The sequence below is a fragment of the Leptothoe spongobia TAU-MAC 1115 genome, from assembly GCF_018739885.1.
In the GTDB taxonomy this organism is placed as follows: domain Bacteria; phylum Cyanobacteriota; class Cyanobacteriia; order Phormidesmidales; family Phormidesmidaceae; genus Leptothoe; species Leptothoe spongobia.
This window is the reverse complement of the sequence record NZ_JADOES010000008.1, coordinates 57193-114863: the sequence shown is the minus strand read 5'-3', so window position 1 is coordinate 114863 and position 57671 is coordinate 57193. Positions and strand designations below refer to the sequence as shown.

At 47.7% G+C, this 57671-nt stretch carries 54 protein-coding genes and 1 tRNA gene (2 of these 55 only partly in view); 26 read left to right on the top strand and 29 right to left on the bottom strand.

The window, feature by feature from the left end; all coding sequences use genetic code 11:
• A protein-coding gene (gene pdxR / locus IXB50_RS06260) for a MocR-like pyridoxine biosynthesis transcription factor PdxR (protein WP_215608088.1) crosses the window boundary here: on the top strand, nucleotides 1-87 show its 3' portion. It extends 1368 nt beyond the left edge of the window; only the last 87 of its 1455 coding nucleotides appear in the window; its start codon lies beyond the left edge, outside the window; its stop codon occupies nucleotides 85-87.
• A 567-nt stretch (nucleotides 88-654) separates the two neighbouring features.
• Nucleotides 655-1950: an adenylosuccinate lyase gene (gene purB, locus IXB50_RS06255; protein WP_215608117.1), complete on the top strand. Its 1296-nt coding sequence runs from the start codon at nucleotides 655-657 to the stop codon at nucleotides 1948-1950.
• Between the two features lie 413 nt (nucleotides 1951-2363).
• Here the strand turns inward: purB and tatA are convergent, their stop codons facing one another.
• The 3 genes from tatA to IXB50_RS06240 form a co-directional block, all read right to left on the bottom strand.
• Nucleotides 2364-2555 carry a twin-arginine translocase TatA/TatE family subunit gene (tatA, locus tag IXB50_RS06250; protein ID WP_215608087.1) on the bottom strand — a complete coding sequence of 64 codons (192 nt, stop codon included), beginning with the start codon at nucleotides 2553-2555 and terminating at the stop codon, nucleotides 2364-2366.
• A 207-nt stretch (nucleotides 2556-2762) separates the two neighbouring features.
• The gene (locus tag IXB50_RS06245) at nucleotides 2763-3200 is read right to left on the bottom strand and encodes a hypothetical protein (RefSeq protein ID WP_215608086.1); all 438 of its coding nucleotides are present in this window, start codon (nucleotides 3198-3200) and stop codon (nucleotides 2763-2765) included.
• 170 nt (nucleotides 3201-3370) lie between these two features.
• Nucleotides 3371-3670: a hypothetical protein gene (locus tag IXB50_RS06240; protein WP_215608085.1), complete on the bottom strand. Its 300-nt coding sequence runs from the start codon at nucleotides 3668-3670 to the stop codon at nucleotides 3371-3373.
• A gap of 175 nt (nucleotides 3671-3845) precedes the next feature.
• On the opposite strand from IXB50_RS06240, the gene IXB50_RS06235 reads away from it, so the two are divergent.
• Complete coding sequence (locus tag IXB50_RS06235; protein ID WP_215608084.1) at nucleotides 3846-4829, top strand: glycosyltransferase; 984 nt, start codon at nucleotides 3846-3848, stop codon at nucleotides 4827-4829.
• A 24-nt stretch (nucleotides 4830-4853) separates the two neighbouring features.
• On the opposite strand, the gene IXB50_RS06230 is transcribed toward IXB50_RS06235, so the two are convergent.
• The gene (locus tag IXB50_RS06230; RefSeq protein WP_215608083.1) at nucleotides 4854-6254 is read right to left on the bottom strand and encodes a phospholipase D-like domain-containing protein; all 1401 of its coding nucleotides are present in this window, start codon (nucleotides 6252-6254) and stop codon (nucleotides 4854-4856) included.
• A gap of 137 nt (nucleotides 6255-6391) precedes the next feature.
• Between IXB50_RS06230 and IXB50_RS06225 the strand changes: the two genes are divergently transcribed.
• The 3 genes from IXB50_RS06225 (at nucleotide 6392) to IXB50_RS06215 (ending at nucleotide 9419) form a co-directional block, all read left to right on the top strand.
• Nucleotides 6392-6913 carry a Ycf51 family protein gene (locus tag IXB50_RS06225; protein ID WP_215608082.1) on the top strand — a complete coding sequence of 174 codons (522 nt, stop codon included), beginning with the start codon at nucleotides 6392-6394 and terminating at the stop codon, nucleotides 6911-6913.
• Between the two features lie 155 nt (nucleotides 6914-7068).
• Nucleotides 7069-8208, top strand: a complete 1140-nt coding sequence (locus IXB50_RS06220) for an iron-containing alcohol dehydrogenase family protein (protein ID WP_215608081.1) — start codon at nucleotides 7069-7071, stop codon at nucleotides 8206-8208.
• 11 nt (nucleotides 8209-8219) lie between these two features.
• The gene (locus IXB50_RS06215) at nucleotides 8220-9419 is read left to right on the top strand and encodes an aspartate aminotransferase (RefSeq protein ID WP_215608080.1); all 1200 of its coding nucleotides are present in this window, start codon (nucleotides 8220-8222) and stop codon (nucleotides 9417-9419) included.
• 103 nt (nucleotides 9420-9522) lie between these two features.
• Here IXB50_RS06215 and IXB50_RS06210 read toward each other — a convergent pair whose 3' ends face one another.
• The 8 genes from IXB50_RS06210 to IXB50_RS06175 all read right to left on the bottom strand — a co-directional run bounded on the left by IXB50_RS06210 (nucleotide 9523) and on the right by IXB50_RS06175 (nucleotide 17791).
• Nucleotides 9523-10056: a pentapeptide repeat-containing protein gene (locus IXB50_RS06210; RefSeq protein ID WP_215608079.1), complete on the bottom strand. Its 534-nt coding sequence runs from the start codon at nucleotides 10054-10056 to the stop codon at nucleotides 9523-9525.
• 43 nt (nucleotides 10057-10099) lie between these two features.
• A complete protein-coding gene (locus tag IXB50_RS06205) occupies nucleotides 10100-10654 on the bottom strand; it encodes a DUF456 domain-containing protein (RefSeq protein WP_246564142.1) in 555 nt (184 codons plus the stop codon).
• A gap of 145 nt (nucleotides 10655-10799) precedes the next feature.
• Nucleotides 10800-11513, bottom strand: coding sequence for a DUF1995 family protein (locus tag IXB50_RS06200; protein WP_215608078.1), 714 nt, complete (start codon nucleotides 11511-11513; stop codon nucleotides 10800-10802).
• Nucleotides 11514-11660: 147 nt separating this feature from the next.
• On the bottom strand, nucleotides 11661-12845 hold the full coding sequence (locus IXB50_RS06195; RefSeq protein WP_215608077.1) for a cysteine desulfurase family protein: 1185 nt from the start codon (nucleotides 12843-12845) through the stop codon (nucleotides 11661-11663).
• Between the two features lie 60 nt (nucleotides 12846-12905).
• On the bottom strand, nucleotides 12906-14546 hold the full coding sequence (locus IXB50_RS06190; RefSeq protein ID WP_215608076.1) for a peptide chain release factor 3: 1641 nt from the start codon (nucleotides 14544-14546) through the stop codon (nucleotides 12906-12908).
• A 92-nt stretch (nucleotides 14547-14638) separates the two neighbouring features.
• A complete protein-coding gene (locus IXB50_RS06185) occupies nucleotides 14639-15283 on the bottom strand; it encodes a hypothetical protein (protein ID WP_215608075.1) in 645 nt (214 codons plus the stop codon).
• 678 nt (nucleotides 15284-15961) lie between these two features.
• A complete protein-coding gene (locus IXB50_RS06180; protein ID WP_215608074.1) occupies nucleotides 15962-16930 on the bottom strand; it encodes a DNA-methyltransferase in 969 nt (322 codons plus the stop codon).
• Nucleotides 16931-17062: 132 nt separating this feature from the next.
• A complete protein-coding gene (locus IXB50_RS06175) occupies nucleotides 17063-17791 on the bottom strand; it encodes a DUF4114 domain-containing protein (protein WP_215608073.1) in 729 nt (242 codons plus the stop codon).
• 525 nt (nucleotides 17792-18316) lie between these two features.
• Between IXB50_RS06175 and ffh the strand changes: the two genes are divergently transcribed.
• Nucleotides 18317-19789 (top strand): signal recognition particle protein, encoded by a 1473-nt coding sequence (gene ffh, locus IXB50_RS06170; protein WP_215608072.1) that lies wholly within the window; start codon nucleotides 18317-18319, stop codon nucleotides 19787-19789.
• Nucleotides 19790-19876: 87 nt separating this feature from the next.
• Nucleotides 19877-20476 carry a hypothetical protein gene (locus IXB50_RS06165; protein ID WP_215608071.1) on the top strand — a complete coding sequence of 200 codons (600 nt, stop codon included), beginning with the start codon at nucleotides 19877-19879 and terminating at the stop codon, nucleotides 20474-20476.
• A gap of 8 nt (nucleotides 20477-20484) precedes the next feature.
• On the opposite strand, the gene hpsE is transcribed toward IXB50_RS06165, so the two are convergent.
• A complete protein-coding gene (gene hpsE / locus IXB50_RS06160) occupies nucleotides 20485-21543 on the bottom strand; it encodes a hormogonium polysaccharide biosynthesis glycosyltransferase HpsE (RefSeq protein WP_215608070.1) in 1059 nt (352 codons plus the stop codon).
• Nucleotides 21544-21825: 282 nt separating this feature from the next.
• On the opposite strand from hpsE, the gene IXB50_RS06155 reads away from it, so the two are divergent.
• Nucleotides 21826-22065 (top strand): hypothetical protein, encoded by a 240-nt coding sequence (locus IXB50_RS06155; protein WP_215608069.1) that lies wholly within the window; start codon nucleotides 21826-21828, stop codon nucleotides 22063-22065.
• 91 nt (nucleotides 22066-22156) lie between these two features.
• On the opposite strand, the gene IXB50_RS06150 is transcribed toward IXB50_RS06155, so the two are convergent.
• Nucleotides 22157-22229: transfer RNA gene (locus IXB50_RS06150), tRNA-Arg, on the bottom strand.
• Between the two features lie 344 nt (nucleotides 22230-22573).
• Here IXB50_RS06150 and IXB50_RS06145 point away from each other — a divergent pair.
• From IXB50_RS06145 to IXB50_RS06135, 3 genes are all read left to right on the top strand, one after another.
• Nucleotides 22574-23248, top strand: a complete 675-nt coding sequence (locus IXB50_RS06145) for an Npun_F0813 family protein (RefSeq protein ID WP_215608068.1) — start codon at nucleotides 22574-22576, stop codon at nucleotides 23246-23248.
• Nucleotides 23249-23615: 367 nt separating this feature from the next.
• Nucleotides 23616-24656, top strand: coding sequence for a hypothetical protein (locus IXB50_RS06140; protein WP_246564140.1), 1041 nt, complete (start codon nucleotides 23616-23618; stop codon nucleotides 24654-24656).
• A gap of 65 nt (nucleotides 24657-24721) precedes the next feature.
• Entirely contained in the window at nucleotides 24722-25621 is a 900-nt protein-coding gene (locus IXB50_RS06135) for a helix-turn-helix domain-containing protein (protein WP_215608067.1), read from the top strand.
• Nucleotides 25622-25656: 35 nt separating this feature from the next.
• Here IXB50_RS06135 and IXB50_RS06130 read toward each other — a convergent pair whose 3' ends face one another.
• Entirely contained in the window at nucleotides 25657-26349 is a 693-nt protein-coding gene (locus IXB50_RS06130) for an NUDIX hydrolase (protein ID WP_215608066.1), read from the bottom strand.
• 168 nt (nucleotides 26350-26517) lie between these two features.
• Here IXB50_RS06130 and IXB50_RS06125 point away from each other — a divergent pair, with 168 nt between their 5' ends.
• Both IXB50_RS06125 and IXB50_RS06120 read left to right on the top strand, forming a co-directional pair.
• Nucleotides 26518-27543 (top strand): isochorismatase, encoded by a 1026-nt coding sequence (locus tag IXB50_RS06125; protein WP_215608065.1) that lies wholly within the window; start codon nucleotides 26518-26520, stop codon nucleotides 27541-27543.
• A 617-nt stretch (nucleotides 27544-28160) separates the two neighbouring features.
• Nucleotides 28161-28889, top strand: a complete 729-nt coding sequence (locus tag IXB50_RS06120; RefSeq protein WP_281413238.1) for a zf-TFIIB domain-containing protein — start codon at nucleotides 28161-28163, stop codon at nucleotides 28887-28889.
• A gap of 117 nt (nucleotides 28890-29006) precedes the next feature.
• Here the strand turns inward: IXB50_RS06120 and IXB50_RS06115 are convergent, their stop codons facing one another.
• Together IXB50_RS06115 and IXB50_RS06110 are read right to left on the bottom strand one after the other, a co-directional pair.
• Nucleotides 29007-30530: a DUF3370 domain-containing protein gene (locus IXB50_RS06115; protein ID WP_215608063.1), complete on the bottom strand. Its 1524-nt coding sequence runs from the start codon at nucleotides 30528-30530 to the stop codon at nucleotides 29007-29009.
• A 125-nt stretch (nucleotides 30531-30655) separates the two neighbouring features.
• Nucleotides 30656-31450, bottom strand: a complete 795-nt coding sequence (locus IXB50_RS06110; protein ID WP_215608062.1) for a TIGR01548 family HAD-type hydrolase — start codon at nucleotides 31448-31450, stop codon at nucleotides 30656-30658.
• A 90-nt stretch (nucleotides 31451-31540) separates the two neighbouring features.
• On the opposite strand from IXB50_RS06110, the gene IXB50_RS06105 reads away from it, so the two are divergent.
• Nucleotides 31541-31873 (top strand): 30S ribosomal protein PSRP-3, encoded by a 333-nt coding sequence (locus IXB50_RS06105; RefSeq protein WP_215608061.1) that lies wholly within the window; start codon nucleotides 31541-31543, stop codon nucleotides 31871-31873.
• 171 nt (nucleotides 31874-32044) lie between these two features.
• Here the strand turns inward: IXB50_RS06105 and atpC are convergent, their stop codons facing one another.
• The 4 genes from atpC to IXB50_RS06085 all read right to left on the bottom strand — a co-directional run bounded on the left by atpC (nucleotide 32045) and on the right by IXB50_RS06085 (nucleotide 37020).
• Entirely contained in the window at nucleotides 32045-32452 is a 408-nt protein-coding gene (gene atpC / locus IXB50_RS06100; RefSeq protein ID WP_215608060.1) for an ATP synthase F1 subunit epsilon, read from the bottom strand.
• 145 nt (nucleotides 32453-32597) lie between these two features.
• A complete protein-coding gene (gene atpD / locus IXB50_RS06095) occupies nucleotides 32598-34052 on the bottom strand; it encodes a F0F1 ATP synthase subunit beta (RefSeq protein ID WP_215608059.1) in 1455 nt (484 codons plus the stop codon).
• A 158-nt stretch (nucleotides 34053-34210) separates the two neighbouring features.
• Nucleotides 34211-35098 carry a PEP-CTERM sorting domain-containing protein gene (locus IXB50_RS06090; RefSeq protein ID WP_215608058.1) on the bottom strand — a complete coding sequence of 296 codons (888 nt, stop codon included), beginning with the start codon at nucleotides 35096-35098 and terminating at the stop codon, nucleotides 34211-34213.
• A gap of 413 nt (nucleotides 35099-35511) precedes the next feature.
• Entirely contained in the window at nucleotides 35512-37020 is a 1509-nt protein-coding gene (locus tag IXB50_RS06085) for a two-partner secretion domain-containing protein (RefSeq protein ID WP_215608057.1), read from the bottom strand.
• A gap of 426 nt (nucleotides 37021-37446) precedes the next feature.
• On the opposite strand from IXB50_RS06085, the gene groES reads away from it, so the two are divergent.
• From groES to IXB50_RS06065, 4 genes are all read left to right on the top strand, one after another.
• Nucleotides 37447-37758 (top strand): co-chaperone GroES, encoded by a 312-nt coding sequence (gene groES, locus IXB50_RS06080; protein WP_023072995.1) that lies wholly within the window; start codon nucleotides 37447-37449, stop codon nucleotides 37756-37758.
• 205 nt (nucleotides 37759-37963) lie between these two features.
• Nucleotides 37964-39598, top strand: a complete 1635-nt coding sequence (groL, locus tag IXB50_RS06075) for a chaperonin GroEL (protein ID WP_215608056.1) — start codon at nucleotides 37964-37966, stop codon at nucleotides 39596-39598.
• A 660-nt stretch (nucleotides 39599-40258) separates the two neighbouring features.
• The gene (locus IXB50_RS06070) at nucleotides 40259-42106 is read left to right on the top strand and encodes a hypothetical protein (RefSeq protein ID WP_215608055.1); all 1848 of its coding nucleotides are present in this window, start codon (nucleotides 40259-40261) and stop codon (nucleotides 42104-42106) included.
• 103 nt (nucleotides 42107-42209) lie between these two features.
• Nucleotides 42210-44042: a DUF3685 domain-containing protein gene (locus IXB50_RS06065; RefSeq protein WP_215608054.1), complete on the top strand. Its 1833-nt coding sequence runs from the start codon at nucleotides 42210-42212 to the stop codon at nucleotides 44040-44042.
• A gap of 177 nt (nucleotides 44043-44219) precedes the next feature.
• Here the strand turns inward: IXB50_RS06065 and IXB50_RS06060 are convergent, their stop codons facing one another.
• The 3 genes from IXB50_RS06060 to hisIE all read right to left on the bottom strand — a co-directional run bounded on the left by IXB50_RS06060 (nucleotide 44220) and on the right by hisIE (nucleotide 47207).
• Nucleotides 44220-44960 (bottom strand): phycobilisome rod-core linker polypeptide, encoded by a 741-nt coding sequence (locus IXB50_RS06060; protein ID WP_215608053.1) that lies wholly within the window; start codon nucleotides 44958-44960, stop codon nucleotides 44220-44222.
• A gap of 360 nt (nucleotides 44961-45320) precedes the next feature.
• Nucleotides 45321-46484 carry a DNA double-strand break repair nuclease NurA gene (locus tag IXB50_RS06055; RefSeq protein WP_215608052.1) on the bottom strand — a complete coding sequence of 388 codons (1164 nt, stop codon included), beginning with the start codon at nucleotides 46482-46484 and terminating at the stop codon, nucleotides 45321-45323.
• Between the two features lie 81 nt (nucleotides 46485-46565).
• On the bottom strand, nucleotides 46566-47207 hold the full coding sequence (hisIE, locus tag IXB50_RS06050; RefSeq protein WP_215608051.1) for a bifunctional phosphoribosyl-AMP cyclohydrolase/phosphoribosyl-ATP diphosphatase HisIE: 642 nt from the start codon (nucleotides 47205-47207) through the stop codon (nucleotides 46566-46568).
• A 309-nt stretch (nucleotides 47208-47516) separates the two neighbouring features.
• On the opposite strand from hisIE, the gene hemL reads away from it, so the two are divergent.
• The 5 genes from hemL (at nucleotide 47517) to IXB50_RS22015 (ending at nucleotide 52375) form a co-directional block, all read left to right on the top strand.
• Nucleotides 47517-48821 carry a glutamate-1-semialdehyde 2,1-aminomutase gene (hemL, locus tag IXB50_RS06045; RefSeq protein ID WP_215608050.1) on the top strand — a complete coding sequence of 435 codons (1305 nt, stop codon included), beginning with the start codon at nucleotides 47517-47519 and terminating at the stop codon, nucleotides 48819-48821.
• Nucleotides 48822-48946: 125 nt separating this feature from the next.
• On the top strand, nucleotides 48947-49705 hold the full coding sequence (locus tag IXB50_RS06040) for a HEAT repeat domain-containing protein (protein ID WP_215608049.1): 759 nt from the start codon (nucleotides 48947-48949) through the stop codon (nucleotides 49703-49705).
• Between the two features lie 111 nt (nucleotides 49706-49816).
• Nucleotides 49817-51607: a sodium:solute symporter family protein gene (locus tag IXB50_RS06035; RefSeq protein ID WP_215608048.1), complete on the top strand. Its 1791-nt coding sequence runs from the start codon at nucleotides 49817-49819 to the stop codon at nucleotides 51605-51607.
• Nucleotides 51608-51723: 116 nt separating this feature from the next.
• Entirely contained in the window at nucleotides 51724-51900 is a 177-nt protein-coding gene (locus IXB50_RS06030; protein WP_215608047.1) for a hypothetical protein, read from the top strand.
• The gene (locus IXB50_RS22015) at nucleotides 51893-52375 is read left to right on the top strand and encodes a GNAT family N-acetyltransferase (RefSeq protein WP_326520732.1); all 483 of its coding nucleotides are present in this window, start codon (nucleotides 51893-51895) and stop codon (nucleotides 52373-52375) included. The genes IXB50_RS06030 and IXB50_RS22015 overlap by 8 nt, the downstream gene beginning before the upstream one ends.
• Before the next feature lie 38 nt (nucleotides 52376-52413).
• Here the strand turns inward: IXB50_RS22015 and IXB50_RS06020 are convergent, their stop codons facing one another.
• The 5 genes from IXB50_RS06020 to ebsA form a co-directional block, all read right to left on the bottom strand.
• Nucleotides 52414-52905: a YajQ family cyclic di-GMP-binding protein gene (locus tag IXB50_RS06020; RefSeq protein WP_215608045.1), complete on the bottom strand. Its 492-nt coding sequence runs from the start codon at nucleotides 52903-52905 to the stop codon at nucleotides 52414-52416.
• A 35-nt stretch (nucleotides 52906-52940) separates the two neighbouring features.
• Complete coding sequence (locus tag IXB50_RS06015) at nucleotides 52941-53378, bottom strand: MAPEG family protein (RefSeq protein WP_215608044.1); 438 nt, start codon at nucleotides 53376-53378, stop codon at nucleotides 52941-52943.
• 4 nt (nucleotides 53379-53382) lie between these two features.
• Nucleotides 53383-53898 carry a DNA recombination-mediator protein A gene (locus tag IXB50_RS06010; protein WP_215608043.1) on the bottom strand — a complete coding sequence of 172 codons (516 nt, stop codon included), beginning with the start codon at nucleotides 53896-53898 and terminating at the stop codon, nucleotides 53383-53385.
• 91 nt (nucleotides 53899-53989) lie between these two features.
• Nucleotides 53990-55075, bottom strand: coding sequence for a phosphotransacetylase family protein (locus tag IXB50_RS06005; RefSeq protein ID WP_215608042.1), 1086 nt, complete (start codon nucleotides 55073-55075; stop codon nucleotides 53990-53992).
• A 230-nt stretch (nucleotides 55076-55305) separates the two neighbouring features.
• Nucleotides 55306-55677 (bottom strand): type IV pilus biogenesis protein EbsA, encoded by a 372-nt coding sequence (gene ebsA, locus IXB50_RS06000; protein WP_215608041.1) that lies wholly within the window; start codon nucleotides 55675-55677, stop codon nucleotides 55306-55308.
• Between the two features lie 288 nt (nucleotides 55678-55965).
• Here ebsA and IXB50_RS05995 point away from each other — a divergent pair, with 288 nt between their 5' ends.
• A complete protein-coding gene (locus IXB50_RS05995) occupies nucleotides 55966-57300 on the top strand; it encodes a glycosyltransferase (protein WP_215608040.1) in 1335 nt (444 codons plus the stop codon).
• A gap of 176 nt (nucleotides 57301-57476) precedes the next feature.
• On the top strand, nucleotides 57477-57671 hold the 5' portion of the coding sequence (locus IXB50_RS05990) for a DUF4149 domain-containing protein (RefSeq protein WP_215608039.1). The gene runs 354 nt beyond the window's last position; only the first 195 of its 549 coding nucleotides appear in the window; its start codon is at nucleotides 57477-57479; its stop codon lies off the right edge, out of view.

The following is a 57671-nucleotide window of genomic DNA, read 5'->3' as shown; positions in this document are numbered from 1 at the left end:
GGCGAGTTTGTATTTGGCTACACGGCCATTAACGAGGAACAGATAAAATCAGGTATACACCTTATTGCTAAAGCATTCCAGACATAGTTGCTCCGGCTAAGTTTAGCCCAGCTCTACGACTATCCTTACATGAACATGAACCATTAATAAGTTTTTTGCCTAAGTTAATACTCCTTCGGCGAAATATCTATTATTAATAGTGACAGCAATATTTTGAGGACAAGGCTTTGGATCTTACACTGCTTGCCCTAATACTTATCAGTATGATTTTGTTTGGACTGCATATGCCCTATGCCGTCCTAGCTATGGTTGCCATTATTGCTCTTGCGACCGTAGCAACGCGTCTATCATGGTCTGTACTCAGCTCCTTCGAATCGATTGAAGTCGATTAAGGCTGTTCCGGGTCTGACTGCTAATCTTTCTGATGAATATAAAAGTAAATCCTCCAGGTGCTCTAATCTCCTGGAGGATTTATGCTTGTTTACGGTTTATTTCTATACCAAAAAGGTTCCTGCCGTGACGGCGAGGGGGCGTTGTGTCATCAATGCGGATGGTTAACCAGCGTGTGATCAAATCCTCACTATTATTAATTTCGACTTAGCAACCGGTGACCACCCGCTTACAATGGATCGGTTGTATCCTGCGACACTAGTTTTGATTGAACGTTACACCCTGCCCGAGATGGGCGAACTTTGGACTGACGAGTACAAATTCAAAACTTGGCTACAGGTTGAGATCGCCGTCTGCGAAGCCCAGGCTGAATTGGGTCGCATTCCTCAAGCAGCGGTGGACGAAATCAAAGCCAAAGCGAATTTTGACGTGGCGCGCATTCTGGAGATAGAAGCCGAAGTCCGCCACGATGTGATTGCATTTTTGACCAATGTTAATGAGTACGTTGGTGATGCGGGCCGTTATATCCACCTGGGAATGACGAGTTCCGATGTGCTTGATACGGCGCTTTCTTTACAGATCGTAGCCAGTCACAAAGTGATTTTGTCCCATGTCGAAAAGTTAATCCAGGTTATTCGTAACAAGGCCCAGGACCACCGCAATACCGTGATGATCGGTCGCTCTCATGGGATTCACGCTGAGCCCATGACCTTTGGTTTTAAGCTGGCTGGCTGGCTGGCTGAAGTATTGCGGCATCGTGAGCGTCTTTGCCGGATCCAGGATGAAATTTCTGTTGGCCAAATATCAGGAGCCGTGGGTACCTATGCCAACATCGATCCTGAAATCGAAGCGCTGACCTGTCAGAAGCTGGGGCTTAAGCCTGACACGGCTTCAACTCAGGTGATCTCACGGGATGTCCATGCCGAGTTTATGACCACATTGGCTGGCCTAGCGGCGTCCATCGAACGGTTTGCTGTCGAAATTCGTAATTTGCAGCGTACCGACGTGCTAGAAGTTGAAGAATTTTTTGCTAAGGGGCAAAAGGGATCTTCGGCTATGCCCCATAAGCGCAACCCGATTAAATCTGAGCGTTTGACCGGTCTGGCCCGCATTATTCGCACCAATGCCCTGGCTGCCCTAGAGAATGTGGCCCTATGGCATGAGCGGGATATTTCCCATAGTTCCGTAGAACGGGTAATCTTCCCTGACAGCTGTATTTTGATGCATTTCATGTTGGTTGAGACCACTAAGCTGGTGCAAAACCTGCAGATCTACCCCGAAAACATGAAACGCAACATGAACATGTACGGCGGTGTGGTCTTTAGCCAACGGGTGCTCCTATCCCTGGTGGAAAAAGGGTTTGCCCGTGAGGATGCTTATCGGATTGTGCAGCAAAGTGCCCATGCTGCATGGAATGTTGAGGGGGGTGACTTCTATGCTTTAATCTCTCAAGACCCTCAGGTCAAGGAAAAACTGACGGCAGATGAAATTAAAGCAGCCTTTAACCCTGACTATCAGCTGAGAAATCTGGATACGGTCTATCAGCGATTGGGTATTTAAACCTTGTCCACGTCCAGAACTGGAGTTTTACCGTAGGAGAAACTACAGGTTTCAACTTGGACGTGGTTTAGGTGAATCCTTTTTTAGGGGTAAGTAGGTTGGCCTAATCATTTATAAGATGGAGGATCAGGAGTTTGGTCTCCTCGAATATGCCCCCAAACCCCCAATCCTGGGGGCTTTGAGTCTAGTCTCCCCCAGGATTGGGGGACGGAAGGGGGCCTCGGTGTCTGAAGCCTAATTTGGATAACCTACTTACCTACAGGGCTGCTCCTGGATCAGGTTTCCTAATAGATCAAAAAAACAGGGAGATGGCGATTCATCTCCCTGAAATGCCTACTATATGCTCACTAGACGCTGCTAGTAGTAGGTAGCTCCAACCATGTGTACCTACTACATTCACAGACTATATTGATTTAACTTTGTTCCGGATCCTCTACGTAGTCGGCATCTTCAAAGTCAGCTGCTACTTCTGCATCCATCTCGTCTTTGAACCCACGCAGGGTTTTCCCCAGGGCGCTGCCCAACTCAGGGATTTTCTTGGGCCCAAAAATTAAAACGGCGACAATGGCAATAATGCCCACCTCTGGCCAACCTAAACCGAACATGGCACCTTTCCATGAATGTCTCAACTACTATACCGCAGCCATCAGGTCTTGACCTGTCAGTCGTAGCAGGACCTAAACCTTTGCGAACTATGAATTTACATAGTGTATGAAAAACAAAAACACACTAGTTTAATATTTTTTTTGGGTAGAAAGAGAGATTCTGATGGGTGTGTCTAGAGCAGTATTGTTGAAACTTATTATTTCGTTCTAAATCGGGGCTTTAAATTCAACTCGATCCTGGGGAAGCTGGTCAAATTCTGCAGCTTCCTGGGGTGTGGGTAGAGTTGGATGTTCATTGATGTAGAGAAATGAGCTAGAGCCTGCTTCTGTTGTTGATTGCAGAGCTGCCGAGGTTTGGTCGGCAGTAAATTCTTCTGCTCCTCCATAGCCATATCCGTTGCACAATGCGGTAATAGCCAGCAGCCTATTGGCGTCAGCGGCATTGGACAGGGTGGAGATTTGTGCGCTTAAATCAAGTGCTGTAATCGTTTCACCAGTCAATGCTGGGCAGGTGCGAGCTTGGGTTTCGGACAAGTCATAGCTGCTGGTTTTGGCATAGCCTGCGACCTGACCAGTCAGCGCTGACGCTATTGCAACTGTAATCGTGCCTAATATAGCTGTGCTGAGGGCTAATTTAATTTGCATGGTGTGCACCTTGAAGGCTTCTTTCCTCTATTGAATCGCTGGTATTAAGAGGCGTTAGAGGACAGTTGCAAAACATCACCATACCTTGCAACACTTTAGAAGTTTTCGAAATAGTTAGCTTAGTACAGCAAGCTACGATACAGCCTGCTGTACTAAGTTGATCTAGGGTACTAGCCGTTGTAATAACGCTGTTCTAGCCAAACACGTAGTGCTTCTTCTGAATCAAACTGGTGTTGCATGTCATCCACTGGATTGCGGACGCACCAGCGAGTTCCCTCGGAGGTTTCTGTGGTCCAGATCCGCAGCTGATCTCCTTCGGTAAGGGTTTGAACTAACCACTGACCGGCATTACGTAGCAGGTTACTAGAAGCTTGTTTGATTTTTTGGGCTGGAGTGGTAGGTTGCCACAGGTGCTCCAGCTGACGGCGCTGTACTTCGAGCTTTTGTAAGTTGGAGGAATAGATGTTCATATGAACCTCCTTGAGGAGTGCGCGATTGCATATCACCTAATCTATGGACGAAACTCAGGATCGACAAAGCATGGGATAGATGGCAGCTATCTATGAAATTAATAGAGCTGAATTAGGTCCCATAGCGATGACTTCCATCCTGTAGAATACTGAGCGCTCCCATATCTCGTTTGCGATGAGAAAGCTGTATTTTCTCCTGCCAGGAACTACTCGCTCGTTTTTTTGTGGTGGTCTATTTGCTGAGCTCAATACACTAAACTTGGCTCAACAGATTTGTAAGGCTGAGGTGGTGACTTATCGTCAGCGAGAGGAGAATCATCCGTTTATTGATGATTTATTGCCACAGGAGAATCTGAGGGATTGTATCTTTGTGGTCAGTTGGGGATTTGATGTTCCTAAACAGCTAAAAAAACTGACTCATTGTCATGTGGTTTATCATGCCCACAGCTCAGGCTATGGTTTTTCAGTGCCGCCTGAGGTGCCGATTCTATGTGTGAGTCGTAATACGATGGGATATTGGGGCATGCGATCGCAAAACTCCCTCATCTATTGGCTCCCTAACCAATTGCCCACAAATGTCAGTAACCGTCAGGTTGAGCGAGACATTGACATTCTCATACAAGCCAGAAAATCTTCCGAGTACGTTGTCAATCAGCTGATTCCTGAGCTGCAAAAGAGATTTAATGTGGTTGTTATCGATTCGTTTGTCGATGATCTCATGGTCTTGTTCAACCGAGCCAAAGTCTATCTGTACGATTCAGCAGAATATTGGGCCCAGTATCGCCTCACTGAGGGCTTCGGTCTACCCCCGATGGAGGCCCTCGCCTGTGGCTGTCAAGTATTCTCCAGCGTTAACCATGCCCTTGCCGATTACCTTGACCCCGGAGAGAACTGTCATAAAATTGCAGGCTATGCCACAGGCTATGACGTTAAACGAATTGCAGCCGTATTAGACAACTGGCAACCCAATAACCTACCCGAAAGCTTCTTTTCTCCCTATCGCACGGATCAACTAGTGCCTCGATTAGAAAACATCCTCACCGAACTCAATCAATTCTTCGATTATCGACAACAACATCCCTCAGATATTCCCAGCCTTACTCGCCAACGACTTCTATATCTTTTTTGTAAACGAATCCAGAACAAGCTGAAAAAATAAAACCTCATAAAGAAATTGATCTTTTCAGCATTTCTTCTGCATCTTTCTCATTCGCTCCACAAGATACTCCGTACGTCCCAACTCAGCCGTTGCATAGAGACGTTCAAACTCTTGCTTAAAATGCTTGGCAACAATTGTATTCTCAATGATCAACAAATTCTCATCATTCTTGTGGTTAGCAGCCTTACTCCAATTATGGGAGCCAATAATCACTGTGCGATTATCCAGTAATGCAAATTTGTGATGCATTTTGTCGCCATCGGCTAATTTTGGATAGCCAACCGTGGCAATTGAGCTATGCCAAGGGCGATTTTCCTTTTCATAGTTGCAGCGATGATCCGGCAGGCCAAGACCTAACATATCAAGGCCCTCACTGTGATAGCGGTAGATAAAACTACGGTCAATGAGCGCGCGAATCGGGAGAGCGCTCTTAGCTGCAAGGGCATCGGCAATACCCTGATCTGTAAACACAAATAAGGCTAAATCGACTGATTGGCTAGCCTGACTAAGCGCATGGGCAATAACACCATTCGTGGTTTGTTCTCTTGGCGTGTCGGCTCGGTGAGGAGAAAATTGAACCGTTATCTGACTGCCAGGTAGAGTAACTGTTGCTAAGGGACGGGGTGGTTTTGGCGATCCAAAGAGACTGTTGGGTTGTCCCTTAGGCCCATCCCCCCACATGAGATCAAATTCATCAGTGTAAGCGGTGGCTAGCTCTGGGCTATTAATCCGCAGCATGGCATTGGCATTCCCTAGACTCTCGGGCACTAGCCAGTCTCCGTGGATGCCGGAAAGAGTAAAGTTAGCGGAGCCTGTGATGATCTGGTAGCTATCCACCACCATAAATTTATGGTGCATCAGACCGCTACCTTTGGTGCCATCGTCGGTATCGTCCACAATGGGGATCCCTGCCTGACGCAGCATTAGGACGGCATCACGTTGAGCTGCTTCAGCTGAGGAAATGTGGCCATCGCCGTTACTGTCACCAAATGCAAACAAATTTTCGTATTTACCCCGACTGTGATTGTCCTGTTGACGAATCCAGGCTGAATTGTGTTGACTCCACCCGTCGCTATATTGATTATCTAAAATCACCCTGACGTTGATTCCAGCCTTAGCCTTATCTATCAAGGCTTGGGCCATTAGGGGGAGATTCAATTCTTGGGCAGCCACGTCGATGGAAGTGACGGCTGACTCAATGGCATCAATCAACACCTGTTCCAGGTTGTCACCCGGTCGTTGGATATGACGGTAAGGATCCTGGTATCTATGGGTTTCTGTCTGATTAAAGAAAACTTGAATGTGGGGATCCTGAGGGAGTGGTTGAGGTTTTTCTCGCCCACTCCAACCAAGGCAAATCAACCCTATGCCTCCCAGTGTCAGGGCTACCAGGCCCAGATGGCTTGCCTGAAATCGAATCAACATGCATCTTAAATTATTTAGACAATCTCTAGTGAGCCCTGGTAACCCCTTTGATTAGCAGCTACTAATGCCTAAAAACATGTCCACTGATACGATTAATTAACGTTATGCTGATTACATATTAAAAGCGCTAGTTTCCTATGCCAACTCCTGAACTCTTTCTAGAGGCGACCAAGTGGATGGGCCTCGCCACCTTAGCCTTGGCGGCATTGGCAGGGATTTCATGGCTTGCTAAGTGGGGTATTCGGTTTCGCTTAGTGGGGGCGACTGGGTTTTGTGGTGTACTGACAGCGGGACTGTTTGGCCTTAGTTTTCAGCCATTGGTATCGACCACCGTGGAGGGGTCGGTGCGCTATGCCACTGTTTATGACTCAGGTGCTTCCCAGCTTGTGATTTCTGTCCCTGCTACTATTTCTGCGGCTGAGTTAGAAGCCACTCTACGGCAGGCGGCTATCAATTCATTTAATCCCAGTCAATTGAATGGTGGTGGTAGTCAGGGGGCCATGATTCGGGCTCGGACTATCGTTCACCGTGAGCCTGGCATTTCTGACTTGTTATATCTAGGTCAGGTGCAGCCCGATGCTGAGGCTGAGTCAGGCTACCGTGTCGCTATTGCTCCTGCAAAGTTGGCCAAGGCTCGAGCGGCAGCTAAAAATAGCTAGGCGATCTGTTTCGCTAACAATTTTCAATACTTGTTTTGAGTTTCAGGCGTTGCCCTACGTTTGGCTTCATTCTCTACACAAGATCCTTTAACTAACTCTCCGTTTTATAACTTTCAAACTTTCGAATATTGCTTTCAATTTGTTGAGAAGTGATCATGTCTACGTTATCTACACTAATGGTGGCACCGGCCCAAGTGGTGCGAGGTTCAGGGATTTTATCCCAGTGTGGATCGCTGATTTCGAAATTGGGACAACGGCCTTTGGTAATTGGTGGAGATCGCACCTTACAGACGGTTTCTTCCGTTTTAGACGATATGTTGGCTGATCTAAATGTCGTCAAAGCGTCTTATCAGATGGACTGTTGTGAACCTGCTTTGGCTCAGCTCCGTGGGGATGTTGAGGCCCATGGAGCTGATCTGATTATTGGTGTAGGGGGTGGTAAGGCTCTAGATACAGCCAAGCTGGTGGCGGATCAAACCCAGTTACCGGTAGTGACGGTTCCCACGTCAGCCGCAACCTGTGCCGCCTGGACAGCGTTGTCAAATGTCTATTCTGAGCGGGGAGCGTTTCGCTACGATGTGGGACTACCTACTTGTCCAGAACTTTTATTATTGGACTATGAATTAGTGGGAACGGCCCCTAAGCGTACTTTGGTGGCGGGGATTGGGGATGCGATCGCAAAATGGTACGAAGCTTCCGTCAGTAGCGGTCATTCTAACCAAACCTTAATTATTGGTGCGGTTCAACAGGCCCGAGTTCTGCGAGATATTCTTTTTCAGAAATCGGTAGCTGCCTTGGAAAACCCTGGGGGAGACGAATGGCGCGATGTGGTGGACGCCTCAGTTTTAATGGCAGGTGTGATCGGCGGCATGGGCGGGGCGCAATGTCGAACCGTGGCTGCCCATGCGATTCACAATGGTCTGACCCAGATTCCGGCTAGTCACCGTATGCTCCATGGCGAAAAAGTTGCCTATGGTATCTTAGTGCAACTGCGTTTAGAGGAGATGGAATTGAGCAATTCCTTGGCAGCGACCGCGCGTCAACAATTGCTTCAGTTTTATACCCAAATCGGCTTACCCATGACCCTCAGCGATTTGGGATTAGGAGAAATGTCATTGACAGATTTACGGCAGGCTGCCGAGTTTGCCTGTCAGCCCAAATCTGATATTCATCATTTGCCGTTTGAGGTCAGTCCTCAACAGGTAATGGCGGCAATGGTGTCCACCACGGCTCCCTGTCAGCGCAGTCAGACCGAAACTTCAAAATTACCAATCACGCCGTCACATCAGTCATGAGGAGGTAATCCATGACACCAGCTTGGATGAAGAAAGCACAGCGACTTGAGCAACTGCCTCCCTACGCCTTTGCTCGTCTGGATGAACTCAAGGCCAATGCGCGAGCCCAGGGTCTGGACCTGATTGATCTGGGCATGGGAAATCCCGGTGGTCCTACCCCTGCACCTGTCGTTGAGGCGGCTCAAAAGGCACTTGCTGATCCAAGTCAGCATGGATATCCTCCCTTTGAAGGGACTGCTAGCTTTCGTAATGCAATTACGGCCTGGTATCACCGTCGTTATGGGGTGAGTCTCGATCCTGAGGGTGAAGCTTTGCCGTTGTTGGGGTCAAAAGAAGGGCTTACCCATCTGGCCTTAGCTTATCTGGATCCAGGGGATACGGTATTGGTGCCGACGCCATCCTATCCGGCGCATTTTCGAGGACCTGCGATCGCAAATGCCCATATCCATCCCTTGATGCTGACGCCAGAAAATGACTGGCTGATCGACATCTCCACCATTCCAGAAGCCGTTGCCCGTCAGGCCAAGGTTCTGTACTTTAACTATCCCAACAATCCCACGGGTGCGACGGCTCCCCGCGCCTTTTTCGAAGAGATCGTCGCCTTTGCTAAGCACTACGAAATCATGCTTGTTCATGATCTGTGCTATGCGGAGCTGGCTTTTGATGGCTATCAGCCTACCAGCGTTCTCGAAATTCCCGGTGCCAAAGAATTCAGTGTCGAGTTTCACACCCTATCCAAGACCTACAACATGGCCGGTTGGCGGGTTGGTTTTGTCGTCGGTAACCGCCATATTATCCAGGGATTGCGCACCCTGAAAACTAACCTTGACTATGGCATTTTCTCTGCCATTCAAACCGCTGCAGAAACTGCGCTAAATTTACCTGATTCCTATCTTGAAGAGGTGTGCGATCGCTATAGCACTCGCCGTGACTATCTGATTGAAGGTTTAGCAGAGTTAGGTTGGGAGGTACCGAAGACAAAGGCAACCATGTATTTGTGGGTACCTTGCCCGCCAGACATGACCGCTGCTGACTTTGCCTTAGAGGTTCTGCAAAAAACAGGTGTCGTGTTTACCCCTGGTAGTGCATTTGGTGAAGGTGGCGAAGGCTTTGTTCGTGTTAGTTTGATTGCCGGAGAAGATCGCCTGAACGAAGCCCTTCAGCGCCTGAAAAACGCTGGTGTGCGTTATCCCTCATCAGTGACGGTTTAAAGGCATTGAGCTAGAGCCGCTGAATAGTTTTTCATAGATGTCCAGAACTATTGGCGGTTCGACATAATGCCACCCTGTACTCAAAATGTTAACTATCCAGCTCCTAGGTCAGCGATGGCCGCACCTGATCTTGCGGATCATGCTTCGCTAAAATTGCCAGCTCAAAATTGCGGGCCAGCCTCAACTGCAGCAGATTCAAATTTTTCACACTAGTAAAATCAGTCTCTTTCACATCCGCCTGACCAAAGTACGCCTGATTGACAACGCTATCGGCCAGATTCGCCTTTTCTAAATTCGCATGCCCAAAATACGCCTCAGTCAGGTTTGCCTGGGACAAATAGGCATGGTATAGATTGGCACCCGAAAAATACGCCTGCTGTAGGTCAGTACCAATCAAGCAGCAGTGACTCAGATTTGCCCCTTGCAAGTTGGTTTCACTCAGGTTGGCTTCAAATAAATAGGCCCGGCTAAGATCAGCGCTACTCAAGTAAGTCAGACGCAGGTTGAACCCTGCCAAATCAACGCCTTTTAAGTCAGCCGCTCTTAAGTTGGGACGAATCTGAGTATTTTGCTGACGCCAGCGATTCCACACTCTGGCTCCAGCCTGCAAAATTTCTAAGTGTTCTGGGTGCGCCATGCTTGATGAAAATTCGGAGGCCTAGTTCTGGTTTCAGGAGGTTTTACAACACTGGCGGCATTACGGTCGGCCATGTTGCTACCAGGAACACAACTGTTGCAATAATAGACAGAACTCCGGCGATAACGTTTCCGATTAAGGAACTGACAACGATCGCCAAGCTGACTTTTACACCCAATTTGCATCGTGCAGGTATCGCTAAATCACGACGATGCAGCATTTCTCCAACGAATGCTCCGAGCATTGAGCCAAATAGCAGACCAAAAATGGGTCCACCTACTGGTAACGCTGGTAAAAAGCCCAACAGACCTAGAATCATGCCAATCACGGCACCGATTTGACCCCAGTTACTAGCCCCTACTTTCCTCGCGCCAACGTAGCCAGCCAGGTAGTCAATTGCAGTGGTAATCGCAAAGACGGCAATAGCGATGCTGAGAGCAATAACCACAGCTTTGCTAAAGCCTGCAACAGCACCCCAAATAGCAATGGCAGCCACAATCAGACCAATACCTGGAAATGCGGGGATAAATGCACCGATAATGCCAGCTCCCATGACAATGAGCAGGACCCAATAAAGAATAAGCAGCCCTATAGCCATCTGTGTCTATTTTCGAAAATGCGCGCCTATTTTTTTACTCTAACGGTCGAACAATAAACCTGACAACGATGCTGATGTAGGGATATCGTCCCTTGCACAGACTGGTTAGCTGTCCTTGAATTCAGCCAAAAGGTACCTTTATGACCTACTGGCTTAACGCTCTCAAAAATTTCTGCACCTCACTCAGCAAACCCTTCTTTGGCTTAGGAGTAGCACTATTTTCAGTTTCTTCGCTGGCGTAGAGTAGGTTATCTAAGGCCTCGCTAGAGGGACGTTCGGGCAGTTCAGCCTGAAGTTCGTACTGGTCGCCCACCTCTTGCCACACTTGCCACCCCTGGGGATGCCGACGTAGTACGGCGGCATCGGGCATGGGCCGGTAGTAGTAGCAGGAGGTCAACGTGCTCAAAAATCGCTCCCGTAGTTGACGAGCAGCATAACCAATACCAACGATGCTGACGTCTTCTAGGGTGGGATTGAGAATGATAACGGGACGGTCTTGGGCCTCGTTACAGAGTTTTTCGACGTCTTCGACCTCGACGGCAGATGGATTGACGATCAGTAATGCTTCGTCGTCGGGTTCGATGGTGGCCTGGATTTCGTTGATGCCTCGAATGGTGAAGTCTGGGTTATTCCAGTCACGTTTGGCAAGGGCGGCAGCACCGGCATCGGGAAAAAAAACTTTGAATTGTAAGCCCAGGTCTTGAAACAGACTCAGGAATCTTTCCGCGATGGGTTGCTGCTCGAGTTCTGGGATCACCATTTCTACCTGCAACCGGATAATGCCATCGTCAATGGCTGCCTTAGTGGAGGCGATGGCTTGATCGATGGTTTCCTCAAGGCTACTGGGCAGGTCAGACATGGTTATATTTTTCGTTCTTAGCAATCAATCATGTCTGATTATCTGACTTTTTGGGTAGCTTGACGTATTTATTGCTGACCAATCACCTTGGCCCGTGTCATCAATAGCGATGGTTACTACTTGGTCAATCTAGTCCTATTTTGAAATTTATTTGCTTCCTGCCGTTACCAGCTGACTTGCCATCACCCGGTCAATAATCTGCTTCAGCACCATTGCGGCCCAATCTACATCGGATTCAGTCGTCTGATGCCCGAGCGTTAAACGAATGCCAGTTTTCGCTGCTGCATTGTGAAACCCCATGGATTTGAGAATCGGACTCGGTGTTAGGGTCCCACTATGACAAGCCGATCCAGCACTGATTCCAATCCCTGCTAGATTCAACTGGCGTACCAGCGTTTTACCCGTCACCCGCTCACCATCAGCATTCGGTAGATAAAAACTGACATGGTGAGGCAGGCGTTGTTCAGGATGACCTGTCAACACCAGTTCAGGATGATCTTGTAACTGTTCAATTAAGCGATCGCGCAATTTCAATAGCCGTTGTTGTTCCTGCTCAAGTTCTTGCCTAGCCAGCTTAGCTGCTTCTCCAAACCCCGCAATCGTAGGCACTGCCTGAGTTCCTGAGCGCAACTGATTTTCCTGACCACCACCGCGAATCAACGGCACCAGTTCAGTACCCGGTTTCACATACAGCGCCCCTGCCCCTTGGGGACCATAAATCTTGTGACTCGACAAAGAGAGTAAATCGATCTCCAATTGCTGCACATCAATGGGCAATCGCCCAGCTACTTGTACTGCATCAGAGTGAAAGATCGGTCTAGAAAGCGGAGCCATTGCCTGAATCACAGCTGCCAATTCAGGAATCGGCTGTACAGTGCCCACCTCACTTTGGCCATAAATCACTGACACCAGCACCGTATCCTTACGTATCGCCGTCGATAAATCTGCTGGACTTACCTGGCCATAGTTATCGACGGGCAGACGAGTAATCTGCCAACCCCACTGCTCTAGCTGCGCCACTGGCTTTTCGATTGCCGAATGCTCCACAGCAGAAATAATCATATGGCGCGGTTTACGGTATTGCTGAGCTACCCCCATGATGGCCAGGTTATTGGCTTCGGTGCCACTAGCCGTAAATGCGATCGCATCCGCATCCGCACCAATTAGCTCCGCCACCTGCATCCGGGCCGTTTCCATTATTGTCGCGGCCTGACTACCCCAATGATGCAAGCTAGATGGATTACCCCAGCCATCTTGCATCGCCGATTCCATCGCCGCAATCACCTCAGGCCGTGGCGGTGTAGTTGCGCTGTAGTCTAAATAGATCTGCATGGCATAACCCTAATCCCGTCCGCCTATGATATTTCTTACTGAGAGGCAATGCCCATCCTCTTAGATATCATCTGGTTCCTTCCCCGAAACCACCGGAGCCGTTTTACTCAATGCCAGCTTTGGATGCTCCCCTTCTACCTGCTGACAATTCCACTCATTTCGAAACAGCAACACTGGACGGCCATAGCTATCCTTGACCGTTACCGTATTAAACAAACGACCTGCATCGTTTAGAGCGTCCCAACCACCTGTTACCCAACGGGCAACGCTATAGGGCAATATATCCAACATCGTATCGACGTTGTACTCATTCTTCAGACGAAACTGCACCACCTCAAACTGCAGCTGACCCACTGCCGCCAAAATGGGATCACGCTTCGACTCATCTGCCGAATACATAATCTGAACCGCACCCTCTTCCCTAAGTTCTGTTACACCTTTCCGGAATTGCTTGAACTTAGAGGGGTTCGGGTTCTTGAGATAGGCGAATAATTCAGGAGAGAAAAACGGAATCCCTTCATATTCAAGCTTTTTGCCTTGATAAATGGTGTCGCCAATGGCAAACACCCCTGGATTATTCAGACCAATCACATCGCCAGGATAGGCCGCATCCAAAGACTCTCGACCTTGACCAAACAACTTTTGTGGATGGGATAACCGTACGTTTTTACCCGATCGGGCATGGTTAACCACCATGTCCTTTTCAAACCGGCCTGAGCAAACACGGACAAAGGCGACGCGATCGCGATGTCGCGGATCCATATTGGCTTGGAGCTTAAATACAAATCCAGAAAACTCTTCCCTAGTAGGCGGCACCATACCGACAGTACTTTCCCGAGGGCCTGGTTTGAGGGCAAAATCCAAAAATGATTCTAAGAACAGTTCCACACCAAAGTTGGTCATGGCACTGCCAAAGAAGACTGGAGTCATTTCACCCGCATGCACTAGCTCTAAATCTAGTTCCGGACCCAGCTCATCGAGCATCTCCAGCTCTTCTAAGAATTGACCATAGATTTCATCGTCATCGATCAGCTCTTCAATGCGGGGATCTCCCCACTCGAGAATAGTCTCAGCCGCCGCTTTACTGCCGTGGGCAGAGCGCTCAAACAAATGTACTTGCTTTTTACGTCGATCAAATACCCCCTTAAACCGATCTCCCATGCCAATGGGCCAGTTCACGGCATAGGTAAATAACTCAAGTTCTTTTTCAATTTCATCCAGCAATGCTAGAGGCTCCTGACCAGGGCGATCTAACTTGTTAAAGAAGGTGAAAATTGGCAGCCCACGCATTTTACAAACTTCAAATAGTTTGCGCGTCTGAGGCTCCAGTCCCTTAGCAGCGTCTTCAAGCATGACGGCATTATCTGCCGCTGCTAAAGTGCGGTAGGTATCTTCACTAAAGTCTTGGTGACCGGGAGTGTCCAGCAGATTAATTCGATAGTCACTATAGGTAAACTGCAGTACCGTCGAGGTAATTGAAATCCCCCGCTGTTGCTCTAGTTCCATCCAGTCAGAAACGGCATGCCGCTGGGCTCGACGGGCTTTGACTGATCCCGCTTCATGGATAGCACCTCCGTACAAAAGGAGCTTTTCGGTCAGCGTTGTTTTACCGGCATCCGGGTGGGAGATAATCGCAAAGTTACGACGTTGCTCAACAGCAGCATCAATATTATCTGTTGAAGACGATAGGGTGGTGGTCATGGAGGTGGTTCAGCTCGTTGAGCATGGCACGATCCCCAGCCTTGGCATTGGGGTAGCTCCCATTGTACTGTCCGGTGCCTACGGTCTGAATATTACCAGTCAGCTACGTGATGCTCCACCATAGTGCCTTGGGTTGTAATCACTGTCAGAGGTAGCTCTGCTTCAGTTTCATGACGTGTAAATTGAACAACCTGCATCCCCTGTTGAGCAGGCTCAAGCACCATCACATAATGATCCTCTGCCCAACTGACATCCATGACTCGATGGTTCATCACCCAAGCTTCAGCTATTCTGCCTTCATTGATCGCAATGCTTTCATCGCGGCTATAGCAGTTAGTCCATACATCATCGGCCACTGACCATAAGCCTGATAGATTGACGGGTTCCATGCGAGCACTGAGACCATAGGTCGTGAAACTCAGAATGTCATGCTGCCAAAACTGATTAGCCAGTTGTTGGAAATCTTTGTCTTGTAGCAGAGTGCTATAACGTTCGTCTGTAGATAATTGCTTCTGTTGTTGATCTTGACTGGGACGCCGCCAATCGGAGGCTTCGCTGCAAACTGAGAATTCCGATGCTACTGCAGTAGCAGATATGGACGTGGTTTGGGGCTGAGTAACGACAGCATCAGCCGTTTTGACAAAAGTGCTGACGGCCTTGAAACCACCCACGGTCATAACAATGGCTAAGGCAAAGAGACTTTGCTTACCTAAGTGCTTTAGTTTAGATACGACCATAGTTGCCTTCTGATGCACCCCTCTAATCAATATTTGTTTGTCTAAAAGTCACTCTTTAAGGCCTACTATATCCGGCCTCTATCCCAGCATGATCCCGCTCTCTAGATCGTTCAGCATAGGCAGTTGCTTTTTGAGTGGATGAATGTGTGACAGAGGCGTTAACCCTAGCAATATCTAGCATCAAGAGGTTGCCACTGATGTAATCCAGATAGTTTTACTAAACTGAGATGTTACACAAACAACAAGTTGCTTTAAGCAAGCAATATCTCTGACGAGCCTATAACTAATCAGTAAAAAATCAGTTTTACTGCAGTTACCGTTAAATCTACAGGAACCTAGACCCAAAACCAGGCAAAAATTCGTTAACAGATATCTATGATCGCACTTACTCAGTGGACTCCACAGGTCTTAAATTAAGCCCAATGACTGAATGCTGTTCAATGTGAAAACATTGTTATGCTAGCTCTGTTATCTACGTATAAGTGTACATGATTTATGTTTCTATTATGGTGGAACTGTGAAGCCAGGTGCCCTTATCAGGGACAGTTTTTAGAAAATGTAATGACTGTCCCATAACAAGTTAATTTGTTGGCTTGCTGGGGATGGAAAATTAGCTGCTTAGCTGTTGTTGCCTCAGAAATTCGGGTTGTTTGCTTTGGAGGGGAGTACGGAGTCATCCTAACGATCTTGTTCTCGGCGAGCCTGCTGCTGTGAGCTAAGGCTATTGCGTTCCCAGAAATAACCTCCAGCATAGCCCTGAATATCAGTATGGTTAGTGGCTAGGTCAAGCCGTTTTTCAGCGATGCAGGCATACTCTTCATCCATTTCAATCCCGATGTAGCGACGGTTAAGTTTTTTGGCCACCACGGATGTGGTACCTGAGCCTAAAAAGGGATCAAGGACTAAATCTCCTGGTTGACTGCTAGCTAAAATAATTTTAGCCAGCAGTTTTTCTGGCTTTTGCGTCGGATGATCTGTGTTTTCTGGCATTGACCAAAAAGGGATCGAAATATCTGTCCATAGATTGGATGGATGGGTGATGCGAAATTTTCCGTTTTCTGTCGTTTGCCAGTCTTTGGGATTGCCGTTGCGATCGCGATATGGAGCCAATACCCGACGCTTCAGTTTTACCGCCTCTACATCAAACCAATAGTCATCCGATAACGTACCAAACCAAATATCTTCTGACGAGTTTTTCCAATTTTGTTTTGAACCCCGCCCCTTTTCTCGTTCCCACGTGATCCGACTACGCACAATAAAGTACTTAGAAAAGACGCTGTGTACCACCGGAGACGATTGCCAGTCGCAGCAAATATAAGCCGAAGCATTGGGTTTGAGTACCCTAACCATCTGGGACATCCAGCTATCTAGCCAAGTTTCATATGCTGCTGGTGAACGACGATTAAATGTGGATTTGTTAAAAACTTTGGATCGATTATAAGGGGGATCAACGACTAACAGGTTCGCAAAGCTATTAGGTAGCAGCGGCAGTGCTTCAAATATATTTTGGCAAATAGTGACGTTCTGTAACGTTACGTTAGGAGGGGCTTGGGGTAGCCTAACTAATTTTTGGCGATAAACATGGCGATCATCAGCACTCAAGACTAAGGTGCGATTATTCGGCGCGCGTTTTTTATCACCGTTCATCCGTCTTTAATTTCCATCTAGAGCAGCATAGCAAGTGTCTGGAATATCATTACTGCTTTAAAGCAATTCCGACTAACCTGTTGAGGCCAGCCGGAAAGTTTGCATATAACCTTGAATCTGAGCAAGCTTATACTAACTGTGACGCAGACGGATTAGACTCAGCATTCCCATGCTGATAAGGGCAGTGGTGCTAATCGGTTCAGGGACGTCTGTCGCATCATCTTGTGAGTGATTGAAGCCCTTAATTGCGATTACAACATCATTGAAGTCTCGATCGTTAAGGCTGCCTGTACGATCTTCAAAGCCCAACAGTAAAAACTCACCTGACTCGTAGGCTGCAATATGTGCTTCCCCATCAGGATTTCTGGTGGGATCGATGCCATAGAGATTGCCGTCAGCTTTTAGGAAGAGGTCTAAAATAGTGCCGCTAGCAAACTCACCTAGATTTTGACCTTCCCCTAAGGCTAACGGTCCATCAGCTTCAGGGATCAGGCTGCCTGGAGATGCAATATCGTTCCAAATTGTTTCTAAGTTATTACCGGCATCTGTTGAGTAAAATAGCTGACTCCTTACAGTCGCACCATCATTCACAAAGAAAACCTCAATATTTTCTGCACCGGTTTCCCACGTCACATCGTCCAGACTGACAGGATTTAAATCAGATTCTTCAATGGCTAGTCGTTCTTCATTAGTGGCCAACTGATTAAATAATATCCATTTGTCATAATTGAGACCATACTTGCCATCGAGCTGATTGTCATATTCAAATTTGGTTAAATCTGCAGCGCTGGCTGTTTGAGAAAAGGCTGTAACTAACATGGCAGCGGTGCATACCGATGTTAATGCGTTCATCAATTTCATGGTCATCACCCCTGGCTTGAATAGGAAAGAAAATGAGCTTTTTAAGCATCCGTGTGCCTTCATGATTGAAGTAAAAAAAGCTACTGGATGACGTCAGTGTGATTTTCGATTTATTCAATGGACTCCTGACCTCAATAGGAAAGGAATATTTATGGAAACTTTGTGGGAAGTGGGGTGATATCTCAGTATTTACGTTATAGATGTGCCGTTTGCCGACGGAGCATGCCGCTATGACAACCTACAGCAACCTGCGTCTAAGTGTGAAAAGCCTTCTATTGCAGTCGATTGAGCATTAATGAATGAGAGTTACTGTAGCTTTCAAATATGCCAAGATCGTGTCCGTAGATCTAATTTTCATAACTAGTTGATCCACGGATAATTTCACAAATGCCCTCTAGAAATTCTACGTAGTGACCTCGTTTATCTCTTGAGGGTTTAACTAGGACTAATTTTTTCGATGTTCGGTAGACGGGGCAAAGCGATTAGTATGGATCAATACTCCGGTTATCCATTTCCCTTCTTCCCATGTTTGAAGCCCTCTCAGAACGATTTGAATCCGCTTGGAAGACCTTGCGTGGCCAAGATAAAATCTCTGAATCTAATATCACAGAGGCGCTTCGGGAAGTTAGACGCGCGTTATTAGAAGCTGATGTCAGCTTTAATGTGGTCAAAGAGTTTGTGGCTGATGTGCAAGCCAAGGCCCAAGGTGCCGAGGTAGTCACAGGAGTGGCACCCGATCAGCAGTTCATCAAAATTGTTTACGACGAGTTGGTTGCCCTAATGGGGGATGCCAATGAGCCCTTGGCGGACGCTAATCGCAAGCCAACTGTAGTGCTAATGGCAGGTTTGCAGGGGACTGGTAAAACGACTGCTGCAGCGAAGTTAGCGCTGCAGCTGCGCAAGCAAGATCGGTCGACGATGTTGGTGGCGACTGATGTCTATCGTCCGGCAGCTGTCGATCAGTTAATTACCCTTGGTAAGCAGATCGATGTGCCTGTGTTTGAAATGGGCACCGATGCAAACCCGGTTGATATTGCTAGAGCAGGGATTATCAAGGCCAGGGAGGAGGGTGTCGATACGGTGATTGTGGACACCGCTGGTCGATTGCAGATTGATCAGGACATGATGGCTGAGCTAGAGCAAGTTAAGACAGCCATTAGCCCCGATGAAGTCCTGTTGGTCGTCGATGCCATGACGGGCCAAGAAGCCGCTACTTTGACCCAAACATTTCACGAGCAGATTGGGATCACTGGGGCTATCTTGACCAAGATGGATGGTGATTCTCGTGGTGGTGCAGCTCTATCGATCCGACAAATTTCAGGGAAGCCGATTAAGTTTCTGGGTATCGGCGAAAAAGTAGAAGCCCTGCAACCTTTCTATCCCGATCGGATGGCTTCTCGTATCTTGGGCATGGGAGATGTCCTTACTCTGGTAGAGAAAGCTCAAGAAGAAGTTGATATTGCTGATGCAGAAAAGCTGCAGGCCAAGATTCTAGAGGCCAAGTTTGACTTTAATGACTTTCTCAAGCAAACTCGCTTGATGAAAAATATGGGCTCGTTGACCGGCATCATGAAACTGATTCCGGGGATGTCTAACAAACTGTCTGCAGACCAGCTGCAGCAGGGTGAGGCTCAGCTCCGCCGCTGTGAGGCGATGATCAATTCCATGACTAAGCAGGAGCGGGAAGATCCCGATTTGCTGGCTAACTCACCTAGTCGTCGTCGTCGGATTGCTAAAGGCTCTGGTTATGTCGATAAAGATATTAGCAAACTCGTCAGTGATTTCCAGAAAATGCGCTCCATGATGAAACAAATGGGCCAGGGAGGGATGCCTGGTATGGGTGGTTTTCCCGGTATGGGGGGGATGGGCGGTTTCCCTGGTATGGGGGGTGGTATGCCTGATATGGGTGGTGGCGGACGTCCTGGTTTCCGTGGCTATAGTGCAGGATCTAAGAAGAACAAAAAGAAGAAAAAGAAGAAGGGTTTTGGCACTCTTTAGATCTTGAATAAAGGTCGGAGCTATGGGAGTCGCTAAAGTGCTGATGTGGGAAAGCTAATCAATATGAATTGAAGCTACATCATAAGTATGAAAAAGCGTATTGGATTCGGCCTGCTTGCTCTCGGTATTGGTTTACCTGCTTGGTTATCAGCTACTCCCAGCTACGGCTTGCCAGGACATTCTGTAAATGAGGTAAAGACATGGATGCAGGGGCACCCTACTCTACGTGCTAATACCCGTGAAGGGTTGCGAGTACACCGTGCCGATGTCCCTTCTCGCCGTTTTACATTTCAAGCGAGTGTTTTTCCGGTAGGTGGATTTCAACAGTCTGGTAGCAATGATGTCTGGTCACCTTCTAGTAGACGGAGTGACTTCGGTACTGTCCGTCGAGAAGAATTTATTTTGGTTGATTATGATGAGCCAGTGACTGTTGAGCGTTTAGAGGCCTCTTTGCGCACTCTCTATGGGCCAGATGCCTATGCCGATTATCGACGAGCTCAGGCTGTCTATGATTATGTTGCGGCGGCGGGTACGATTCAAGGTGAATTACGTTTGGGAAGTCTCTATGCCTACTGGATTGAACTTACTCCAAATACTAGCGGTGTGAGCACTACAGGCAAGATGAATGTTTTATTGCCCGAAGATATTGAGCACTTACAAAGTTATCTCCAACGGCAATATTTGTAGTGTAGTGGTCAGTTCAATTTGGGCTGAGTCCACTTTTTCAGATATTGTTTGAGACTGCGCTGTGCCATGAATAAAGGGCTGATCAGACTAGCGGTGTAGAGCATCAACTCGCATGAGGCAACATCATCGTAAATGACATCTTGGCGATAGCGAAGACAATGGTGCAATATTTTGCGGATATCGTTAGCCATATACAACCCCAACATGCCTGGACGTTTCCATGTAGCTATGCTGAGCATGCGAGTCCGATAGCGACTCAGACCGATGCCTCGACATAGTTGATGAAGATACTGTCGGGTCAGCCGTGTACTTGGGATCTGATGTTCCAGGCGCATTTGGGGGTTGTACCAGACTTCCCAGCCAGCCTGTTGAATATGCAATAGTGACTCAGTATCTTCTCCTGTGAGCATACTATTACTCGTACGACCAGTAAGGACAAGTTCTTCGGGGACATTGTCTAGCCATGCCTGTCTTCTGACTACTACACCGGCTGATGGTGGAATAACTTTTTGTTCTGGGCAATACATCAGAGGCTGGGAACCTCGCTCGGTCAGTGCCAGTAAGGCGGCAATCCGTTCAAAGTTTTCTGGAGGTGTAGTTTCAAAATTGCCTCGAATGCGGCTGGCAATGACACCAGCCTGTGGATACTCTTGGGCAAATCGATAGGCTGACATTAGCCAGGTCATGCTGGGGAGTGTATCGTCGTCCAAAAAACCGATAATCGGGCTGTTTGCCATTTGAATCGCTTTTTGCCGAGCATAGGCTGCGCCTTGCTTGGCCTCAAATGCATAAAGCAGTGGAAGATGGTGACCCCAGTCTCGTTGGTAACGTTGGACTATAGCAGCCGTATTATCAGTACTATTATTGTCAACGACAATGACTTCCCAGCTAATATCATGGGTGTTAAGTTGCCAACGTAGACATTCCAAAACAATGGCTAAACGTTGACCACCGTTGTAGGTGGGGATTGCCACTGAGAAGTCTAAACCAATCGTTTGAGGAAATAACCGACTAAAGATATGTCTTAATCCAACCAGACGCTCAACATGTTCTAAGGCTCTAATCATTGAAAGAATATTGGAAGAATGGCTACATGCCAGTGGGTGCATTGTCTGCAGTTACGCCCAACTGATGCTGCTTCCAGAATGCCCTTGGATAGGTTTGTATCTGCAAATCGGACCTATTTGCTCAGATTTTTTGGGTGGAGGGATGGTCAATAGAAGTTTTGATGATTGCAAAAAAATGAACTAATACTAAAAGTGCTGCAGCTCCTGCTATCAGGCGATCCCCGTTGACAGTCCAAAGTTGGTTAGCTATATTGTTTGGCCACACGATAGGTTGACTTCACCATGAAAGCATCTGACTGGCTAGAAAGCCTACCTGATAGATTGATTGCTGCTAGAAAGCTGGTATTTCCAAAGATGACTGATGCTGCCAATGCTCTTGGTGTTAGCAAACAAGCCCTGGAGCAACGTGAGCGTAAACGTTATAAGGGAGCCAAAATAGAAACTCTGGTGACGATGCTTAAACTACTAGAGGAACAGGCAATCATTAGCCCACCTCCTGAGGGCGGTCAATTTCTTGGCTGACGTCAGACGTTGATGGTTCAACCTTTTAGAGGCAAACATTGCTAATACGTGGTGCTAGCAATGCCGCTTATTTAAACAATATTTAACTTAACGGACCCTACTGGATTCGAACCAGTGACCGACCGCTTAGAAGGCGGTTGCTCTATCCACTGAGCTAAGGGTCCCTGTCTATAACTTACTAGGCCGGGGCAAACTGGTCAGTGATTATTACCATCTTGATCACAGTGTATAGTCAGCTCGACAAGTTTAGGCGATTTTGGTCATCAATCTATCCTGGCTATTCGAAGCCTAGGGAGCGGGCTGTGTCACTGAGGGATAGGGAACTGGGTACGCTGTGTGCACAAAATGGTTTTAGTCAACGGTTTTCTACTATCGTATTTCTACTAATGTAATGAGTTACGTTGAACTCACGTACAAAGGCAGAGAAGCAGATTGACAGACTAATGGTCTACTCGCTCAAGCTAATAGCGCGGGCTATGTCCTTGGGTTAGCATTTATCAGCGGCACCATGTTCATCTTAAAGCGCCAGGATGTAGAAATCGGTAGTTTTCAGCATCCGTCCAAAGAGCAAAAAATTCCTATCTTGTCTTATCAAGGGCAGACGTTTCGCCTGCTGAGTGTTTTCAATGCTGCCCAAGAAGAGGACGCCCGTACTCTGTGGCGGGATTTGACAGACAATCGTGGCAAAGCCTGTGTGCTGCTTGAGGAGCCGGAGCGCTTTAGCGTCTGGGGCAAAATTCAACTAGAACGTTCATCGTCGGAGGCGCAGGCAGCGCCTCCGACGACGGTCAATGGAGTAAGTCCTGTTTTTGTTAAGGCTGGTGTCTTAATTATTCAGGCTATGTATGAAGATGTGGCCGATTTGATGGGTGATAAACAGGCTAAGCGTTTTGAGGGAGACCTAGCAACAATTGGCAAGGAGATGCGGTTGCCTCAGTTGACATCTGATGAACTCGTAACTGGTTTGCTGCGTTTAGATCCGTTTTCAGCTTCGTTACCGCCATGGCAAACTAATCACCTCAATACCATATTCAAGGAGTTGCACCGCATTGGCAGATCCTATTTTGGCCGCTCTAACTTTACAGAACGTGCATTAGAGGCTTTGGATGACTTATCGCCAACAGAGCGTGAAGCTTTCCTGACTTGGTTGAAACAATTATCCAGTGGTCAACTTTGGCAGTAGTTAATAGGCTTAGCGTTACTGGTCTTTGTTATGAATCACCATTGTAAATGGGGTGCAAAATATGCTTATGCCAGAATGATTCTTCCTTGCAATCATTAATGGCAGATACTTAAATGCTGAGCATGGCGGCATTGCTTTTTTTTGCAAACCGGCATTTTCTGTCTGGATTGTGGGTATGCTGCGGATGCGTAAAACTTGTCCCTGCTGAGTTCGATGAGTTTCAAACTGTGCTCATCCAGGGTGAATGGTTGATGGGTCTAGTCGGATCCCTCATCATTGATTTGATTTACAGTTGCTCATTAGCGCTGGTTGCTCATGTAAGGGATCAGGTTTTCTCCTCGGTGCCAAATGGGTAGCTATATTGCCCATGAGCATTGTCTTTGGTGTTATCTCATTAGGGAGTAGAGCGTTGACTCAGTCCTCCAAGGCTTCTAAAGCCAACTCAGGCCAGTCTACTTTGATCCTTTGCCTTGGTTGGGGCATTGTATCTATCCTTTTCTTTTTACTGTTTGGAGCACTTGCTCCCGGAGAAGATGCTCGCCCAATCTGGTTTGTAATCTCAATTAGTTTTTTAGAGATTTTTGCCTTTTTGCTAGCAGCATTCCTCTGTTTTCGAAATTCTGGGAGTTCCCAAATTATTAGTGGTAGAACCGTTTGGTTGGCACTGGCGGTGGGGATGTTGGCCTATGCGGCCGGAGATGTTTTCTTTTTCTTGTGGGGTACGGTCTGGGGATTAGATCCGTCCGTTTCTTTGGGCGACGGGTTTTATTTTATTAGCTACATTGCGATGGTGATCGGTATGTTGCTGGCGGCCCTACCTCGACGTATTGATTTGAGTGTTCCGCAATGGGTGATGATTTTTGCCATTGGGACGGTGGGGATTGTCCTAGCCTGTGTGCTGAACTACGGTCTGCCGTCTGTAGCTAACCAACTATCGCCGCAACCAGCTATGGCTGCTGAGTACCGTGTGGTTCAAGCTCCGTCTGAGTCGGTCTTGGAGCCGATAGAAGAAGTGGTTGAGCCGCTTGTGGAAGCTGAACCAGAAGTCGTGGCTGGACTATTACCTGCTCCAGTCTGGGCGCAAAATTTAGATGTGGTTCTAGAGGCGTTTGCCGAGCCAGTGGCACTGATGTATGTGATCGCAGATTGCTTTCTTGTGGTTATTGCGGCGGCGTTGCTGGTGGCATTTTGGGGGGGGCGTTTTTCCCAATCTTGGAAGCTAATTGCGATCGCAACCTTCTGTCTATACATTGCCGATATGGCTTTTGCTGGAGTCGGTGATAACTACACCGAAGGCGCGCTCTGGGAGGTGTTCTGGATCTTATCCGCCCTCTTCTTTGCGGCGGGGGCCTCGATTGAATATAACGTTTCTAAACGGTCACGTCGGGGATCGCGTCGTCGGGCATGACACTCTGCCTAAACCTGGCATACTAGAGAGACCATTTTTACTCACCCTTTGGGGTTGTTGCTAGTATGGCACCGCGAAAATTGTCTGACGCTGATAAACGCGATGTAATTGAAATATATCGGCAGCCAGGGGAAACCACCTCCACGATTGCCAAGCGCTATGGCGTTAGTACCAGTACCATTAGCCGTATCCTCAAAACACAGATGCCCGAAGATGAATATCGGGCACTGATTTCCCAAAAGCGTTCAGCACCGTCGGAAAAACCAGTACCAGTTTCAGAAAAGCCGGTGATTGAAGCGCCAAAGTTGGTGGATGAGAAGCCTAAGCCAGAAAAGCCTATTCGTCGAGCTCGTAAGCGCTCACGGGCTAATGAATCAGCGATTTTGCCTGATGCTGATGGTCAGTTGACATTGCTAGATACAGAGGACGAGCCTGTTGTGCTAAGTGATGAGCTGTCATCTAGTCAAGATGATGATGTGTCAGCTGTTGCTACAGAGTTACTCACAGATACCAGTGTTGGCAGTGACGATGACGATTTAGATGAGGATTTAGATGACCTTGATGGTGATCTAGACGATGATCTGGATACGGACTTTGATGAAGACGATGACGAGTTTGATGAGGCTGGTGAGCCAAATTTACTGGGTGCGTCTGTCGAAATTATGCCACTGTCGGATGCCGTCTTTCCTCGTACCTGTTATTTAGTAGTCGATCGTCTGTCAGAACTGATAACCCATCCTTTAAAGGAATTTGCTGAGCTAGGTGAAATCCCTGCACAGCAGGAGTCAGCGCGGACATTACCTATTTTTGATAATCATCGTGTAGCGAGACGGTTTTCTCGGCGCAATCAGCGGGTGATTAAGGTCCCCGATGGTCAGCTGATTACGAAGGCAACATCCTATCTGCAGGCCAAGGGCATCACCCATCTATTGATTGATGGCAATATTTATTCGTTATTGGGTTAGGTTTTTGGTGGGTAATAGCGTTCAATGGAACGCTATTACAGGTCAAAGTTAAAACCTGTTTTTTGTCGATCTTTGTATTTGCTCTGATCAAATTGATAGAGCTGGGCCGCGCGATGGGCAACATTAGTTTCTTTTTCATTCAAATCTTTTAGGATATCTAGCTTAAGTAATTTTTTGCGGAAGTTGCGCTTGTCGAAAGGCTGGTCTAATACGATTTCGTAGAGCCGCTGCAGCTGGGTGAGCGTAAACTTGGTGGGCAGTAATTCAAATCCGATGGGACTGTGTCTGATGGTAGTGCGGAGGGTTGAGATCGCATCCTGCAAAATTACCTCATGGTCAAAAGCTAGATTCGGTAGGTTATGCATGGGCCACCAGCGAGCTTGTTTGGCATCAGTAGCCGCTTTGATTGTATGGTCCCAAAGATTTACTAACGCATAAAACGCCACCGTAATCGTATGACCTCGGGGATCTCGATGGGGCTGACCATAGGCTTTTAGCTGCTCTAAAAATAGGTCGGTGACATTGGTTTCTTCTTTGAGCTCGCGACGAGCAGCTTGTTCCAATGCTTCGTCTGGGCGTACAAACCCACCCGGTAATGCCCACTGCCCAGCAAAGGGAGGTAACTGCCGCTGGATCAATAACACCTGTAAACAATCGGTTTGCTCAAAGCCAAAAACCACACAATCTACTGTGACTGCTGGCCTAGGATAGTCATAAGTGTGACCCATGGGGCGGGGCGAAGTTGACGTTTCAGGTGTCATTGGCTATAACCAAACCAAGCTTAGTGTTAAAAATACACCATAGCAATCATTATTCATTTAAAAGCTGCCTGTACACTGTTGCTCAAAGATTTCGGTGGCTAATGTCACTGCTTAAACGCCCTGGAGATAATCGTGATGTCCGATTCCTTGCCGATTCCTGAATTTTTTATTCCTAATCGTGTCGGTGATGTGTGGCGAGTTCCCTACGAACAACGGGCGAACCAGGCTCAAACTTGGGCGCAAAAGCATGGTGTCCAACCAGCGGATACTGACATCACAAGACTCTGTGTGTTGGCCATTGATGTCCAAAATACGTTTTGTATTCCTGGCTTCGAGCTCTTTGTAGGAGGAAAATCTGGGCAAGGGGCTGTTGATGATACTCGTCGTCTATGTGAGTTTGTCTATCGAAATCTGGGGCAAATTACTGAAATTGTGCCGACTATGGATACTCATAGAGCTGTCCAGATTTTTCATGCGGCGTTTTGGGTGGATGTGAATGGTCAGAGGCCAGCGCCCATGACCATGGTGGAACTAGACGATGTCCGTAGTGGTCGCTGGCGGGTCAATCCTGCGATTGTCTCAAATTTGAAAGTTCCCTTGGATCAGCTGCAGGCCTTTGCCGTGCATTATGTAAAGCGTCTGAGTGAAGATGGTAAATATCCCCTGACGGTGTGGCCTTATCACTCGATGCTGGGGGGGATTGGTCATAGTTTGGTGCCAGCGTTTGAAGAGGCTTGCTTTTTCCATAATTTGGCTCGTCAGTGTCAGACTCGATTTGAGCTCAAAGGTAGCAATCCACTGACGGAAAATTATTCAGTGCTGCGGCCAGAGGTATTAGATGACCCAGACGGTCAGCCTGTGGCCAAGAAAAATCATGAGCTGATCCAGCATCTGCTGTCGTTTGATGTAGTTGCGATCGCAGGTCAAGCGAAGAGTCACTGCGTTGCTTGGACCATTGACGATTTACTCAGCGAGATTCAACAAATTGATGCGGCCCTAACCAGCAAAATATATTTGCTAGAAGACTGCAGTTCGCCAGTTGTCGTGCCAGGTGTGGTTAACTTTTCAGCAGCGGCCGATGCTGCTTATCAACGATTTGCCGACGCTGGTATGAATATTATTCAGTCAACTAGCCCACTCTCCACATGGTTGCCCCATTAGCTACATTTGCAGATTGATAAGCGTCCAAACTTTATGAGTTTTGAGTATCTAATTGGGTGAATTCAGTAAAATAGACTGTTCAATACAGTTATTTATTCTTTGCTGCCTAAAAATACTTAAGTCCAGACATTTATCATTTTTTCATGATATTTATGTTGGGTTCTTAAGGACGATATTTCGCGTTTGACTTTTAATTCAATCGAGTTACAGACTATTAACTTGATGGCTGTATCAGCTAGTAACTTGATGACCTCTATTTGCCCCTTTTTGATAGAGTCTCGATTGTTTTGTCTATCATGCCTTTAATCTTTAAGGTTAGTTTTTATAGGGCTTTGCAGCCATTTCTTGCTACTGCTAATGCTCAGTTAGGGATGTTGGATGCTGTGGGCATTCCTATTTTTGTGTTTTTTTATCCCTCGCCATAAAACTTAGCTACATATCAAAATGTGGCAAATTTATGGTTATTCTGTCACCTCTGGAATAATTCTACTAAAGTTAAGTTAACGCGATACCCTCTATGACTACTTCATAGCTTTTTATGGTGTTTAGCCCTCACCTTCGCGTTAATAGATCTTTATTCTGTGCCTGTCCAAGACTTTCATCAGGCCCCTTTTATTATGCATTGCCCCTGTTGTCAGACATCCACCTTGAAACGTGCTCGATTGGATGAGCATTTAGCCGTTCACGCCTGTGACTCTTGCGAAGGTCAATGGGTTTCTTCCTATGATTATTGGCACTGGCTGGAGTGGCAAGCGGGTAGTGGCAAAATCAAGTCATGTCAATCGAGCGATTGGAGTGAAACACTCAAGGCCTCTGATAATCGTCGTGCATCATTCTGTCCTGAATGTCACCATTTGATGCGACGAGCTAAAGTTGGTCATGGTCTGGAGTTTTACCTTGATCGCTGCTCTCACTGTGGTGGTAACTGGTTTGATAAAGGCGAATGGGGAATCCTGAAGGCCCATAATATTCATGACAAAGTTCACTTGGTTTTCTCAGAGCCTTGGCAATCTCAATTGCGTCAAGCCGAGTTTAATCGAGTGTTAGAGGAAACGTATCGTAGTGCTCTGGGAGATGAGGACTATTCTGAAGCTCTCAAAATAAGGGCTTGGCTTGAGCAACATCCTCACCGGGACTATATTCTGTCAGTTCTTAATCAGGTGCCATCCTCTGAAGATGAATCCCGTTATATTCCGGTGAAAAAGTCTAAGCCCAAAAATGATATTCCCAAGAAAGAAGTGAGCCCTCACTCTGATGTGAGCCCTCATGATGTGAGCCCCCATGCCATTGCCTATGGTCATAGCGGTCATCCAAAGCCCTATGACTACCCAAAGCCAGCTAAATAGTTGCAACGGTAAAAGTGCGTAACTTTGGTTCGCATTCATTCTTGCTGAGGATCAGCCATGCCGCTATATCAATCAGTAGAGGCCTGGGTCTGCTTGCTAGTTTCTGACATCCTTCTCTTATTTATAGGTTGTTAGAGTTAGGACCTGCGGTGGTGTTGCATCTGGGGGATACAAAAATTGAACTTCTACAGATCTTGCTTCATCAGGTTCCAGAGTTAGCTCTATTAAAGGTGTACCCATTTGTCCTCGACGCTGTACAAGATGGATGTAATCAGCGCGACGTTCTCCTTGATCATTGACATACAGGAACAGAACGGTGCCGCGAAAGAAAATACGGGAGTCGTGCGGAGTTAAGAAAGTCAGAGCATTTTTGATAGTTTCGTTTTGTAAGGGGGTTTGTACAGATAGAGCGACTGTTTTAGGCTGATCCGTTGGGTTATGCAAAGGTAGGGTCAACGCATATTCAGTGCCATAGTTTCCATGGGCTCGATGTGCTGTATCGTCATATCGTCTGAGCATGGGAGCGCTTTGTATCTGCCCCGTGCCAAAGGTATTATGGTCCACCGTGCTAATGGCATAGGAAAGTTGTTCTCCCATCGGTGGAATTGAAAGTTGTGCAGAGCGTCTATCGGTTAGACGAGCCTGCCAGCGTGAACCACGGCTAACTCCGGCTACTCTACCATAGATAAAGGGTGTGGATTTGCGCCCTGGTCGACTAGGGGCTTGGTCACGTGGTGTGACTAGAGTGCCATTGGCTAGTATCTGAAGCCATTCAGCTAGGCTGGGAACCCGTTCTCCATTGGCAGTACGAGGAGCAAACATGGCCAAGCTAGCGATATATACGGGGCCATCGCTGGAGAGACGCATCAGTGTGGAGCGGGCATTACTGCGACGGCCTCCCAGGCTGTTGGGGAGTGGGGGCAATAGCTCACTATTAGCTGGGAGGCTACCATCAGTGGCGACAGATAGTCTACGGACTGGTAATGGGGCATTCATCAGCAGATAGCTTTCCCTAGGGGGAATGGTAATTTCCCTAGGCCAGAAGGGCTGACGCCGATCTCTCAGGATCTCGTTCATCAGGCGACTGCCTGGACCTGAGAACTGATTGCTAGCTAGATTAAATTCCACGTCATTACGACCATGCCAGGGCGCTTCTTGGCTGAGGTAGCTGGCAGCTTCACGAAATCTTAGTGTGACAGGTTTACGACTGGGATTGTGGACCACAATTCCCAGATATCGAGTGCGGGTGTCATTGTCTCCTCGCGCCTGCACAACATGGTGGTCAAAAATGTCAAAACGCCCTTCAAAAGCATAATCTAGATGGGCTGAGGGCTGTGCCTTTCCTCTCGAAGGGAATGTGGATAATAAAATACCTTCTGCTGCAATAATCTCGGGACTGTTGCTATTAAAAACAGGTACATCGTCCAGTCCTCCCGGCAGTGGTCGTACTTCTTGAATGCGAGGCACGACTTGTCCCGTATTTTGTGCAATGTCCCCAATGTTGGCAGCCCTAATGCTGGCAGACGCCTGTGCCGAAAACTCAGTGATGACTGACGGATGATGCTCTGGTGTATTTTTTGTAGGGATGATAAAGGAGACGGGAGCAACAGACAGTGTGAGTAACAATGGCAATAGGCTCATGGGGCTTAACGGGTACTTAGGTCGTGATTTAGACGGACGAGTGAATGACTGTCGCCTAACGTACCATTCAAGTGGTAGCTAATGTTACCGACTGTGCCTTTCGGGGGACTGGTTCCTGGGCCTGATTAGTCATTTTGAGACTGGATTAATGCTTGAATTTTCTCAGGAGTTAATTGTTCAACATGGTTCAATACCAGATCGGCTCCAGCCTCTTGAAGAGTTTTGCTATAGCGATCTCGATAGATCACATCGGCCTGTACGTGAGGGGGTAAAACACCAACACCCAGCCATAGGCGTTCAGGGCAGTGAGTTTGAGCTGCTTTAATTGTCGCCATATCGGCAACTGTATCCCCGGCATATAAAACCGGAAGTCCAGATGGTACTGTTGCTTCGAGTTGTTTAATCGTCATGTAAAGCCCTGTCGGGTCCGGTTTACTGGGGGCGTCGGCCATGGCAATCAAGATGGGGTCAGATAATCCAATCCGTTGTTGCAGAATATAGTTGGCAGACCCTCTCGTGGCCCCGCTGAAAAAGGCTGAGGGGATACCCTCATGGGCTAACTTAGCTAAGTATTGAGCACTCATGAGGACTGGTTCTTGGGTAATGTAGCCAGTCCATTGCTTAGGGTCATCGCCAGTGCCCCGATAACGTTCCTGAAAGTAAGTGATGATGGCTTTATAGTCGGTGTTGTAAGTACGATCTGAGACTTGACCATGACGATGAATGAGCTCTTGGGACGCTTTCCAATCGTTGTTCCAAATGCCCTCACTTTTGAGCTGGTCAATATCAGTAGGGGTAGGCCGATAATGTCCTTGGGTGAAGTGTTCGACTGTATCTGCAATGGCGCGGCGATAGGAGCCGCTGACATCACGGACAACACCGTCGATATCAAAGATAGCTAAAGCAATAGGCATAGACATTTTTTAAGTGGATAAGCTAATTTCGATGTGCTTAAGGTAACGAATGCGCTAGAATTATAGACCGTGTAGTTTAAGCTAGACCGTGTAGTTTTGAAGCCAAGAGGCGTACAGCGGAGGTTTGCATTGTCTCGATTTATCTTAAAGGTTCTCTGGCTCGACAAGGATGTGGCTCTCGCCGTGGATCAAGTAGTGGGCAAGGGATCGAGTCCGCTGACCTCTTACTTTTTCTGGCCCCGTAATGATGCGTGGGATCAGATGAAGACAGAGCTTGAATCCAAGACTTGGATTGTCGAAGAAGAACGTATTGATCTCTTGAACCAGGCTACTGAAATCATCAACTATTGGCAGGAAGGGGGCAAAACTCAGCCTATGCAAAAGGCTGCTGATAAATTCCCCAACGTTGCTTTTACTGGTAGTTCATGATCTAGGTTGACTTTATATCGATAAGAGGTCCATCTGTTGTGAAGCAGGTGGGCCTTTTTTTAGAATGTTAATGGCCTATTTCTTGCTGCTAAATCAAAGGGTTCTGCTAACTACTGTCAACAGAACCCTTTGATTCAAGATGTCTCTATCTTTTTGTGAGCCAAACTAGGTCTAGACGCTGCCACCAGCAGCCTGGACTCGAGCCCGTGCTCTTTTTAGGGATTTGCTAGCTTGAATCCCCGCTTGCTTATCATCAGAAGCAACGTTGTCAGCTTCTGACTTTGCAGATGTGTATTCTTCCTGAGCAGCTGCCAGGTCAATACTATCTCCGCGTTCGGCACCGTTGACTAGGACGGTGACTTCATTATTTTCTATTTCAGCAAACCCGCCCATAAGGGCGATCGCAACCCAATTTTTGTCAGCCCGCACACGCAAAACGCCAATATCTAGCGCTGTTAGCAACGGAGCGTGACCGCTCAAAATACCTAACTGACCAGTAGTACTAGGTAGCACTACCTCTTCCGCTTCGGCATCCCAAACCGTTTTGTCGGGAGCCACTACGCGCACTGCTAATGCCATAAGACTCTAAAAGTTAAATGTGAATAGTGAGGAGTGAGCAGCCAATAGTGAACAAATGTCTGGAGAAGGGCAACGCCTTCCATTAACAATTCACTACTCACCACTCACACAACCGCAATTTTCTAAAGATGAAATAAGCTATTGCTTAACCTTCAGCCTTCATTTTCTCAGCAGCAGCCTTGACTTCCTCAATGTCACCCTTAAGGTAGAAAGCCTGCTCAGGAATCTCATCTAACTCACCAGCTAGAATCATATTGAAACCTTTGATGGTGTCTTCAAGAGAAACATACTTACCAGACATGCCAGTAAAGATTTCAGCTACGAAGAAAGGCTGAGAAAGGAATTTCTCAATCTTACGAGCACGAGCAACCGCTAGACGATCTTCTTCAGATAGCTCATCTAAGCCCAAAATTGCGATGATATCCTGAAGCTCCTTATAGCGCTGCAGAATAGATTGAACCGAACGGGCAGTTGCGTAGTGCTCACTACCAACAACATCAGGCTGGAGCATCGTGGACGTAGAATCCAGGGGATCTACTGCGGGATAAATACCCTTAGATGCTAGTCCACGGGAAAGTACCGTGGTTGCGTCCAAGTGAGCAAATGTTGTTGCAGGAGCTGGGTCAGTCAAGTCGTCTGCAGGTACATATACGGCCTGAATAGACGTAATGGAACCCTCTAGAGTAGATGTAATCCGCTCTTGAAGGTCACCCATGTCAGTACCTAGGGTGGGCTGATAACCTACCGCAGAAGGCATACGACCAAGTAGTGCAGATACCTCAGAACCCGCTTGTACAAAGCGGAAGATGTTGTCAACAAACAACAGAACGTCCTGCTTGTTAACATCGCGGAAGTACTCAGCCATTGTCAGGGCAGACAATGCTACACGCATACGAGCACCAGGGGGCTCATTCATCTGACCGTATACCAGGGCAACCTTGGACTGGCCCAAATCATCGGCATTAATTACACCGGATTCAATAAATTCGTTGTAGAGGTCGTTCCCTTCACGGGTACGCTCACCTACACCTGCAAACACAGACACACCACCGTGCTGTAGCGCAATATTGTTGATTAGCTCCTGAATTAGTACGGTCTTGCCTACACCAGCACCACCAAAGAGACCGGTTTTACCACCCTTACGGTAAGGAGCTAGGAGGTCAATAACTTTAATACCTGTTTCAAATACGGAGGGCTTAGTCTCCAGTTCGGTAAGCTTGGGAGCATCTCGGTGAATAGGTAAGGTAGTAGACATATCCACATCACCTTTCTCATCCACGGGCTCACCAAGAACATTAAAGATGCGACCTAAGGTGGGAGGACCGACCGGTACGTTAATGGGCGAACCTTGATCAGCTACTTCCATGCCCCGAACCAAGCCGTCGGTGGAGCGCATTGCCACAGCTCTTACCTGACTGTCTCCTAGTAGCTGCTGTACCTCACAGGTAACAGAAACAGTCTGACCAGCGGGGTTAGTGCCTTCGATCTTGAGGGCGTTATAAATGCTGGGCAACTCGCCAGCGGGGAACTTAACGTCTACAACAGGGCCAATAATCTGAGTGATATAGCCAGTATTTGTTTTCTGTGCAGTGGTGACCATGCTTGCGCCTTATCCTAAGGGTATTAGCTACTGCGGCGACTTTTAATTTTATTTTTACTTTCAAAGTGCCATGTTACAGATTATCACTAGATGTATCATCCATGGCACTTGTATTTGCTATAGTCAGAGACCTTTTGAATTCCTTATGTAAATTTAAGTTATTTTTTTGGTTGTGGCTTACGAGCGCTCTTAGCATCCCTCTGCCATTTACCTAAGAGAATGCCTAAAAGGCCCATACTCATAGTGGATGGTTCTGGCACTGACTGAGGTTTGACCCTTGACTTTTCGAGATTTTTTGCCACATGGGTAGGAATTTCGGAAGGTGGCTTGTTCGTTACGGAGGGCTCAGTGATTGGTGTCTGGACTGTGGGGACGGGCTCAGGTGTTTGTGGTGGAGTTGCTAGTTTAGTGATAGGGGCCGTTGGTACTGTATTAGGACGATAGTCAGGGCGCTGACGTATATAAAAGCGTTGGTTGGGAATTGTATCGGTAATGTAGTAGTCAAATCGTGCTGTTTCTCCAGGTTTGACGCCTTCGCCACGATGGAAATTAATAAAATCCCGTACATCTGTGACTTCATCAGCTTGGTCATAGTGGCTAGATGCATAAGGACGAATGGGACCAATGCCTTGGGCAAATGAAAGGCCGTCATTCTCACCACTGCTTTGACCGGCTGTTTCTTGCAACTCATGGTCATAGAAGCGCCAAAATGCTCCTGTGAGGTTGCGGGACACAATACTGATTGCAAAGCCTGGTCGATTAAAAATAGCGTGATGCTGAGCGTCTTTGAAGCCGTCAATCGCTAATGAGATGTCTAGTCCTTGCACATCTTGATAAATGACAAATGGATTGGTCTGGGTGCCGAGTCCAGTCACATTTGTAATGCTGAAGCTACTAGATGCTTCGCTAAACGTTAATCCATTCTGATGGCAACCGTTGGTGGTGAAGCAAGCGGCCTGTGTAGTTGTGCCAGACATGGTCAATAAAGCAGCACTGCAAAGACTAGCTACACCGATTTGGTGAGCGGAGGGAACAGATATTCGCATAAGTAACGCCTCGAAGTTTAGGAGATACCCAAAGTGGGTGATGTATCAAAAAGAACTGATGTTTTAATGCACTGCTAATGTCTTGGTGTGGATTGAATTAGCTGTTTGACCCTGTTAGAAAAGGCTTCTGTGTGTTTATAGAGTGGCATTTTTTTGGAGGCGATACCCTTGAAAATACTGAGTCTTTATTGAAAATAAACATCAAACTTAATTGAATTAGGGTGAAATTACGTATATCTGTTCCTGCTGATAAAGTGTTTTGTGTGCATTAAAGAGGGGCCATGGTGATCACCATGCCCCCTCTTTGTCTATTCAAATGTTCGGTATTGCTATTGCTCAGATGCCAATTAACTGATGGGTGCCGGAGAAATAGTCAACAGTTTGCAGGTGGTTATAGGCAACAAGAATGTGTCCTATCTAAAGCCTGTATCCTCTTGCTGTCGAATATCTAACACATTGTCAGTATTAATAATGACGCTGCCATCACGAGCTGAATCTACGCCAGTTGCTGTGGCTGATCCATAAAACTTGAGGGTGTCGTCAGCCCATATATGGATAGTTCCGCCAGTGCCTTTTGATGCGTTGGCCGTAATCTCTGAGCCACGACCAACTACAACGTAGGCGGCACGAAAATTATCAATAACGGGCATGCCCCCAATGAATATGGTGCCGCCCTGATCAACGCCGTTGGCATTGATGTCGCCGCCGATAAGATTGATTTGGTCGCCTAAGATATTAACGGTACCTGGGGAGCTAGTTTGGTTCGTAGGCATGTTATTTGAAACATCTACTTCCCCCCGAACTAAAACTGTGCCTGGTCTAGGTGTCAGAGAGGGAGCGCTTGCCAGTGTCTGAGATCCGTCTGGATTGTTGACAATTTTTGTTGCACTTTCTTCTTCTCCGCCTGTTAGTAATTGTGCTATGGCTGTCGAAGGTAATGCCGCCGTAGATGAATTGCCAGCTACCGGTGATAAAACCTCAAGCGTATCGGCTGGAATGACATCCAATGAGATTAGGCTACCTGGTTGACTTAGGTGTAGTAAATTGTCTCCAGATTTGGCTACAAGATTTACGATGCCGCTTGGTGCAATTAAATTGCCGTCGTTTTGGACATACTGACCAACTAAGTTAATTGCTGCATGTGGGGCTACTTGTAAGTTACCTTGGTTTTCAATACTGCCTGTAGGTAGGGTTGCTGCCAGCGGGTCTGATATGGCAGAGCTATTTGGAGTTGATAGCAAGAGGTAGCCGGTGGGCTCACCAGTGAGGTTATTAAGGGTTGGTGAGCTCACGTTGATGGATGATACCCCTGACACTTCATTCGTTGGTAACGCTATTTCACTGACGTTACCGTCTATGGATAGCAGGTAAGTATTGTCAAACAATAGTGCTGATGCGGTAGTCGCAGTTAGGTCTGCTGGTAAATTGAGGCTGATATTTTCACCAAAGATAATGCCAGCAGGATTGACTAGAAAAAGATTTGCACTGCTTGCTAAATCAGGGTCGTTGCTGGTGAGTTTTAACAAGCCGTCAATGGATGAAGGTTGAGCGCTATTGATCAAACTAATGACGTTAGCGACGTCGGGATTGACTACAAAATTTGCTTCGTCAGTCGACTTCAGATCAAATTGCTGGAACTGATGGATCAGGTTGGGCGCAGGGTTGCCTGAGGATTGCCCACCGGTGATCGTGAACTGATTAGCTTGCTGAATGACAGTTGTAGCCGATGTTGCTGGTTGAATACTTGTCGGTGTAGAGGCTGTTGGCTCTATCGCTGGAGTAATGGGAAGAGATATTTCAGCTGATGCCTGAGCAGTGGCCGCTTTATGTAGCCCAGGTATCCACAGGGGAGCGATTGCCAGGAGCAAGTAGAAAAGTTTGCAGGTCATGGGGTTAGCAACAGCTAGACAGCGTGTCAGCATATGCACTAATCAAACGTGTATCAAGAACTACAGATGTCACCCACTTATATAAATAATACGGGGAATTTTTAATCCAACCTGAAGTAATGATAAAGATCAATGTGTGGAAACCATGAAGTTGTGTCAATGCTGGGACCCTATGCTGAGTTCGGGAACCCGTACCCCTGAATGTATTGCAATCAAAGCTCCTCAAACGATAAATTAGCACTCGGCAATAGAGAGTGCTAAACCGTGTCTAGGTTGCAGCTTCTTCCCCTATTAACCCCTTTTGTTGACAAGTCACGTCCAAGTTGAACTCTGTAGTTTCCATTACAGAAAAACTCCAGTTCTGGGTGTGGGCAAGGTTTAAGGGGGACTGCTCAGGTGCGCTAATACCGCCCTGGTGCAATTGCCGAATGATTGATCTATCAGAGTTCGGAGAAAACTATGGCAGCCATTTCTTTGAGTGTTTCAAGCGTCACTCCCCTAGGTGATCGCGTTCTTATTAAAGTCAGCGCATCTGAAGAGAAAACCGCTGGCGGTATTTTGCTGCCTGATACGGCTAAGGAAAAGCCCCAGGTTGGCGAAGTCACTGCTGTTGGTCCTGGTAAGCGTGGCGATGATGGCAGTCGTCAGGCTCCCGATGTAGAAGTTGGTAATAAAGTCCTCTACTCCAAGTATGCAGGTACTGATATCAAGCTTGGTGGTGACGACTATGTACTGCTATCTGAGAAGGATATTTTGGCAGTCGTTGGCTAAATGTCAATTTAGTTTTGAGTTTTCAGTGTTGGGTTTTGAGTTGAGGGCGACTTCTTAAAGTCAGGAATGTTTGACTTTTTGTGGTTCTACTAAAGCCTGGTCTTCTTAACTAAGAACTCAAAACTCAAAATTAAAAACTCAAGAACTCTGCTTCTTGTCCCCACCCCCAGACTCATCTCAAACGTTCTGAAACATAGGTTAATTCATGGCTAAGCGCATTATATATAACGAGAATGCTCGTCGTGCCCTTGAAAAGGGTATGGATACTTTGGCGGAGGCTGTTGCTGTTACCCTTGGTCCCAAGGGGCGTAACGTTGTCCTTGAAAAGAAGTTTGGCTCTCCTCAAATCGTTAACGATGGTGTCACCATCGCTAAGGAAATTGAGCTAGAGGACAACATTGAGAATACCGGTGTTGCTCTAATCCGACAGGCGGCTTCCAAGACTAATGATGCAGCTGGTGATGGTACTACCACTGCAACTGTACTAGCCCACGCCATTGTTAAAGAAGGTCTACGTAACGTAGCGGCAGGTGCAAATGCGATCGCGCTTAAGCGCGGTGTCGAAAAAGCCACTGCTTATCTGGTAGAGCGAATTGCTGAAAAAGCTCAGCCTGTTGGTGACTCTACTTCCATCGCCCAGGTAGGTACTATCTCTGCTGGTAACGATGAAGAAGTCGGCAAAATGATTGCCGAAGCCATGGAGAAAGTAGGCCGTGAAGGCGTTATCTCTCTTGAAGAAGGCAAGTCCATGACGACTGAGCTGGAAATCACTGAGGGCATGCGCTTTGACAAGGGTTATATCTCCCCTTACTTTGCGACTGATACTGAGCGCATGGAAGCGGTTCTAGATGATCCCTACCTACTACTGACTGATAAGAAAATCGCCCTTGTGCAGGATCTTGTCCCTGTGCTTGAGCAAGTTGCTCGCTCTGGTAAGCCCTTACTAATCATTGCTGAGGATATCGAGAAAGAGGCGCTAGCTACTCTCGTTGTTAACCGTCTACGCGGCGTTCTTAACGTAGCTGCTGTCAAGGCTCCTGGCTTTGGCGATCGCCGCAAGGCCATGCTAGAAGATATTGCTGTCTTGACTGGTGGTCAGGTAATCACTGAAGACGCTGGTCTCAAACTCGACAACGTCAGCCTTGAGATGCTGGGCACCTCTCGCCGTGTCACCTTGACTAAGGACAACACCACCTTGGTTGCTGAAGGTAACGAAGCGGATGTGAAGGCACGCTGCGAGCAGATTCGTCGTCAAATCGAAGAGTCTGATTCTAGTTATGACCAGGAGAAGCTGCAGGAGCGTTTGGCTAAGCTTTCCGGTGGTGTGGCTGTGATCAAAGTCGGTGCTGCTACCGAAACTGAGATGAAAGACCGCAAGCTGCGTTTAGAAGATGCGATCAACGCCACTAAGGCTGCTGTTGAAGAAGGTATCGTTCCTGGGGGGGGTACTACCCTGGCTCATCTAGCGCCCGGCCTTGAAGAGTGGTCCAACGCTAACCTCGCTGGTGAAGAGTTGACAGGTGCTCTAATTGTGACTCGTGCTCTGACTGCTCCCCTCAAGCGTATTGCTGAGAATGCTGGTCAGAACGGTGCGGTTGTTGCTGAACGAGTCAAAGAAAAGGAATTCAACATTGGCTTTAATGCAGCGACTAACGAGTACGTTGATATGTTGACAGCTGGTGTCGTTGACCCCGCGAAAGTAACTCGCTCTGCCACTCAGAATGCTGCCTCGATTGCGGCTATGGTGTTGACCACTGAGTGTATCGTTGTCGATAAGCCTGAGCCTAAGGAAGCAGCTGGCGCTGGCGCTGGCGGCGGTATGGGTGACTTTGACTACTAAGGTTACTTTGCAATTAATTCATTGACGCTTACGAGCATCGATAATTGTTGACTAAAGAGCGGTAGGTGTTGATCACCTGCCGCTTTTTTATGGGCAGTTGTTCGTCGATCTATGATTAATTTGAGTGAGCTTTTACTAATCAACTATTGCCTGGTGGCTACCTCAAACCTATCAAGACTATATTGAATATCGCCAGAATCGTCGTGAGCACGAAAGGCAACAGCGTCTTACCCACTATGCACTTGGCTAAAATGCGTGCCCAGGAGGCTGCTAACTTTACTTTCTTCTGGTTGATGGCCTTGAAACGTCTCAGGACAAGGCTCTAAATATTCTTTTTGACAAAGGTTTTTATCAAAAACCTGTGTAATTCGGTCAATTGCCACTACAATGACAGCAAAATTTTTGGTTTAGTCCCTAACAGCCTTCCTAACTCAGTCAGTACCTTGGTGGAGCAATGGTCAGATAAAAAACGGGTCATATCCACGTACGTTTTTTGAGGTGAGCTTTAGCGAATTAAGCCAATTAGGGCATTTACGGACCTGATGACTTGCGTTACAACAGTCAGGTCTAGTGTGGTTTCTACAGGCTCCACACTGAGAATTTCCCGGATTTCTCGGGGGAGCCCCATGTCGGCCTATATTTTCTGGGACATTGCCGCTAATGACAGCTACGCCTACCGATCCGCAGCAATTTAGTTCATCTTCTGTAGCGCCTACTGGAAGTGAGGGGGCTCTGCGTCAGCCTAGAGGTGGGCGGCCAAAAGGCCGACAAACTTGGTTCTGTTCAGGATTATGGTTGTTTCTATTGGCGTCATCAAGTGCGCTAGGTCTTTGGGCGATCGCAATGATTACTCGCTTACCCCCTTTGCCCAAATGTGATGACATTTCTATATTTAGTGCAGATAGCGAACGACTTTATTGTGCCAGGCAAGCATCCGTATCAGGTTCTGAGCGAGATTTAGTTGCTAGTGTCCAGCTCATTGCCAATTGGGATCAGTCTCATCCTTTATATAAGGACTCTGAGGAAGTGGCTAATCGATGGTCTAAGGGCCTGTTTAAGCTGGCGCAAAAGCGGATGCAAACGGGACATTTGGACCGAGCAACCCAGTTGTTGCAGGTTATCCCCTCCCGGGCAGAGATCTACCCAGAAGCTGAGACCGCGTTAGAGCGTTGGGAGCAAGAGTGGACAACGGGAAGAGAGATTACAGCTGCTGTTACAGAAGCGATTGGTAATCAAAACTGGAGCGGTGCACGCAAGCAGTTGCGTGCCATGAAGCGCTTAACCAGTGATTATTGGCTGAAGGATCGTCATCGTTACTTAGGGCAGTTTATTCAGCGAGAAGAAGATTCCAGGCGTAACTTGATCAAAGCCAAGACCCTGGCTGGTAGCGGCAACATAGAAAATATGGCAGAAGCCTTGGCGTTGGTTCGGCAGATCGATGTACAAAGTCAAGCATGGCCCGAGGCCAAGCCATTAGTAGATGACTGGGCTGTGAGTCTTCTGAACTATGGCTTTCAAAAGTGGGAGCAGGAAGATCTAGATGGAGCCATCACTATCATTCAACAGGTACCGGTAGATTTAGCGATAGAGCCTGAGGCCAAGGACTTGGTTTTGTTTGCCCATGCTCAGCGACTGGCTAAGTTTCGTCAGGATTGGGAGCCTATCTATGGAGATATCCTAAATCTGCGAGAGGCGATTCAGGCAGCACAGCGCATTGGGAATGACAGTCTGTTTTACAGCGAGGCTCAGGCTAAATTGATGCTGTGGAACAATCAGCTAAAGGATTTGCAACAGCTCTATGGAGCAGCACTTGTAGCTAATCTCAATCAAAAAGGTGCATTGCAGCTTGCTATCGAACAAGCTCAGGTAGTTGCTGCTGATCGACCTCAGCGTCAGCAGGCTCAAACCTTGATTGCCCACTGGTCAAAAGAAATTCAGCGGATTGAGGATCGCCCCTTTTTGGCGCAGGCTCAACAGCTGGCAGATAAGGGAGATAAGGCGAGTTTACAAGCGGCGATTGCTCAGGCTGGCAAGATTCAGCAGGGCAGAGCTCTACGGATAGATGCACAAACAAATATTGCTCAGTGGACGAAACAAATTCAGGTTTTAGAAGATCAGCCTCTTTACAGCAAGGCTTTGGATCTGGCGAGTAAAGGTAAGCTACGGGATGCCATTACTGAAGCTCGAAAGATTCAGAAGGGACGGGCACTGTATAGTCAGGCTCAGGATTCGATCAAAGAGTGGACAACTCGGATTCAGGTTGCTGAAGATCGGCCGATTTTGAATGAAGCTGAGAAATTGGCATACGAAGGTAGATTGTCAGATGCGATCGCAGTTGCCGCTCGGATTGCTCCCGGTCGAGCCCTATACCGCGAAGCTAGTAATGCTATTGCCATTTGGGATGCCGAGCGCGCTTATATCGAATCCCTGCGAGCACCTGCAGATGATGACTATTATGAAGACGACTATTACGAGGAAGAGGATGACTACGAGGATGATTATGAGTAGTTCGCCTATCGTTTGGGGGCCATATTCCTATAGATAACAGTCATCAGCATCGCAAAGTTCAGCCCGTGGGAGATACTAGAACGGTGAGATGACATCAGGCGGTATGAGTGAACCTACCTTGCAATTAATGCTGGTGGACGAAGATCCCACCTTTCGGTTGGGGTTGCGGGTTTGGTTGGAGCAACTACCTGGATTTCAAATTGCGGCTGAAGCAGCCAATGCGGCTGAGGCGATGGCGATTTTGCGGAAGTGCGATCTCACCCAATCCAAAGCCTTTACTGATCCCACCCTGCGTGGACAGCGTCCCATTAATCTAGTGATTGTTGATTTGGGGTTAGGAGCTAGCGATACAGGCTCTGAACCCATTACTAGTTCAGGGTTACAGTTATGTAAATCCATCAAAACCGAATTTCCTAAGCTGGCTGTTTTGATGCTGAGTGCCCGTGACGAGCCCGTTCTTGAAGCAGCAGCTCGTCAGGTAGGAGCCAATGGTTATGGCACTCGCAGTATGCCTGTACGTGAGCTGGCTCAGCTGATTCGTACGGTAGCAAGAGGAGCCGTTGTTGATAACCTTGAGCAACAGCGCTCCAAACAACTTCCACAGATTCCTGACCCCCTGACTGCGATGCGTTTGAGTATGCGGCTGGCAGGGTTAGCTCAAATTGAACGGCAGCTTGCCAAAACCTCAGCTCAGCTCAGGCGTTCTCGCCTATCCTGGCTGGAACGCCAGATTTTGTCAGGACAAATGCGGGAACTCAAAGCAGCTCGCTGGTTTACCAAGCACCTTTGGTCCACGCGTAACTATGCAGATGCAGGCTGGGTGAAAAAGAATGTAAGCCCTCGTTTATCTAAGCGAGAGTCAACGGAATTGGCAGCTCCAATGCCCAGTGCCCTAGGCACTACTGCTGTGACGGCCACAGGACCTGCGAACCTAAGTCTACGTAGCGGTGATGTCCAAAACATGGTGTTTGAAGCTGTCTTCGAAAAGCTCCAAACTGATTTAGAAAATACGACGTCAGAACCGTTAGAAATTGATATTCTCCGCCTTGATAAAAAACGAGAGCTCCTATTTATCATTCTGCGGCAGTTTGAAGATTTATTGGACGACCTGCGGCAATCGGCTTTACAGCCCGGACAGCTACGGGACAAATCACCCCAGATTTTGCGAGATTTGTGGGTTGCCACCATCGAGGAGTTTTTTGGCCGTTATTACACTGTGCCGTTAAATGGTGTCGAGCAAGAGCTTGTGGCTGTGCTCTATCAAGAAAAAGATACGGTTGAGCAGGATATTCTGGCGCATATTCCACTATTACCAGCTTTGTTGGCCCACTGGCTGTTTCAGGATGCCATGGTGATTGATGGGACCACTTATATTGCAACCACACCTGAGGCATTGGTCCAGAGTGAGAAACTGTTAGAAAATCTGTTGATCCAAGTTGGGAACGCTGTGATGCAACCCTTACTCAATCGTTTGGCAGATGTGGAAGTGATCAAAAAGGGACTATACAGTCGTCGGATTATTTCTACCCGTGACATTGAGCGCTTTCGTAATGAGCTATCTTGGCGCTATCGTGTCAATCATTTGGTTAACGAGCCTACGGCCATCTTTGAGAGCCAGTATCGTCTTTATACCTTAGGGCCAAGGGGTATGATGCTGACACCGATTTATGCTCCTCGTCGTGCTGAACTCGATCAGCTATCGGGGTTACCCTGGGCGATGACTCTACTACTCGAAACTCGCGATGCCTTGAGCCCTCGCGTTCGAGCCATGATTGCGCTAGTGGGCAGTAGCGTAGTGTATGTGCTTACCGAGGTAGTGGGACGAGGAATTGGTTTAGTGGGGCGGGGGATTTTGCAAGGGATCGGTAGTGCTTGGCAAGATACCCGTCGAGCTAGACAACGTCAGGCTCCGCCTACATTTAATGAGTGGGAGTAGATGACGACGATAGGTTCTGTTTTCCTGAGTAATGTCTCAGAGATTACTTGACGGTGGCGACCCTACGTAATGTCGTTAACCATAAAGTTCGGCAGTCAGGAAATGGATCCATTTCCTGACTGCCGAACTCTTTTTATTGGCCTACCTGATGCAGGTTGGCATGCTTGAGATTGACTGTTAAATCTTCAGCCAACCGAACCAGGAGAGAATAACGGCGACAGCTCCGCTGGTGAGTATGACAGCACCTGCCACTGTAAGGACTGCCCCAACTTTCCGTAACCCTTCTGGAGGCATACCATCGCCGAAGAGCACATCCCCACCACCGGCAAAGTCATATCCTAACGCCTTAAGTTGTTCTAGATGTGCGCTACCGTAGCGAGGCATGCGCTCAAATGGGATTTCACCCATAGATTGCTGAGGTAAAATGCGCCGACGCTGGTAGGGCACAGTATCCTCACCAAAGTTATTCATGTATTCATCGCTGTTAAGCAATGCATTGACAAAACCTTGGATGCCTTCGGTGGCTAACACAATTGACCAGGCTAGGGTTTCACGCTGATCATATACTCGGCGGCCCAGCACACGCTGAACACACATGTCGACAAAACGGTAGTTGTTGCTGCACTCATAGTTGAGCCGTCTAAAGGATTCAGATAGCAGCAATCCTCGAATAAATTCACGGACAGATAGCTGAGAACTACGCAACTGAGACTCTAAAAAGCGATCGCGATGGCAGCTTAAAAGCTGTTGCTCATTAAAGATGCGGCGATAGGCAGCCAAGATTAGAGTTTCAATTTCCTGAGCATCGGGTAGCAGCGTGGTGGAAAAGATACGGGGCTGCTCATCACCGGGAACTTCAAAACCGCTCACACGCTGGTTTTGGCAACTGGTGGGATAGCTTAACAAAGGTAAGGTCATTGGGTGCAAATCCTTTTGCTAGTGCAGTGCCAGGGAAAAACTGCTGGGTAGCTGTTGTCACTACCCAAAGTGCAGTTATATGGGGAGTTCTCGTCCTCCGTTAGATCCAAGTTTATGAACATGGCGGAGAGCACTTAAAAAAAATGTACGGAAACTCAATTAAACACAATGAAAATCAATAATTTTCCTCATTGACCATAGATAGGCTTGATGATGCCTTGGGGAGGCTGCGGTTTAATTGTAACGATTTGCCTGACTATGGCTGAGTACAAATGCTTAGTTGATCTGTAAATCAAAAATATCTGTGATATCTAAGTAGTGTTGTCTTTGAAAATGAGAAGTCGTAATATTCTGTTACTTTTAGCGACGGCGGATTTTGCTCATCATTTTGCGAGACCAACGCAGCTGTAGCTGTTCGTGGCTGGCCCAGTCTTGGAGGATTCGAAAAAAGATTTGGCGATCGCTAGTTTGTAACACAGCAGTTTGATCGGCGGTTTCAATGGCATAGGGATAACCACCACCCACTATGGTTTCCGCTCTAACCCAGTTGAGTATTTGGTCGGTAAGGGCAGTTTCATGCATCCAGCGAGGCATTTCAATGCGGGCTGGGGGGCCTTGGTTGGTTTTCAGATAGGTAAAGGTGATGCGGTCTGACTGTTCTTTGTAGTCGGCGAGAATGCCGGTGCGATCGCACCTAAATATTGGCGTACAATCCCCCCACTCCATAAAACGACTCAGCATCTGTGCATCATGGACTGCAAGCATTTTCTCCACACCAATGAACAGTTCTAAAAGAGTCGTTAAATCATGGGCATAGCTAGTATCCACATATCCCACTAGCGGGACCCGGTGATGTTCGCTTGCCCGTAATAATTTCAAAAGCGCCTTGACATAGGCTTTCCGGGCATCTTCCTCATAGGCATCGGCAAAAGTGGCCACCAGAGATCCATCGAAAAAAACCAGACAGTGTTCTGGATCCTTTACTTGTTCGATGTAACTGACTAGGCGTTCCGTTTCCATCTGAAATCGATGCAGATTGACGATGCGCTCTGCATGGGTGGACGGATCGTGAACCCTTAAGTCGCGTGGGGTGAGAATGTTTAATTCAATATCTTTGGTGTAAGCCCCGTCAGGCGTGTGAGGGTTTTCAAACCAACCAACCTGAACTAAGGCAATGGGCAGCGATAGATCTTTGCTGGAAAAAATCTGTGAACCGTCTACTGCAAATGTGGTTACCCCACTCAGATGTTCGCTCACCCATTGCAAGCTATGTTCACGGTTGCTCCACCTCAGGTTGCTTCGGCAAACACCTGGTTTGCTCAGTGGCTCTAGCGGTCTGGCTCCGACATTGCCCCTTTGATGGGTGGTTAGCCAATCTTGCAACTGCTCAGGTTGAGTTGAACATAAGTCCTGCCAAGCTGCCTGATAGGCCTCTAAGCCTGATTGATTACTACTCTCAAAGCTACGAAAGTCTTTGCGCTTTTTCTGCAAGATCGCCTGGATTTGAGATGGTTTGATCGCCATGGGCAAAATAGGGCATTTGTACTGCTATTGTGCCATGGGTTGATCATGTAGGGGCGTTCCATAGAACGCCCCTACATGAGGTTATCGGCGCGATTGTAATTTCCGATAGACGTCCTTGATGTCTACGTTGTGGTGGGCTAGGGCTACGAGGGTGTGATATAGCAAGTCGGCCACTTCCCCGGCGATGTCGTCAGGGTCGTCGTCTTTACAGGCCATGACAACTTCGGCGGATTCTTCGCCGATTTTTTTGAGGATTTTATTGTCGCCGCCTGCGAATAGCTTGTTGGTGTATGAGTCGGGTTTGGGATTGGCTTTGCGATCGCAAATCACCCCATACACCTGAGAAAGCGTATCCGCTGTTGGTGGTGTAACCCCCCCATCCACTTGATGGAAACAGCTACGTTCCCCGGTATGGCAGGCAATGTCGCCTACCTGTTCAATCGACAACAGTAGGGCATCACTATCGCAGTCGTAGCGAATCGCCTTGAGCTTTTGTAGATGGCCTGAGGTGGCTCCTTTATGCCATAGCTCCTGTCGGGAGCGGCTCCAATACCACACATCACCGGTTTCTAAGGTTTTCTGTAATGATTCCTGGTTCATCCAGGCCATCATTAGCACTGTGCCATCGAGATAATCTTGTGCGATCGCAGGTACCAGACCCTGATCGTTGTAGCGAATTTTGTCAGTGGGAATAGCGCCTACGAAAGAAAGCGAGGTACTCATGATCCGTGTTAGTTCAGTATCCAGTCAGCTCAGTGCAGCCCTATTGTCGCAGTTTGCGGGCTTTCACTGCATTGCTACATTCCTTAACATATTGCAATAGATGCAATCACAAACGATAGGATTGAGAATACTGCAATCTTCGCCATCACTAATCTAATGCCGTTCTTGGAGGGCGAAGCGGTCTCCTGACAGAATATCCATCGGATGCATGAAGAAGGCATTCAAGTCAGTATCCTTGCACAACGGCAGCTATTGCGGGTTGTCAGTTGATCCCTTAGAACAAACGAATTTAACAATAAGGAGAGCCCGTTGGTTTCCACCACATCATCATTAAAAACCACTAAATCAGATGAGATTTTTGCGGCAGCCCAAAACTTGATGCCTGGAGGCGTTAGCTCTCCCGTACGGGCATTCAAGTCCGTTGGCGGCCAACCTATCGTATTTGATCGCGTCAAGGGGTCCCATATCTGGGACGTTGACGGCAACGAATACATTGACTATGTCGGCACTTGGGGCCCTGCGATTTGCGGTCATGCCAATGATGAAGTTAACACTGCCTTAGTTGAGGCCCTACAAAAAGGCACCAGTTTTGGTGCGCCCTGTTACCTCGAAAATGTTTTGGCTGAGATGGTGATTGCCGCTGTCCCTAGCATTGAGATGGTGCGCTTCGTCAATTCAGGTACCGAGGCTTGCATGGCTGTACTGCGATTGATGCGAGCATTTACCGGTCGCGACAAGGTCATTAAGTTCGAAGGCTGCTACCACGGCCATGCTGATATGTTCCTGGTCAAGGCTGGTTCAGGTGTGGCGACCCTTGGCCTGCCCGACTCTCCCGGTGTACCCAAAAGCACCACGGCAGCGACGCTCACCGCTCCCTATAACGATCTGGAAGCTGTTAAAGCACTCTTTGAACAAAATCCTGACGAAATTTCCGGTGTCATTCTAGAGCCTATTGTTGGTAACTCTGGTTTTGTCACTCCCGATGCAGGCTTTCTTGAGGGCCTTCGGGAAATCACTGAAGAGAACGGTACACTGCTGGTATTTGACGAAGTTATGACCGGCTTCCGCATTGCCTACGGCGGTGTACAAGAAAAACTAGGCGTTACTCCTGACCTGACCACCCTGGGTAAAATCATCGGCGGTGGTCTACCCGTTGGTGCCTACGGCGGACGCCGCGAAATTATGGAAATGGTTGCCCCTGCGGGTCCGGTATACCAAGCCGGTACACTGTCAGGTAATCCTCTAGCTATGACTGCGGGTATCAAGACCCTCGAAATTTTGGGGCGTTCTGGTGCCTATGAGCAGCTTGAATCAAAAACAAATCAGCTGATTACCGGTTTGCTAGAAATCGCCCGTGAAAATGGCCATGCTGTTTGTGGTGGTAACATCAGCGCCATGTTTGGTATGTTCTTCACTGAAGGCCCTGTTCATAACTATGACGATGCCAAGAAGTCGGACCTGGAAAAATTTAGCCGTTTCCATCGGGGTATGTTAGAGCAAGGGGTATACCTAGCACCCTCTCAGTTTGAGGCTGGCTTTACCTCTTTACAGCACACGGATGACGACATTGCTAATACATTGGCGGCTGCCCGTACCGTGCTTTCCTCGATTTAGATTGATGGGCTGTGTTTACAGCAGCCCCAAGCTAGCACTTTCTATAAACAGGCTGGGTAATGGTTCATAAGGGCCATTACCCAAATTTTATTCATTCATCAAGGACTGATCACTCATTTCAATCCATGGACGATATTGATGCTCTTAAGATTTTAGAAACTGAGATAGGTTTAGATGCCCCTATCGATCCTTTAGATGACATTTCACTAGAGGACGATACTCCTCGATATAACCCTGAGCAGATGCTGCCGCTGCTGCAGTCAGACAATCTACAGCAGCGAATGTTGGCGGCGCGCGCATTTTATAAAATCCAAGAGCCTCGTGCTATACCTCGGCTCATTGAGCTGTTGGATGACGAAAGTCCATTGGTACGCGTCAACGCAGCTTATGCTCTGGGGCGTAACCCTAGCGAAACAGCCGTTGATGCCCTGATTGATCAACTCACCAATGATTCCCATGGCTATGTGCGAAAAGCGGTGGTTTGGGCTTTGGGCAATTGTCGTAATGAGAAGGCTGTTACGCCCTTGGTAGAAGCGATCGAGAACGATATGTCCGTCGTTAGGCTGTGGGCAGCCAGTGCCCTTGGCCAGATGGGAAAGATCAGCTTTGAAGCCATTCTCAAAGCAATTCCGGCATTGGTCAAAACCATGCGCAATGATCCGATTGCCGTTGTGCGTAGCAACTGTGCCTGGTCGATTGGTGAACTGTGTAAGGACTTAACCTACAACGTGGTATATGCCACAGCTATTGACGCGTTGATCGAGACTTTTGCCGACGATGAAGATTTGGGTGTGCGGGATGATGCCCGTGCTTCTATCCTGAACCTGGGTGACCCCCGTGGTTTGCAGGTTATTGAAGAAATTGAGCAAGATCAAGATTTTTAGCAGCATCAGCCCTGACTAAAACGTTGATTAGCGACATTTTGCGACAATCTTTTGCGATAGCAACCCCGTGTGGGATGATTTGGGCGACTGCTTCAGAATTCCCCGCATCCCATGCTTCTCATTGATTGGCTAATTGTATTGGCCTACCTGATCTTTACGATGGTGCTAGGCGTCTACCTATCGCGTAAAGCCTCCGGTAGCCTGGTTGATTTCTTTGTGTCCGGGCGTTCCCTGCCCTGGTGGTTAGCCGGTACCAGTATGGCCGCTACCACCTTTTCCATTGATACGCCGCTCTATGTGGCCGGTGTTGTCGGCTCTCGTGGTATTGCCGGAAATTGGGAATGGTGGAGCTTTGGTATTGCCCATGTGGTGATGATCTATGTGTTTGCGCGGCTGTGGCGACGGTCTGAAGTGGTGACCGATGCGGAGCTGACGGAGATTCGCTACGGCGGTCAAACGGCTGCTGTGTTGCGCGGTGTCAAAGCCTTCCTATTTGCCGTACCCATCAACTGTATCGGCATCGGCTATGCCATGTTGGCCATGGTCAAGGTGGTGGATGCTCTGGAACTGTGGCAGAGCGTGGGCATTGAACCCAACGACAGTCTGAAGCTGTGGAGTGTGATTGTAGTCAGCATTTTGGTGCTGTTCTATGCTGGATTCTCCGGACTGTGGGGGGTGGTGGCCACGGACTTTTTTCAGTTTTTCCTGGCGTTGATTGGGGCAATAGTGGTAGCAGTGGCCTCGATTAACGAAGTGGGCGGTATGCAGAATTTGGTGAATCAGGCTCAGGCAAATACTGAGTTCGATATTCTGAGCATATTACCCATTACCTTTGACGGCGGTATTGGCTGGAGTTCAGTGGCAGGTATTCCCGCCAGTGCTTTTATGGCCTATGTCTTTTTGCAGTGGTGGGCGTTTCGTCGCAGCGATGGTGGTGGGGAATTTATTCAGCGTTTAGTGGCTGCCAAAGATGAAAACGAAGCCGAAAAAGCGGCCTGGTTTTTCAACATTTTGCATTATGTGATTCGCACCTGGCCCTGGATTATCGTCGCTCTGGCAGCAGTGGCTATCTATCCAGATTTAGCCGACCGTGAACTAGGTTATCCCAAGTTGATGCTTAACTTTTTACCCCCCGTGGTGCTGGGGCTGGTAGTTGCTTCACTCATTGCGGCCTTTATGAGTACTGTGTCCACCCTGATCAACTGGGGTGCCTCATATTTAACCAATGATCTCTATGGTCGATTTATTAACCCCGATGCCACCCAGTCCGAATTGGTAAATGTAGGGCGACTTACGTCGGTGCTGGTGACTGTTTTCGGAGCAATGGCAGCGTTCTTTGCTTCTGATGTGGCAACAGTTTTTCGTTTGGTGATTGCCATTGGTACAGGCCCTGGCCTTGTACTCATTTTGCGCTGGTTCTGGTGGCGCATTAATGCGGCGGCTGAGCTGAGTTCCATGTTGACCGGGTTTGTCATTGGCCTGCTGACTAGTGTTTTAGAGGTGGTCAAGATTTCTGATTTTGGTCTGCGCTTGTTAGTGACTGCAGGCATTACTACTGCGGTTTGGATCATCGTTATGCTCCTGACACCCCCTGAGTCTGATGAGACCCTGGATAACTTTTATCGGCGCGTACGCCCCGGTGGTCCTGGTTGGCAGCGTCAGCGTCAGCGTACAGGAGTGAGACCCTTGCAAAATCTGGGTCTAGAGTCTCAAAGAGTCGTAGCAGCATTACTATTGCTGTTTGGCGCAATGTTCGCCGTAGGTGGCTTTTTGCTGCTGAAATCACTATTGGGCTGGTGTTCGTTGATTATTGCTGTGGGCGGCTGGTGGTGGTTACGCCAACTCCATTATCAGCCCATATCACCTGTGCCAAGACCGGGGTTAGATGACGACGATTTGTAGTCTTAACAGTGAAGTTTTGCCTCTTAGTGTCACTGCCTAAGAAACGTTACGATACTTAATGACAGTTGCCACTGCATCACATAATTTCCATTTATCCTGATTTGTAGAGCTTTACCATGTCCATCATTCGTTCCTATGTGATTCCGTTTCTGATTTTGATTGTTTTTTTGGTGGCTATGGTGGCGGTCAGTGCACGTATTTGGCTACCCAGCGACATGATGGCTCCAGCTCCCATTGATGGTGAGGATCTTGCTATGGCTGGGAATTTTTTACTCGCTAGCTTTAGTGTCTGACTGGCCCGAGGGATATCAACTGATTGAGGGCTCTAGTCTGGATCGTTCGCGATTAGTGACGACCATGGCAAGTGCCTATGGAGAATTAGGGGCTACTCAATTGGGACATCTGACTAAAACTGTTGAGTTGTATTTTGAAAGCCCATCAATGCTTTGGTGGTTAGAGAAATCTGGTACCTCACGGGTTGGTTTTACTGCGAGGCAACCTAGTGCCATAGGATGTCTTTGGTTAGGGCAATCTATCAATCAACTGACTGGAGCACTTCAGGCTTATATTTATTTGGTTTATGTAGAACCGGCCTATCGGCGGCAGGGACTGGGGCGTGGGTTAATGAACCATGCAAGACGTTGGGCTCAGGAGCAGGGCTATGCCCAGATGAGTCTTCAGGTGTTTTGCAAAAACAAGGTGGCGATTCAACTGTATGAGGACTTGGGTTTTATGCCCACGGCTACATTACTAACGTTGGACGTTTAAGGTGCATTCTCTACTGGGCTTGCTAAGCATCCTGCATGCTAGCGATAATTCTGAAATTGCAAAGCAACGGGCCAGTCTTCTTCTTTGATTAGCTGGATTGCAGCTTGCAAATCATCCTTAGACTTTGCAGAAATCCGAACCGCCTCCCCTTGAATAGAGGCTTGTACCTTTTTCAGGTTGTCACGAATCATTTTCGAGATTTTTTTTGCGGTTTCTTGACTGAGTCCTTTTTTCAACTCAATGTCTTGTCTGATTCGGTTTCCGCTGGCGGCTTCGATATTGCCATAGTCGAAGATTTTCATCGACAGGTTGCGCTTAGCGGCTTTGGTTTGAATCAGCGTATGGACTGCTTCTAGGGTCATTTCGCTGGCGGTTTCGATGGCAATATTGGTTTCACCCAGATCTAGGGTTGTTTTGGTGTCTTTGAGGTCATACCGGCTTTTGAGCTCACGGCGCACTTGATCAAGTGCATTGACTAGCTCTTGACGGTCAAAGTCGCTGACGACATCAAAGGAATAGTTAGAAGCCATGGGAGAAATGAATCGTGGGGTAAATCGACTAGTTGCTATTGTAGCCAGATGGTTTTGCAGCTCATTAGGTAGAGGCTGAAAATACTGAGGCTACCGATGCCAAACATGAGCGATCGCAACGGTGCCACATTCAAAATATAGAAAACTGAAAACAGCAGACGAGCAATCAGATAAGCTATCACTGCCATCAGAGCAGCATTACTTTCCTGACCTGTGATATAAGCAATCACCGCTGCCGGAGCATAGATAATAAATGACTCAAACGAATTTTGATGGGCCCAGTTTGCTCGTTTGGCATGGTCTGGCAATTTATCCGTATAAAAACGAGGCTGACTGAATACTTCGAATGGACTATCCATAGACTGAGCTAACTTAACCCGTTCTGCCGCCACCAACATATAGGGCAAATAGATTAAGAACGCCGCAATTGGCAAACTATACAAAAAAATGTTGGGGGCCAATAGTAAGTTCACAGCATTAATCAAAGTAAAACAGCGTTACAATCTTGCGCTGATCTTCCGCATCTTTGCAGGTTTGCAGCAGGGTATGACTATCGTGGAAAGCAAAGCAAATTAATTGCTGACATCGCGAGATAATCTCCTGGTTGCACAAGGAGCTGGCCTCTGCTAATTCCAGTCTGTCATTGGCTGAGTTTTCGACTAGGTGGATGACGGAGTCTAATTGCTCTCGGGACTCTTTGGGCTGGCGATCCAAGCTCTGCGGCAAAATAACCGTTAGCAGGTTTGGGTCTGCTTTCATCGCTCCACGGATAGCAGCGGCATTGGTCCCTGTTGCCCCAGACGTCAGTAAACGATTACCACCAAGTACCAAGGCGTAACTCATCAGCTCAATTAACCGCAGATGAGTAATAGGTACATGCCGGGACCCTAAGATAGCTATACGCTTTGAGCCCGACTGCTGAATAGCAGCAAGCTCTTGCAAGAAGTCATCTACCCTAAGTGATTCGATGGGAGTATCAAGAGACTGACTCAAGGGTTTATATAGTTTGAATGAAGGGACTGGCCAATTCTACCAAACCCTTGTCCCTACGCTCGTATCCTAGTCTGCTGTATCTCAACTATTCCTAAGCAGTCACTGCAGGAGAGGACAAATTCAGCTCAGTCATTAGTCGTTCTACATCGAAGTGTTTTTCCATCAGCAGCTGAATGCACTGGACTTTGATGGGTTCTTGGAGACGTACCTGTTGAAATGACTTTTCAATGATTTCAACGGTGGTCAGGGTATCCAAATCAACCGATAAAATAGGGACTTCTAGATCTTGGGCGCGGCTGATGATGTCAGGACGTGGAGCAATGTGCCCAGTCAAAATCAGACACTGAGTAGCGGTTTCCAAGGCAGCGAGTTGGATATCAGCTCGGTCACCACCGGTAATTACGGCCATGTTATCGGCCAGTCGAAAATACTTGAGGGCTGAGTTTACATTCATCGCGCCAATACTTAGGCTCTCAACCATCAGATCCATCCGTTCTTCGCAGCAAAGCACCTCAGCCTTGAGCTGTTGCACTAGCTCACCGACGCTGACGCTCCGCATTAGAGGTGTACTCGGTAAAATCCCTAGCACGGGGATATCATGGCGCTCCAAACAGGCTGTGACATTAGTAGTGACGTCCTGCAACTGCTCTACTGGGACATCGTTAATCAATACCCCCATCAGACGATCGCCTAGTTTTTGCTTAGCTGCCAATAGGCCATCGACAATGAGCACCGAGTGGAATCTAGCCACCAACATAACCTGAGCTTCAGTGATTTTGGCTAGCTGAGGTAACGATAAACCAAACAAGGTGCCCTCTTCGAGGTTACCTGTTCCCTCGATCAGTAATAAGTCTTCCCCCTGACCTCCCAGGTAGGTGGCCATTTGCTGTGGGTCAATAGCAGCATTTTCGTCAGTTAGCTGTTGCGCAATTGTTTGAGCATCTAGTGATAGAAGCGTTGGTCTTAGGCGTGATGGAGGTAATTTTAAGATTTTAGAAATGAAGCGGACATCCTCATCAATACCGGCTTCGTCACTGGGACAAGTGCCAACAGGTTTGGCGTAGGCGATATCAATACCGCGATCCTGAAGCTGCAAGGCCAGACCTGTTATGGTGGCCGACTTACCACTGTATGGCTCTGTTGAGCCAATCAGCAGGTGCTTTGATGGATTGGGCACACTATCACTCCTAACTACCAATAGGGCTACCGTTTATTGTGCCATGGAGAGTTGTTAGCATTTTGCAAAAAGGTTAACTTTTGACGAAGCTTTTGATTGGGCTTGTAGGGATCACTGCGTCGTAACCTTGCATGCTATTTCAAGCGTAAGCGTTACCATCTTGAGGCTTTGTGACTGTCGTGCAATGTATTCCCTCAAGCCGATGTGCCGAATCTAATGTCACGGTTTAGTTACTCGTCGACCCTGAGGAGTTTTCGATAAAAGGTTTTGGAAAAATCGGGAGACCGTTTTAGTCGCATAGCGGTAACCACATCGATCAAGAAATCTACAAATTCAAATGTGGCCATGGTGATTTCGTAGGTGAGATCAGCATCACCATCGAACTGCATCCGACATTGAGTCAAGTCGGCCGGTAGCATCGAAACATTCCATGTGGCTAAAAAAGCAATGCTCTCACCGCCTTCAATGCGGCGCTCGCCTTCAAGATTGCCACGTTTATATAGGCCAATGGCATAGGGGAGTGCTTTACGTTTATTGCCTTGGTAGTAGGGCATGTAAACGCCGACATCTTGTTTGGGAGCGGGCTGAATGTCTATAGGCATAGGGTTGAGCAGTGGAGTCTCTTAAGACATGGTGAACTTATGTAAACACAGACGTCAAGGGCTTTCTAGACCTAGGTCCTGAACTGCTTTTAGGCATGATGTTACCAGCAGGGATCAAGATGCTGTCAATGTGTTTTACCGAGCAATAGTGTACCCATAGAATCCTTGGCTCTGTGCACCTCTAGAGCAGTGGATTACAGGGAATATCTGTCGAAAGATGATGTGATGTAACAGATTTTAATAAGATATTACTAATCTGTAACCCTATGCCCAAATCATACGAAACCTATGGCGATTGACATGATATCGGATGTTTCACTAGATGATCTTTCGGAAGGACGTCGCCTCAAAGCGTTAGCCGCTTTAGTTTTTTTGTGGGGGTTAACGTTGGTGTTGCACTGGTCAACTTGGGGCTTCTTAGTTGTTTGGACGGTCACTGTGCCGATAGCGATGTACATCGTTAGAATTGCGATCGCAAATCCAGCCCATGCCGTTAGTCCTAATAAAGCAACGATTCCATCTGCGTTAGACCATACCAGTTGTCCCAAAGTTTCTTTATTAGTTGCAGCTAAAAATGAAGCGACAGTCATTTCGAATTTAGTCGCTTCGCTTTGCAATTTGGACTATCCCGAAGATTGCTATGAGCTTTGGATTATCAACGATAACAGTGACGATGATACTGGCCGAATTCTAGATCGACTGGCCCAGAGTTTTCCCAAGTTGAAAGTTTTACATCGTGGCCCAGAGGCAACGGGGGGCAAGTCCGGTGCACTCAATTTGGCTTGGCCTAGGGCAACGGGGGATATTTTGGCCGTGTTTGATGCCGATGCTCAAGTCCCTGCGAACTTACTTCAGCATGTGGTGCCATTATTTGAGAATGAACGGACTGGAGCCATTCAGGTGCGTAAGTCCATCGTCAATAGTGAGACGAATTTTTGGACCCAAGGGCAGGCGGCAGAAATGGCGTTAGATCGCTATTACCAGGAGCAAAGGTCTGCTCGCTGTGGGATTGGAGAGCTTCGAGGTAATGGTCAGTTTGTGCGCCGTGCAGCGATTGCTCAGTGTGGTGGTTGGAATGAAATGACCATCACCGATGATTTAGACCTCACGGTACAGCTTCATCTGAACCAATGGAATATTGGTTTTCTGGCTTCTCCTACCGTTGGGGAAGAGGGCGTTACCAGTGGTGTAGCTCTGTGGCATCAGCGGAATCGCTGGGCTGAGGGTGGGTATCAGCGCTATCTAGATTACTGGCGGCTGCTGATTCGTAATCGATTGGGTTGGAACAAATCCATTGATATGTTGATGTACTGGATTTTGCAGTATATGTTGCCGATGGTGGCATTGCCGGATTTACTAATTGCGATCGCGCTACGTCAGCCTCCTGTGTTTGCGCCTTTGACTACATTTGCGATTGGGATGTCTTACTGGGGCATGACCATGGGCATTTGTCGGACACAAAAAACATCACTACTGTTGGCTATGGTCAAAGCGATCAAAGGGACTGTTTATATGACCCACTGGATTGTGGTTATGGCTTTTGCCACCACCCGTATGGCGGTGCGACCAAAGCGGCTGAAATGGGTCAAGACGATTCATGATGGGGAAGCCGCTAGTGCTTAGTAGGGCATAACTCTACAAAACTTTGATTACACGATCTTTAAATTTACACATCTAAAGACTCTCCTTAGGAGTCTAAAGAAATCGTTGCAATGCCCATATCGCAACGATTTGTCATGTTTTCTACTGTCTATATCGGCTAGCGTTGGGACATACCCATCTATAATTTGGTCTGATTTATGACAAACTTCGCATTGTCGTTTCCCAAGCTGTCTCCACGGCAGTTTGCTTGGGATAGCGCCGTTCTCTTTTTGGCTGTCTTTTGGCTAGGAGGCAGTTTGATTCTCGATTTTGTGGTCATGCCCATGCTTTATATGAGTGGCATGATGACAGCACCGGGTTTTGCGAGTGCTGGTTATAGCTTATTTGAGCTC

Bases quoted from the DNA above. Each gene is read 5' to 3' on its own strand.
- tatA (WP_215608087.1), bottom strand. From the start codon at position 2,555: ATGTTCGGTTTAGGTTGGCCAGAGGTGGGCATTATTGCCATTGTCGCC.
- IXB50_RS06245 (WP_215608086.1), bottom strand. From the start codon at position 3,200: ATGCAAATTAAATTAGCCCTCAGCACAGCTATATTAGGCACGATTACA.
- IXB50_RS06240 (WP_215608085.1), bottom strand. From the start codon at position 3,670: ATGAACATCTATTCCTCCAACTTACAAAAGCTCGAAGTACAGCGCCGT.
- IXB50_RS06235 (WP_215608084.1), top strand. From the start codon at position 3,846: ATGAGAAAGCTGTATTTTCTCCTGCCAGGAACTACTCGCTCGTTTTTT.
- IXB50_RS06230 (WP_215608083.1), bottom strand. From the start codon at position 6,254: ATGTTGATTCGATTTCAGGCAAGCCATCTGGGCCTGGTAGCCCTGACA.
- IXB50_RS06225 (WP_215608082.1), top strand. From the start codon at position 6,392: ATGCCAACTCCTGAACTCTTTCTAGAGGCGACCAAGTGGATGGGCCTC.
- IXB50_RS06220 (WP_215608081.1), top strand. From the start codon at position 7,069: ATGTCTACGTTATCTACACTAATGGTGGCACCGGCCCAAGTGGTGCGA.
- IXB50_RS06215 (WP_215608080.1), top strand. From the start codon at position 8,220: ATGACACCAGCTTGGATGAAGAAAGCACAGCGACTTGAGCAACTGCCT.
- IXB50_RS06210 (WP_215608079.1), bottom strand. From the start codon at position 10,056: ATGGCGCACCCAGAACACTTAGAAATTTTGCAGGCTGGAGCCAGAGTG.
- IXB50_RS06205 (WP_246564142.1), bottom strand. From the start codon at position 10,654: ATGGCTATAGGGCTGCTTATTCTTTATTGGGTCCTGCTCATTGTCATG.
- IXB50_RS06200 (WP_215608078.1), bottom strand. From the start codon at position 11,513: ATGTCTGACCTGCCCAGTAGCCTTGAGGAAACCATCGATCAAGCCATC.
- IXB50_RS06195 (WP_215608077.1), bottom strand. From the start codon at position 12,845: ATGCAGATCTATTTAGACTACAGCGCAACTACACCGCCACGGCCTGAG.
- IXB50_RS06190 (WP_215608076.1), bottom strand. From the start codon at position 14,546: ATGACCACCACCCTATCGTCTTCAACAGATAATATTGATGCTGCTGTT.
- IXB50_RS06185 (WP_215608075.1), bottom strand. From the start codon at position 15,283: ATGGTCGTATCTAAACTAAAGCACTTAGGTAAGCAAAGTCTCTTTGCC.
- IXB50_RS06180 (WP_215608074.1), bottom strand. From the start codon at position 16,930: ATGAACGGTGATAAAAAACGCGCGCCGAATAATCGCACCTTAGTCTTG.
- IXB50_RS06175 (WP_215608073.1), bottom strand. From the start codon at position 17,791: ATGAAATTGATGAACGCATTAACATCGGTATGCACCGCTGCCATGTTA.
- ffh (WP_215608072.1), top strand. From the start codon at position 18,317: ATGTTTGAAGCCCTCTCAGAACGATTTGAATCCGCTTGGAAGACCTTG.
- IXB50_RS06165 (WP_215608071.1), top strand. From the start codon at position 19,877: ATGAAAAAGCGTATTGGATTCGGCCTGCTTGCTCTCGGTATTGGTTTA.
- hpsE (WP_215608070.1), bottom strand. From the start codon at position 21,543: ATGATTAGAGCCTTAGAACATGTTGAGCGTCTGGTTGGATTAAGACAT.
- IXB50_RS06155 (WP_215608069.1), top strand. From the start codon at position 21,826: ATGAAAGCATCTGACTGGCTAGAAAGCCTACCTGATAGATTGATTGCT.
- IXB50_RS06145 (WP_215608068.1), top strand. From the start codon at position 22,574: ATGTTCATCTTAAAGCGCCAGGATGTAGAAATCGGTAGTTTTCAGCAT.
- IXB50_RS06140 (WP_246564140.1), top strand. From the start codon at position 23,616: ATGAGCATTGTCTTTGGTGTTATCTCATTAGGGAGTAGAGCGTTGACT.
- IXB50_RS06135 (WP_215608067.1), top strand. From the start codon at position 24,722: ATGGCACCGCGAAAATTGTCTGACGCTGATAAACGCGATGTAATTGAA.
- IXB50_RS06130 (WP_215608066.1), bottom strand. From the start codon at position 26,349: ATGGGTCACACTTATGACTATCCTAGGCCAGCAGTCACAGTAGATTGT.
- IXB50_RS06125 (WP_215608065.1), top strand. From the start codon at position 26,518: ATGTCCGATTCCTTGCCGATTCCTGAATTTTTTATTCCTAATCGTGTC.
- IXB50_RS06120 (WP_281413238.1), top strand. From the start codon at position 28,161: ATGCATTGCCCCTGTTGTCAGACATCCACCTTGAAACGTGCTCGATTG.
- IXB50_RS06115 (WP_215608063.1), bottom strand. From the start codon at position 30,530: ATGAGCCTATTGCCATTGTTACTCACACTGTCTGTTGCTCCCGTCTCC.
- IXB50_RS06110 (WP_215608062.1), bottom strand. From the start codon at position 31,450: ATGTCTATGCCTATTGCTTTAGCTATCTTTGATATCGACGGTGTTGTC.
- atpC (WP_215608060.1), bottom strand. From the start codon at position 32,452: ATGGCATTAGCAGTGCGCGTAGTGGCTCCCGACAAAACGGTTTGGGAT.
- atpD (WP_215608059.1), bottom strand. From the start codon at position 34,052: ATGGTCACCACTGCACAGAAAACAAATACTGGCTATATCACTCAGATT.
- IXB50_RS06090 (WP_215608058.1), bottom strand. From the start codon at position 35,098: ATGCGAATATCTGTTCCCTCCGCTCACCAAATCGGTGTAGCTAGTCTT.
- IXB50_RS06085 (WP_215608057.1), bottom strand. From the start codon at position 37,020: ATGCTGACACGCTGTCTAGCTGTTGCTAACCCCATGACCTGCAAACTT.
- groES (WP_023072995.1), top strand. From the start codon at position 37,447: ATGGCAGCCATTTCTTTGAGTGTTTCAAGCGTCACTCCCCTAGGTGAT.
- groL (WP_215608056.1), top strand. From the start codon at position 37,964: ATGGCTAAGCGCATTATATATAACGAGAATGCTCGTCGTGCCCTTGAA.
- IXB50_RS06070 (WP_215608055.1), top strand. From the start codon at position 40,259: ATGACAGCTACGCCTACCGATCCGCAGCAATTTAGTTCATCTTCTGTA.
- IXB50_RS06065 (WP_215608054.1), top strand. From the start codon at position 42,210: ATGAGTGAACCTACCTTGCAATTAATGCTGGTGGACGAAGATCCCACC.
- IXB50_RS06060 (WP_215608053.1), bottom strand. From the start codon at position 44,960: ATGACCTTACCTTTGTTAAGCTATCCCACCAGTTGCCAAAACCAGCGT.
- IXB50_RS06055 (WP_215608052.1), bottom strand. From the start codon at position 46,484: ATGGCGATCAAACCATCTCAAATCCAGGCGATCTTGCAGAAAAAGCGC.
- hisIE (WP_215608051.1), bottom strand. From the start codon at position 47,207: ATGAGTACCTCGCTTTCTTTCGTAGGCGCTATTCCCACTGACAAAATT.
- IXB50_RS06040 (WP_215608049.1), top strand. From the start codon at position 48,947: ATGGACGATATTGATGCTCTTAAGATTTTAGAAACTGAGATAGGTTTA.
- IXB50_RS06035 (WP_215608048.1), top strand. From the start codon at position 49,817: ATGCTTCTCATTGATTGGCTAATTGTATTGGCCTACCTGATCTTTACG.
- IXB50_RS06030 (WP_215608047.1), top strand. From the start codon at position 51,724: ATGTCCATCATTCGTTCCTATGTGATTCCGTTTCTGATTTTGATTGTT.
- IXB50_RS06020 (WP_215608045.1), bottom strand. From the start codon at position 52,905: ATGGCTTCTAACTATTCCTTTGATGTCGTCAGCGACTTTGACCGTCAA.
- ebsA (WP_215608041.1), bottom strand. From the start codon at position 55,677: ATGCCTATAGACATTCAGCCCGCTCCCAAACAAGATGTCGGCGTTTAC.
- IXB50_RS05995 (WP_215608040.1), top strand. From the start codon at position 55,966: ATGGCGATTGACATGATATCGGATGTTTCACTAGATGATCTTTCGGAA.